Genomic DNA, 44,045 nt, shown 5'->3' with positions numbered 1-44,045 from the left:
TAATTAAAAAAGTGGGGATGGGCATCGCCTCACTCAAAAACGGTCAATCATCTCTTAAGGTGAAAGACAAGAAGCCTACATCGTAATCTTTGATTCGGTGTAGGAGTATGTCACTGAAATCGATATTGACAAAATCTTGATTACCTGGTGCTAAATTGGGTGGTGTAATATCTGGGATACTAACTGCATAAAAATCAAGAGTCGAGAAATTGCGATAATGATTCGTTACTCCTAAAACTCCTAACAGCAAAACTCCCCAAATCCAACCTGATTTTTGAGACTTATGACTTCTTTTTTGATATTCTCGTTTGCTAGGCATTGCTTTTGCCCTTATCTAAATCTATTATTACTAGTATAACTCAATTTATTTTTAAATCTAATTATATTTCTTAATTATTTTATAACAATTTGAAGATAAGTTTATTTGGTATAATGGTTGACAGAAATACTTGTAATTGTTATATTCACTTAAAGGTATATACTTAGTTGAGTAAATTAATGAAAATAAAGGAGTTATGGGAAAAATCTTTACCGTGGTTTATAGTTAGTGGAGTTACTGTTATTATCTTACTACTGAGTCAACCATGGCTGTGGTCAACAGAAACTATTAAACAACTTAATCAGTATTTACCTTGGTTATTGTCATTTTCCTGTTTATCCTTCGGTATATTATTAGGAATAACGGTTTATACTCTCGAAAAAACTAAAAAAGATTATTATAAATTATTAAGTAAAGAACCAACTTGTCAGGATATAGCTAATAAGTGTAAAAGTTTAGAAACCTGTAATTATAATCTCAATTTACTAGTTAATTTAGGAAGTTTATTACAGATTTGTTTTAAAGTTTCTGAAACTAAAAAAGTTCTCCAAAAAATCCTACCCGAGATGTTTCCTGAAACCTCGGGAGGAGTATTTATTTATAATGAATCGAAAACAAATTTAACAGCGATCGCCACTTGGGGAGACTATTGTTATGCACAAACGGTGTTAACTCCTCATGATTGTATCTGTTTACGTCAAGGTAGTGTATATTTGATTGAAAATGAACAACCAGAAATATCTTGTCAGTATTGGGCGAAACCAATTAAAGGAACATATATATGTATCCCTCTCATCGCTTTAGGAGAAATTATCGGGGTGTTAGCTTTAAATTATGATCAACTCCCCCATTTAACACCAGAGAAAAAAGAAATAGCGATCGCCACTAGCAGACAAATTGCTTTAGGAATCGGAAATATACAATTAAAAGAAAAACTGCGGGAAGAAAGTATCAGGGATGGATTAACGGGGTTATACAATCGACGCTATTTAAACGAATCTTTAGAAAGAGAATTATGTCGGGTTAAACGTACTGGTCAATTTTTAAGCGTAATTATGCTGGATGTGGATCATTTCAAGTATTTTAATGATACCTTTGGTCATGATGCGGGAGATGCGGTACTCAAGGAGTTGGGTAATTATCTCAAACACAACATTCGTGGTGAAGACATTCCCTGTCGTTATGGGGGTGAAGAATTTACAGTCGTATTATTGGGAGCTAGTTTAGAAGATACTCTTAAACGTGTTGAACAAATGCGAGATGAAATTAAAACTCTCAGAGTAAACCGTGGGAAACAGTCTTTATATAGTATTAGCGTTTCTATCGGGGTAGCTTGTTTTCCTGAACACGGAAACACCGTAGCTGAATTAATCGAAACCGCAGATATCGCTATGTATCAAGCGAAAGCAGAAGGAAGAGATCGAGTGGTTTTAGCTAGTTTGTGAGAGTAGATGACAGACTTCAGCATCGGTTACTTGATTAAAATTAGCGTACCAATAACTAATAGAATCAAGAGATTGAAGTTTCAGTAGAGAAATAATCCTATCTACTTTGCATTGGAGTTGAGAAAAGATTCTATCACAGATAATAGGGGTAGCGATAATTATCTCTTGAGGTTGTTGATGTTTAACCGAGGTAATCGCCGCTTCCATAGTTGCACCTGTAGCGATACCATCATCTACGATAATCACTTTTTTTTCTGCTAAGCTTGGATAGGGACGATTTCCCCGATAGAGTTGTTCCCGACGATGCAATTCTTGTAATTCTCTAGTTTTTACCTCCTCAATCATTTTTGGTGTGACCCGACAAGATTCTATTATACTAGGATTAAGAACCGTAATCCCGTCACTAGCGATCGCCCCCATAGCCAATTCTGGATGTGAAGGTACACCTAATTTTCTGACTACACAAATATCTAAAGGTAAACTCAGATTAGAGGCGATCGCCGCAGCTACGGGTACACCTCCTCGGGGTAATCCCAAGACGATTAGATCAGGTTGTTGATAATAATTAGCTAAGCGTAGAGATAATAACCTTCCTGCTTCTTGACGATTAGCTAGTATAGCTGTCATCATCGATCACTGCTTGTTGGTAACGAAACATTTCGGGGCTAGAGTCACCATATACCCCTTCTATCTGTTCTAAACAACATTGTATCGCAAAATCATTAAACTCTGCCACTTCTACTCCAAACATATCAGCAAAGATATCGGGTTTTACTCTACAAAAGCGAGGGCGATCGTCATAAATGCGACATTCTCTAGTAGAGTGGTCAAAATTAATGCACCAACCATCGTCTCCTACTAGATTTAAATATTGTTCCATTTCTTGAGGAGAGAGATAGTCACCTAAATCAGGGCGATCTGTTGGATCGAGATGACAACAAGCACCACAAAGTTTTACACAACGCCAATTTTTCATATTTTCAGATAATGAATGATTTACCATATATTTTAGCTAAAAAGGCAGAAGACAAAAACCAGACAATATACTTGCAAGAATCAGTGTGGGAATATATCACGGCTTTAACCAAGATAAAACAAAGCGATCGTAGAGTTTTTGTATTAACCAACTAATTATAATAGTTAAGGGTAAAGCCACCCCTAGAAGATAAATTACTTGTGCTGTTTCACTACTAGGAAAAAACACAGATTTAGTAAGAGAAAAAATAGGACGATGAAACAAATACATACCAAAGCTGACGTAACTCATCTGCTCAATTAATCCCGTATATTTTACTCGGTTCATAATTTGATAACTATACAAATAAAATAAGATTGCCCCAAGATTAATAAAAAATATTTCTATACCTAGCCATTTCATAGTTAAGTATCCAGTTATTTTTAAGACAAATAAAATCACAAATATGATAGTTAAAATAAATTGTTGTTGTTGAAGTTTGTTTAACCATCCTGGATTAGCTCTTAACCACATAGCTAAAGCAAAACTAGGAAAATATAAGGATATCTCACTAGTGCCTTTAAATAAGAAAATTAACCACAATAAACCAGTTAAAACTAGATAAATAGTTAGATTATTAGCGTATTTAAGTAAAAATGGCGCAACCAAATAAAAAATCATAATCATGGTAATAAACCATAAAGTATATGGCGCAGGAGGAAAAAACATTGATAAAAGGAAAGCAGCTTTAATCAGAGTCTGACTATTAGCAATATCTTGCCAATAAAAAAGTAATAAAGCTAAAGCATAAAGAGGATAAATACGTATCAATCTTTTGCGCCAAAAAGTAATAATATTTTGCCAATTAATTTTCAAATTCTTACTAGCAATTAAATAACCAGAAATAAAAACAAAACTAGCTAAAATAATACGAGTTAGATTGTGAGTAAAGGGATTATAGTAACCACGAAAAGCTTGGGTATAGTTAAAAAGATGCCAATAACTAACTATATAAAAAACGCTGATACCACGAATTAAATCAATACCATAGTTTCTCTCGGGTTTCACTTTTTTGCTCTTCTGGTAACTTTATATGTAGTAATTATTAAGTAAAACTTGTTAGTCAAGATTAGCTGGTTTTTTTCTTCTATAGTAGTACAAGCTATATAGCTTTTTTCCCAATCTTAACATCTGGATAAATTAAGACATTTGCTCCTATAATTGCCTCATCATCAATTGTTATGGGCTTGTAGGTAAAAGTATCATTTACTCTCATATGACAAATTAAATTAATTTTCTGAGTTAGTTAAAGGTCGAGGATCGTACCATTTAAAGTGTTGGTAACCTGTGCGAGAGATTTCTTGAATTAAGGTTCTCGCTTGGGGATCATTATGAGGACGTTTAACCATAATTGCTACTAAATAACGTTTACCGTTGGGTATATCCACGATTCCCGCGTCTGCTAAAACTGAACCTATGTCACCAGTTTTATGAGCCACAGTAGCGTTACTTTCTACACCTTGGGGAATCAGACTATTATTTTTAGTCGCTGTCATAATGCGCAAAAGATGATCGCGAGAGCGTAGAGAGATTAATTTTCCCTCGCTGATTTGATTAAGTAACAAGACTAAATCTTCTGGTGAGGTAGTATTTGTTCCTTCTAAATCTGGTAAATCTTGACGGATTGCTGTTACCGATAAACCCCAGTCTCGAAAACGTTGATTTAGTGCTTCAGCTCCACCAAGACGATCAATAATCATATTGGTAGCCGTATTGTCACTCGTGACCATCATGTCGGTAGCGACTTTCAGGGCGCTAAATTTTTGACCAGATCCTAGAAACTGCATATTTCCTGAACCACCAGCGCGGTGTTTTTCCTCCATAACCAGTAGTTCATCGAGATAAATTTTCCCTGCATCTACGTCTTGAAAAAAAGCAACTAAAATCGGTATTTTAATCGTACTAGCTGCCGAAATAGTACTATCACCGTTAAAGTTAACGTAAGCGTAGTTATCTAAATCTATAAAAAATGCTGTAGCTTCTAATTGAGGATATTTAGCCGTTAAAGTTTCTAGTTTTTGTTGTAATAATAATAATTCTTCTCCTAATTCGGGGGTAGGATTATGATCGCTAACTTCAGCAGATGGAATAGAGAATAAATTTAGCTCAGAGAGATGATATTTTTGGGGGTTAACTACTGATAAAGTTGTCCCTGTGAGAGTTCCTACCCCAACCCCTAGGATCATTAAGCGACTCAGATAAGCGCAAAACTTAGCTAGAGGTTGAGGTAAACCAGAATTATTGCGATTGAGAGGTTTTAACATTGCCGTTTTACTCCTCTTCAAAAGAAAAACCAAAGTTTAACTCTAAGATACCTATACCTAGTTCTTCTGGATCTAACAACTTAACGGGAAATAAGGCTAACATATCTTTTAATTGAGGGTCACCTGCAGTACTACCAGTGATGCCCATGGCAATAACTATACCACAATTTCCCTGATTAGCTACAGCAGCTTGATACCAATTTAAGAGTGTAGATTCATCCTCATCCTCATCCTCATCCTCATCAGCAAAGAATTCCCCGATTAAATAGAGTTCTCCGTCGTTGGTTTGAGCGATCGCCAAATCATAGCTAATCTCAGCGAAGCTATCCTCTCCTTTGGTAAAACAAATACCCTTGAGTCCCCCTGCTTGTTGAATTGTTTCAATCATACTCTGTGCTTTAGGGCGAGAAGTTTGGATCAAAAAGATAGGTAAATCACCTGTGGGACAATTTTCTTGATCCTGTACATAAGTTTGAGTGCGTTCAGTAAGTTTACTAATGAGTTCTGCTGAGAAGACATCGAGACGATAGATAGCTTCTTCAAGCATTAATTCATGATTAATGGGAAAATCAAAGCCTTGCTGTTGAGTTGCTTGAGATAATTCTGCTTCTTCGAGCATTTCTAATAACTCATCGGTTACCTCTGGCATAGTTGCCACTGTCACTAAGACGGTTTCTTTGTCATCTTCACCTAGAGGAATGGTAACCCTATGACGTTTTTCGATAGCTTCGATGGTATCTTTACTTAATTTACTGGTTGAACTGCGGTAAAACTGTAATAAAGCCTTTAACCCCAGATAAATAGCCTTAGCTTCTTCTTCCTCTTGGATAGGGCGAATACCTTCGAGTGGATGAACACTACCATACATAGGCATAATTGCCGCATTGGGTAAATCAGCTAGGTCAAAATCATCGTCATCCTCGTCGAAGTCGAACTCATCAGGGGCTGGTTCGTAGCTTAAAAACCAACAATCCTGACCTAAAAAAGCATTTTCTAGATGTCCTAGGGATTCTTCTGATAAAACCGCTGAGCGAAATTGTTTCATTGATTCGAGGGAGCGGTAGAGAATTACGCCGTATTTTTTACCGAGCATACCCATAACACAAGCGTAGAGAGTAGTAATATCCCAGCGGTTAATGGATAGAGCTACGATATCGTGGTCAGCTAATAAATCCCAGGGGGATTCTTCCCAAATCTCATTAGCGATTTCCTGGAGTAGTTGTTGACTGTGGGGAGAAATTTGATTTTCTGATGGCTCTTCCACAAATTCAAAGGTCCGAAACAATTCATCAATCAGGGGTAATTCTGGTACGTAATCTACGTTGATATCTAAGTCTTGGATCGCTCCTCGCAGAAAGAATTGTATTTCCCGATTTTGGACGATGATTTTTTGTGGTCTAGAGGGTTTAGCAGGACCATGGGGATTTTCTATCCCTCGTAATAAGGTCCTGACTACTGCTTCTAATCCCATTTCTGCGGGGACAACATCCATGGCTCTGACTTGTCCTTCTACCGCATCTACCCAGATGATACATTCCCGATTATCTTGAGGGCTATTGCTTTCATCTGGATCTACCCCCGACAAGGGACGGCGATCGCCTTCCCAAACGCTGGAGTTTTGGGGAATTTTTTTTAACCGACGCATAGTTGTCTGAGGCAGAGCATTCATAGGCTTTTGGCAATTTATTTAATACGCTAACTGGCTATTTTATGTTGTTTTGAACAGGATGCTAATAGTAAACCGTATTCGATTCCCTCCACCACCGCAAGATAGGAAGCATCTAATATATTAGTTGATACTCCTACTGTTGTCCAACGTTCTTCTCCATTGCTTGATTCTACCAAGACTCGGGTTTTTGCTGCTGTTCCTTTTTCTCCATCTAATATACGCACTTTATAATCTGTGAGGTGAAAAGAAGCTATCTCAGGATAGAATTTTACTAAAGCTTTGCGTAGGGCTTCATCTAGGGCTGATACTGGTCCATTGCCTTCGGCTACTTCCAGGAGATTTTTACCGTTTACTGCTACTTTAATCGTTGCTAGAGCGTTATTGGGGTTGTTTTCTCCTGAGTCTGAAAAAATATCACAATGGACTTGGAAACCTTGTAGGTGAAACATTTCTTTTCTTTTCCCTAATGCTTGTCTAATCAACAACTCAAAGCTTGCTTCTGCTGCTTCAAACTGATAACCTTGACTTTCGAGGTTTTTTAGTTGGGTGAGTATTTTTCTGGATGCTTCATCTTCTTTTTTCAATTCGATCCCAAAACTACGAGCTTTAGCAATAACGTTACTCAATCCGGCTTGTTCTGAGATAACAATCCTACGAGTATTCCCCACTACTTCTGGTTCTATGTGTTCATAGGTTAAGGGGTTGCGCTCCACTGCTGAGACGTGTATTCCTCCTTTGTGAGCAAAAGCGGAACGTCCAACAAAGGGAGCGTGTTCATCTGGTGCTAAATTCACTATTTCGCTAATCAAACGGCTGATTTGGCTTAGTTTTGTCAATTTTTGTTTGTCTAAGCAAGAATAACCCATTTTTAGCTGTAAATTGGGTATCACAGTACACAGATTAGCATTACCACAACGTTCTCCATAACCATTAAATGTTCCTTGTACCATTCTTACTCCTGCTCTAACTGCTTCTAAAGCGTTAGCTACTGCTGTTCCTGAGTCGTCGTGAGTATGAATACCTAGATTAATTCTTTGACCTTGTCCTAATTTCTCTACTACTTCGGTGACGATTTGCTTAATTTCATAAGGTAAAGTTCCTCCATTGGTATCACAGAGAACTAACCATTCTGCTCCTGCTGCTAATGCACTATTCAGGGTTAACAGGGCGTATTCGGGGTTATGTTTATAACCGTCAAACCAATGCTCGGCGTCGTAGATAACCCTTTTTTGTTGTGAGCGTAAATACTTGATGGTATCTTTAATCATCCCGAGATTTTCGGTTAAGGTTGTTTGTAAACCTTCAGTTACCTGGAGATCCCATGATTTGCCAAAGATAGTTATCCAGTTTGTTTCTGCTTTGATTATTTCCTGGAGTAAGGGATCTGTTTCTACTGGTTTATGGGGGCGTCTGGTGGAACAAAATGCCACTATTTCTGCTTGTTTGAGGGGTATTTCTCTGACTTTCCTGAAAAATTCTTCATCTTTTGGGTTTGCTCCGGGCCATCCTCCTTCAATAAAGTTTATCCCCAAGTCGTCTAGTTTAGCTACTATACTCAATTTATCTTCTATGGATAGAGAGATACCTTCTCTTTGTGCTCCATCTCTTAATGTTGTGTCATAAAGGAATATTTGTTCAGATTGATACATTATTTAGGTAAAAATTTAAGTAAACTTTAGATTATAGCATTGATAGCTTGGGTTATCCTTAAAGATGCTCCCTGACAACCAAATCTTTCTAAACCGTTGTCCCGACATTTGGCTAGGTATTCGGTATCAGCTAGGGTTTCTAACATTCTTACTGCTGCTTGTTTAAGGGTTTCTCCTGTAGCAGGTTCAGTCCCAATGGTTTGTACTGAAATTCCCAGTAATCTTGTTTGGGCTTCGGCGAATTGATAGGTAAATTGTGGTCCAGGTCCTGGGATCTGGATCACTGCTTTACCTATTGCTACGGCTTGATCTACTGCTAAACCGGCCATTCCGATTACTAGATCGCAATTACATATTATATCATTAAAAGCGTCTGCATAACAAATAACTTGGGCTTGACCATTGGTTAATTTACCGTTTTCATGTTGCCAACCTTGACTAGAGGCGATCGCTTCTAGTTCATTCATTACCCCAGGTACTAAAGCGGCGCGAAAGTTGATTTTTTCTCCTCCTGGTAGCTTCACTGTTTCTAAGACTAGGTCTAATTGTAAGCGAAAGTTGCGGATAGCTTCAGCTGGTCGAGATCCTGGTAATAAGGCTACTAAGGGTTGTCCTGCTACTAGTTGTAAGTCTTTCCCTGTGGGGATTAATCTATCTAAGGAGGGAATCCCTCCAAATTGTGTTTTAGTTAAGCCCTGTTGTTGTAAGTCTTTGGCTGTATAAAGATCTCTGGTAAATACGGCTTGACATCGTGATGATTGTAAAACCTGCCACAGAATTAAGCCTAGGTTTAATTTCCCTTCGTAAAGACTCGATAAACAAGAAATAAAGGAAATAAAGGGTAACCCTGTTAAATAAGCAAAGGATTGACTAACTACGTCTCCTGTAGCCATGATTAAGTCACAACTAGGCGCATAATCTAAGACTGCGCGCAATTGTCGCCAAGTTAACCCCACTAAACCTGCTTGTAAGTCTTTAAATAAGTGTAGGGGATTCATATAAAAAAAACCCCCCGAGGGCATTACTTGAGTAGGTCCGATAATGGGAATATCTAGGGACCTATAGGCCCTACCTTCTCCTACCAAGGGCATCGCTGCTATTTCTAGGTCTGGTCTTTGTTCTTGTAAGGTTCTAATTACATAGGAGGAGTGGTTATCTTCTCCGTGACCATTGCTGATAAATAAGATTCGTTTAGACACTCTCTGGTTGGTTTTAAATTTATCGTTACCAATATTAACATAGTCTTTATTTTTTGATTTTAACTACAAATATTAATAAAATCTAAAGATATGGGGATCAAGGTTGACTAGGTAATTATTGATTGTTAAACTATACTTATCAGTTGAAAAACTCTTTTAGAGCCAATTTTAAAATAAAAAAATGACTAAGACACAAGTAATAATTGAGGTTTGTTGTCCTAATTGTGGTGCACAAGCTCAAAAAACTATTTTAGATAACAAGATAGTACAGACTAGCTGTCCTAAATGTGATTATCTGCTGATCAGTTGTCTCCACACTGGTAAAGTAGTGGAAGCTTATGCACCAGGATTAATATTTACGCCTCATTCCTAGCTTGAGAAGCTCTTAATTGTCCACAGGCTGCATTAGCTGCTAAACCTCTCGAATAGCGTACACTAAAAGCGACCTGTTTCTCTGTTAAAATGTCAACAAAGTCTTGGACTCTTTGTTTGTCGGGACGTTGGTAGTCTGCTTCGCTGATAGGATTATAGGGAATCAGGTTAACGTGACTTTGAAACCCTCGCATTAGCTTAGCTAATTCTTGGGCCTGTGCGGGAAAATCGTTGACGGATGCTAACAGGATATACTCAAAGGTTACCCGACGTCCTGTGATATTTACATATTCCCTAGATTCGGTTAATAGTTGTCCTAGGGGATTGTGTACCGCGGTTGGGATGAGTTGTTCTCGTAACTCCTGGTTAGGTGCGTGTAAACTCAAAGCAAAGGTAAGCTGTAAACGTTGTTCGGCGAGTTCCCTAATTTTACCCACAATACCTACAGTAGAAAGAGTCAGCGATCGCCCTCCTATCCCAATATCTTGATTAATCGAGCGCAAAGCCACTAAAACCTCTTTGAGGTTGAGTAATGGCTCTCCCATACCCATAAAGACTACGTGAGATACCCGACGCTTAAAGTCGTTTTGCACAGTAAGCACTTGGTCAATAATTTCGTAAGCTTTGAGATTACGCTTAAATCCACCTTTGCCAGTAGCGCAAAAATCACATTGCATTGCACAACCCACTTGCGTAGAAACACAAACCGTTAAGCGTTTAGAAGTAGGAATACCAACGGTTTCCACGATTAAACCATCTTCGAGACCTAAAAGATATTTACGGGTTTTATCAGGAGCTATGTTACAATGTTGAATAGTGGAGCGACCGATCGCAGTATCGACGATTTCTTCTCGCCATTGTTTAGGGAAAACCGAGATTTCCGAGAGCGATCGCGCTCCTTTATGATATAACCAGTCGTAGAGTTGTTTACCTCGATAACTTGGTTGTCCTTGTGTTTCTACCCAAGTAGTCAATTCAGGGAGAGATTTACCTAATAATTTGGTACTAGTTTTAGTCATGTTGTCGTTATTTATTGATTAATCAGGGGGATGTTCCTGCAAGATTTGGCTAAGTAATTGCGCAAACCCATCATCTCCGAGACGTTCCATTGCTTCGATGAGCAATTTTGGGTCAGATTTAACGGGTCTATTGGGTAACAATAGAGCAAGATGAGTCACAAACTGTTGTAAATCGGCACGAATTTCTTTACGTTTAACTTCTAACAATTTTACTGTACGACGGATAGAACGTTCTCTACGTAGTTCAACTGCTAAAGCATCGGGAGTAGAGTAATCAGACATAGTGCAGTTTCCTTCAGACTAGGAATAATTGTATTTAAACCGATTTACTAACCAATCTGAGGGGATTATTACAATATAGCAAAATATATCAAGATTTTAATAAATAAATATAAAAAAAGTTACCTAATTTTAGGGAATAAAGTAACAGCATACTCAGTTTTACCAGACCAATTGTGATATTATAGAGTATAATCCCGTGCTTTTTTTGCCACCTGAGAAAATCTTTATGACCGAAACAGTCAAAGAATTAATTATAGCTAATCCAATTGTTTCTTTTACCATTCTCCTACTTACCAGTTTAATTGTACCCCCACTGTTTGAAAAAATAAAACTACCTGGTTTAGTGGGGTTATTACTAGCTGGTGTTTTATTAGGACCTAATGGTTTAGGGTTACTCAATCCTAAGACAGAAACAATTAAATTACTCTCAGATATAGGTAAAATTTACCTAATGTTTATCGCAGGGCTAGAAATAGATTTAGTAGCCTTTCGACGCACGCGGAATCATTCTATAACCTTCGGGTTAAGCACATTTACTGTACCTATTATCACGGGAATTTCTATCGGGTTATTTTTTGGTTTTGGACTAAATGCAGCTATTTTAATAGGATCTCTGTTGGCTTCTCATACTCTCTTAGCTTACCCTATTGCCCAACGTTTAGGAATAGTACGCAACGAAGCGGTTACAGTCACCATTGGGGCGACTATTTTTACGGATATTGGCGCTTTATTAGTATTAGCGGTGTGTATCTCTATCCATCGAGGGGAGTTTTCTTGGTGGGGTTTAGTATTGCAAATCGCGGCATTAGGGGTTTACTCGGTAGTAGTTTTATTTGGTTTAGATAGTCTAGGTAAAGAGTATTTTCGGCGCACGGGAAATGAAGAAGGAAACCAATTTCTCTTTACCTTATTAGCTTTGTTTCTGGCTTCGGTTGGAGCACAAATGATTGAGATCGAGAATATAGTGGGAGCATTTTTAGCTGGTTTAGCTGTCAATGATGTCTTAGGCAAAAGCGTAGTTAAAGAAAAAGTAGAATTTGTCGGGGGAGTATTATTTATCCCCTTTTTCTTCATTGGTATGGGGTTATTGATTAATTTACCTCTATTTATCCAAACTCTCCTAGAAGATTTTGGCTTAGTTTTAGCCATAGTAGTGGGTTTATGTGGGAGTAAATTTATCGCTGCATTTATAGTCAAAATCATCTATCATTATCGTTGGGATGAAACCTTAACTATGTGGTCACTGTCTCTACCACAAGTAGCCGCTACCCTCGCTGCTGCTTTTGTGGGTTTAGAAGCAGGATTATTAACAGAAGCGGTATTTAATAGCGTTATCGTCTTAATGTTGGTTACCTCTACTTTAGGTCCTGTACTAACTCAACGTTTTGGCAGTAAATTAGCAGTAGTCAAAAAAATTAATCCACCAGTAGAACCAGAGTTAGAGTTTAACTTCGATTCAGCCCCTTTAGAAAATAGTTTAAAGGTGATTGTTCCTGTTTATAATCCAGGTACAGAATCTTATTTAATCGAAATGGCGGGATTATTAGTTAATAGTCAAGGTGGTGGTAGAGTGTTCCCCTTGGCGATCGCTTCTTCTTCCTCGACACTTTTAACTGAGCGAAAATTTGCCGATAACCTATCTAGGACTCGTAAAGTCTTAGACAAAGCCACAGAAACCAGTCAAAAACTAGGTATCAACCATAAACTGATTTTACGCATTGATAATGATATCGCTTTAGGTATTTGTTACGCTGCTAGAGAAAGAGACGTTGACTTGATTCTCATGGGTTATCAAAAACTAAACACCATTAGATCTCGTTTACTAGGGAACATCATTGAGCAAGTTTTTCGTTCTAGTCATTGTAAGGTAGTAGTGATGCGGTTATTAAGCCAACCCGTTACCCTGAAACGTATTCTCGTTCCTATCTCAGATATGTCACCCGAGGGGTTAGATTTAATCAAATTTGCACGATTAATAGCTATGAGTACCCAAGGAGTAGTTACCTGTTTATATCATTGTCCTAGTGCTATTTCTGTGGCTAAACAAGAGGAATTAAAAACAGAGTTTGTCAATTATTTACTTAAGGATAATCTTCACGAAATTAATATAGAGGTTATCTCTAATTCTGATCACGTTGGGGTGATTGTCAATATGTCTCAATCTTTTGATTTAATCGTCTTAAGTGCCTCAGATTTTCAACCTACCCCAGGAATTATTGTTAGTGATTGGGGATCTCCTTTACTAAATCAGATTGATTGTTCCTTAGCTTTATTTAAAAAATAGTTATATTTACATCACAATAAAAGATTTGCCATTGATATTGTCCACCCTTTAATTCTTCCCAAAGTTGTCCTAAATGTTTACCTTGCCACTTAAAAGCAGGATCTTCTAAATTAGGATTTAACCAAGGTAAGCTTAAGGGGCGATCAATAACAATAGCCATGAATTCTTCTATTCCTTCTGTGTTAAATTGCAGATCTTCACACAAGGCATCTTCTTGAGGAATAAAAAGATTTTTGTCTCTCAACTGATAATGAGGTGCAAAAGCTTGAGAAGGTGTAATTAAATATTTAGTTATCTCACCTTGTAGGGTTTTGCCAAGATTAAAAAGGATTAAATAACTCTGTGAACAGTCTATCTCAATCTTAAGATTTAAAGGAGTATGAGCCGGGATTCTTTTCTTAGATATCCCAGGAGGAATCTTGATTCCTTTAGAAGCATATTCAGAAGAGAGAGGGCTAAATTCAAGCCAATTTCTACTAGTTTGGGCTGTTTGTTTCCAATTCTCCCAAATATAGTCTTGCAACCAAAGGGAATATTTATCACCCCATAACCACTGATAAACAATTTCCCAGGGACTTTTTGTTTGGGCTGATCTTCTCCCAGGTTCACCTTGTTGTTTTCCACAACCAATCTGATCTTCAGTAATACCATTTGCTTCTAACTCTTCTCGAAAAACATTGTTGATTTTTTTGATGATTTCTTTAATAGTTTGTGGTAATCCTCCTTCATAGTTTATTGCTTGTCTATCCCTTTGGGATAATCCCTTGGCAATCTCAGTAGTAGTGCATTGATAATTGTTAGGATAAAAGCGTTCTTTAAAGAGTTCATATTGTTTTTCAGAACGACCATGAGTAGGAAAAATTTGTTCAGCAATCTTGTCTAAATATTCTTTCTCTAGAGAAATCATGGTTATTTTTTAATAGCTGCTTAATCAAATAGTAGCAAATTTTTGAAAATCTAGTTGTACAGTTAATTTTTTCTGCTTTATACTTAAATTAAGTGTAATCTTAACAATGTATTATTCTATACCAAACAGACTTAAGCATAGGTGTTTATGGTAAACTTAACCAGTCATAATGTCGAGGAAATTACTCACGCTAAATTTTGGCTAGTTTTAGTAGGTATTAATTCTTATCAAGATAGTCAAATCCCTAATTTGAGATATTGTGCTAAGGATTGCAAAGCATTAGCAGAAACCTTGAAAATAGCAACAGCAGGATTTTGGCAAACAGAAATAATTGCTCTTTATGACGAAGGTGAAAAGTCTCCCAATCAATCAAATATTCTAGAAAGTATTCAAATATTCCGCAAAGCTAAACCAGAAGATCTAGTTTTATTTTATTTTTCTGGACACGGTTATCTGGATAATAATCGACCAATTTTATGTGTAGCAGATACAAATTTTGCTAATTTAGCAGCAACGGGATTAAAATTAGATACTCTTTTGGGTGAACTGAGACAATGTCAAGCAAAACGTCAACTAGTTTGGCTAGACGCTTGTCAAGAACAATATCAAGATAAATATCACCCAAATCCCACAAGCCAACTATTAGTTATTTTGAACGAGCAAGCAGAACAAAGTCAAGATTTTTCAGCAATGCTTTCTTGTGATAAAAATGAACGTTCTTGGGAAATTCCTGAACTAAAACATGGTTTATTCACCTATTGTTTGATTGAAGGTTTAAAAGGTAAAGCAGCTAACCCTGAAGGTCAAATAAGTGCTGATAGTTTATTCTATTATGTCAAAGACAGTAGTTATAAATATATTGAATGTAAAAAAAATATAGCTAGAGTTAATGATGTATCTAAGGGTATAGGAGGAACTCTAAAAAAAGCATCTAATCAATTAAAAGTTAATCGTTTTTCTGTTAATATCTCTCAAACTCCCCAAACCATCATTAGAGGAGGAGGAGGTAGAGACTTATTGATTGGCTTAGCTAAACAGTATAATCAGAGAAAAGCTTTAATAATTGATCAATTATCTTCCTCAGCAACTCAGATAAAGTTATGCAAAATACTGAAAACTAAAGGTAACTTTGAGGTAGAATATTGTTATTTGCAATCTCAACTTGAACAAAAAATAGCTAGCTATTTAGAAACTAATCAACAGACATTTATCCTCTATTTAGCAGGAACAATAACCTTAAATCAAGTGGGAGAATCTGAATTAAAATGTGGGCAAAACAAGCTAATTAATCTGAATTGGCTAGGAGAAAGATTAAGAACTTCTCCAGTTGAAGAAATTATAGTGATTGCTGATCTTGTTAACGAAAATGGACAAATTGAAGATTTAACTAATATCTTCAAACCTGACCAGAATAAATCTTTATGTTTAATAACTTCAACTACTAGTGAATCTAATCAGCGCAAATTTCTTGATCAGTTAATTAATATTTTAACTATAGCTGGAACATCAAACAAAGAATTTTGGCTAATAGAATTAATTACTCAATTACAACAATGGAGTCAATCACAATCTGATCTTAACTTAAGATTATGGTTACCTGGTTCTCTTGAAGTAAGAGAAATTTTAACAGTAGAAGTACAACGTTCTGATAATAACGTATTTACTCTTAATCTTTGTCCTTATAAAAGTTTACAGGCTTTTAACCAAGATGACGCTTACTTTTTCCATGGTCGAGAAGAATTAATCAGAGAGATTATTAACAAATTTCAATCTACTGATTTCTTAGGTATAGTAGGAGCTTCAGGTAGTGGTAAATCTTCTGTAGTCAAAGCAGGAGTAATACCACAATTATTAACTCAAGGGTTATTTTCTCTCACATTAAACAAGTATCAATCCTGTCAGTGTTGGGTAATTATTCCTGGTGATAATCCCTTAGGCACCTTAGTTAAAACATTAGGAATAAATAATTCTAATTTAGACAGTGATTCTTTTAGCTACTGGTTAAAGCAACAATCACAAGAAATATCAATATTAGTCATTGATCAATTTGAAGAATTATTTACTTTAACAGCAGAAAAAGACAAAAAAAGTTTTCTAAACATTATCTTAGAAACAATCAAAAAAACACGAGAGTCTTTCCGAGTAATTATAACATTAAGAAGTGATTTTTTAGATCAATGTTTAAGAATGAGTGAATTAGCTCCTCTGATTAGTAAATCTCAAGTTTTAGTACCTTCTTGTCGTCTAGAAGATGAACAATATCGACAAATGATTGTCCAACCAGCCCAAAAAGTTGGATTAGAAGTAGAAGAAGGGTTAATAGCTTTACTATTAAAAGAATTAACAGAAGGGAGTTTACCATTATTACAATACGCTTTAGAGGAATTATGGCAAAAGCGTAGTCAAGGAAAATTAACTCTTCAAGATTATCAAAAGCATATTGGTAAATTAGGCAAATTTTTGAGTAATAAAGCTCAAGAAACTTATGATAAATTAAATAAATATGAAAAAGAATGCGCTCAGTTTATTTTTCTTTCCTTAGTATTTTTGGCTAAAAACAAGGAAGAGTTGAATAAGGAAACTCGCAATCGTATTCCCCTATATACCTTGCAAATTGATAAGTATAAAAATGTTTTAGATTCTACCTTAAAAGCGTTAATTAAGGCTAGATTAGTGGTCGTTAATAGAGAAGAAAATAATCCAGCTACTCAAGAGCAAGAAAAAACAACGGTAGAAATAGCCCATGAAATCATCTTACAAGATTGGGAAACACTGAAAGAATGGTTAGATACCGATCGCCAAAAGTATCGCTTTATTAAAGAAATTGAACACAAAGCAGATGAATGGAAAGTCAATGGAAAACAAGATGATTTTTTATTATCTAAAGGAGCTTTAGCAAAATATGAAGAATTTTATCTTAACCATGCTAATTATCTTGGTCCGAATAGTCAGGAGTTGATTAATGCTAGTATTCGAGCTAGAAAACGTCGGAAACTTTTGCTTAGAGGAAGTGTAACAGGATTTATTGTCTTGATCTCAATGGCTTTAATAGCAACCTTATGGCAACTACGCCAAGCAACTAATAATGAAATTAAAGCTCAAATCGCTTTATCTAATGCTCAATTTGCTTTTAATCAGCGTCTTAGCGCGGTTGTAGAAGGAGTAAAAGCCTTGAAAGAGCTTCAGCGACTGCAAAAGTGGAATTTTGCCACTAAGGATACTCAAACCAGGGTAATAGAAGCTTTTCCACAATTAATTTATGGAGTCAGAGAATCTAATCGTATAGAGGGTCATAATGATAAACTCGAAGATGTTCGTTTCAATTCTGATGGAACACTAATGGCTACAGCTAGTGCTGATCATACTGTGAAAATTTGGACAACCGAGGGTAAACTAGTAGGAAATCTTGAAGGACATCGTAATTGGGTAAATAGCATTAGTTTTTCTCCTGACGGAACACAAATTGTTACGGTTAGCTCCGATCAAACTATCAAAATTTGGCAACTTGATTGTGTAGAATTAGAAGGCGATCGCTGTATTCGATTTAATGAGCATATATCACCGAAAACTTTGACAAATCATACAGGTTGGGTCATGGATATTAATTTTAGTCCTGATGGTCAAACCTTTGCTACAGTGAGTTTAGATGGTACAGTCAAATTGTGGAGTTTTGATGGTCTTCTACTTCAAGATATACCCATAGAAACAGAGGTTTGGGGAGTTAGTTTTAATCCTGATGGTCAGATTATAGCTATTGCATTGGGAAATGGGAATACTCACTTACTCACTCTTGATGGTACTATTATCAAAACCCTTACAGAGCACTCAGAAAGAGTAAGAGATGTTAGTTTCAGTCGGGATGGTGAACTATTAGTTTCTGTCAGTGATGACGATACCGCTATAATTTGGACAGCTGATGGTACTTTGTTACAACGTTTAGAACATCAAGCTAATGTTAATCGTGTTAGTTTTAGTCATGATAGTCAGAAGATAGCTACAGTCAGTGACGGTGACAATGAAAACGTTAAACTTTGGACTAGAGACGGTATTTTACTAAACACTTTTAATGGACATACTGCTAAGGTTAAAGGTGTTAATTTTAGTCCTGATGGTCAAACCTTAGCTACAGCTAGTTGGGATTCTACTCTGAGATTGTGGAGTTTGGTTAGTCTGATGCCTAAAACTCTAGAAAAGCATCATGATGATAATAGGGTAATGACAGTGAATTTTAGTCCTGATGGGGAATTGTTAGTATCAGCGAGTTGGAATGAAAACCCTAACCAAGATCAACAACCAAAAACCATTATTCTTTGGACATCTGATGGAACTTTTGTCAAAACTCTAGAATATAATCAAGGGGCAAATGTAGCTAGTTTTAGTCCAGATGGTACAATGATTGCTACAGGGAGTGCGGGGAGAGACACCACTGTTAAACTATGGGATAGACAAGGAAATCTCATCGCAACCCTTGATCGACATCAGGATTATATCAGAGATCTCAGTTGGAGTAGAGATAGTCAAATGTTGGTTACTGCTAGTGGTGATAGTACTGCTATTTTATGGACTAGAGAAGGTGAATTTATTACTCAATTGATTGGTCATGAAGACGCGGTTTATGGAGTAAGTTTTAGTCCAGATGGTGAGATCATCGCAACGGGAAGTAAAGATAATGATATCAAACTTTGGACTAAAGAGGGTCAGGAAATTAAAACTTTAGAGAGACAACATAGTAATTGGATTTGGAAGGTTATTTTCTCTCCTGATGGTCAATTAATTGCTTCAGCTAGTGAAGATTCAACCGTTAAACTTTGGCAAAGAGACGGAACATTTATTAAAACTTTGAGAGAACATACCGATAGAGTTTCAGACATTGCTTTCTCTCCTACTAGTGATTTAATAGCTACAGGAAGCGCTGATACAACTATTAAACTTTGGACAACCGATGGTCAGTTATTAACAACTTTGGAAGGACATAATAATCGAGTCATGTCTGTGAGTTTTTCTCCTGATGGTAAAGTGCTTGTTTCATCTAGCGTTGATGGAGAAATAAAACTCTGGAATCTAAACAATTTTCTATTCACCTCTGATTTAGATATTTTGTTAATCAATGGCTGCAACTGGATAGGAGACTACTTAACCTATAATCCCAATCTTAGTGAAGAAGATAGAAAAATTTGCGATGGTATAGATAGTTAAAAGGATTTTGATTTAATTTGATTTAGACCCTATTTTTTTTCCTTAACAAGCCTATTATCTTATATTTATTCACACAAAAAGCGAAAACTAAATCAAATGAGTCTCAAAAACACGATATTGGGTATTACCTGTGCTTTGGCTTGTTTAAATCCTAGCATAGCGATCGCTGATAATAGTGCTCAAATTCAACAATTAAGACAGCGTTTAGAAGATTACGAATTAGAAATACAAAACCTACAAATAGAAATGGGTGCATATATGCTAACCAATCCTAAAGCTTCTGCCGCTGTAATTGCTTCTGGAGGAGGACTCGCAGGTATTTTAGAACAAAATATTGATGACAATACTAGAGTAATATTACTAGGTTTAGGACTGATTGGTGTTAACTACTGTCTCAATCCTGACAACTTTCAGCATTGTAATGTTGTCGCTACAAATTTAACTTCCTATGGAATGCGTTTGAGTAATTATAGTCAACAAATAGACAGGATAGAAAGAGAAATATTTTTATTAGAATAACGCTACTTATTGAGAGGATTTAAATTTATGATGATATCATTGCCTCGAAGTATTTTACTAAAATTGTGGGTTTTGTGGATTATTGCTAAGTGCACTCTGAAAATTTCTTATGAGTTCAATTCTCCTTCTGCTCCTGTAGTGCAACAAAATATAAATAATTTTGGTTATGAGTTAATCTTACCTTGGTTTACAGGAGCTATGTGGTCTTCTTTTAAGCCCATTCAATATTTAGTAATTTTTTTACAGATATGTCTTGTTTTATTGGTCTGTTTTCGAGTCAACGGCAGTATTATTAAAAAGTTGGTTTGGTTTTTATTTATATTAGCAATGTATGTTATTTGGCTTGAACCTTGGCTACAGATGTTAGTCGATCCTTGGTCAGCTAAGTGGTTCGCAGATTTGGGGGCACTAGTTATCATGACCTTGTTTGTAGGTATCGTAGATATTGGTTTTACCGCACTGTGGCTATGTCTAACTTGGCTAATCTGTCGTCAACTGGATCGTGATTTCTGAGCTGAATAATCAGTTTTATTTATTTTGATTTTGCAACTATTCCTTTTGATTTGAATAATAGAGATAATCGGGTTATCAACTTAATTAGCTTAGCTAAAAACCTTCATTAGGAGTAATTATCATGTTTAAACTAACCACCTTTTTATCTATCGGTACAGTCTTACTTACTTCTCAACCCATCCTAGCTTCTGACAATATTATCTCATTTAATCCTCGCATTAATTCTTGTGAATTAGCTACTCCAATTGGCAAGTCTAATAATTGTCAAGTCACCTTTACCTATAATCCTGTTAACAATTCTTTTGCTTTTCACTACATTGCAGATAATGTATATCATATGTTTTTTATCCCACAAATGAGTTCTAATGATGTAGATGCTTCTGCTCATGATAGTTGGTTTGTCAGACGCAAAAGATATTACAGTGAAAGTTATCTAATTGTTGATCACAATAATGGTAATGTAGAATCAGTTAATGGCGTTGGGGCTTGCGAAATAACCGCAGAAAGTATTTTATGTGCTTGGCAAGATAATAGTGGTAGAACTTATTATGGCATTGCTTTTAACTAAACCCTAATAAAATCTAACAAATGATGAGACAATTTTAATTTACTACAAGATTTAATCTGTTGTTGTCTTCCCTGACGATCTAAAAAAACTCCTTGATTAGTATCAGTGCCAAAACCCGCATTAAGAGTATCTACGGGATTAGCGACGATGACATCTAATCCCTTGCGTTGTAACTTAGCTAAAGCAGGTGGGATAATCTCTCCCGTTTGAGCAGCAAAACCGATTAAAAGCTGATGAGGTTGTTTAACTTGGGCTAATTCTGAGAGGATATCAGGTATAGGTTGTAAAGCTAAATGCTCAGGTAAAGACTCTTTAGGAAGTTTCACAGGAGAATAACTCACTGGTTGGACATCTCCTACAGCAGCTGACATAATTAACCAATCCTGTTGGGGAAAAAGTTCTAGCAAGCGATCGCGCATTTCGGCTGCACTGACTACAGCGAATCTAGATATATCGGGAAGTAAACTTAATAACTCGTTAGTAATAGGACCATGGACTAAAGTAACCTTAGCACCGCGAGAATGGGCAGCTTGAGCTAAAGCTATACCCATTTTACCAGTAGAAGGGTTACCTAAAAAGCGTACAGGGTCAAGATGTTCCCTTGTCCCTCCTGCACTGATTAAGATAGACTTACCCTGTAAATCCCGTTTACCTTGAGTGTAGAGAAGAGATTGAAGAGAGTTAATAATCTGTATAGGTTCAGCCATACGACCAGTTCCCCGGCGATCGCAAGCTAATAAACCCGCATTTGGTCCTACACTATGATAACGGGAGAGAGTTTGCAGTTGTTGCCAATTATTTTGCACCGTTACTTGTGACCACATTTCCGTATTCATCGCCGGTGCGACTAAAATGGGACAGGTAGAAGCTAAAACCGTATTAGTTAATAAATTATCAGCCAAACCATGGGTTAATTTAGCTAGAGTATTCGCTGTTAGAGGTGCAATCAAAAAGATATCAGCCCATTCCCCTAGGCTAATATGGAGAGGACGAGGTTGATGAGGTTGCCAAAAATCAGCATCAGTATAAGCTTGATGACGACTGAGGGTAGCTATCGTCACTGGTGTAATAAATTGTTGTGCAGATTGAGTCAGAATTACCCTAACTTCTGCACCTTGTTGAAAGAGGGTAGAAATTACCTCACAGACTTTATAAGCAGCGATTCCACCCCCAATACCGATTAAAACCCTCTTGTTGCTTAACATTAATTAAGCTTCGTCATAAGCTTCGATATCGAGAAGATGTAAATAGGGTTCAACTAAATCCTCTCGGTGAAAAGCGATCGCTCTCAATAAATGCCAATCTTCTAAAGCGGCAAAGGGATTACCATAGTCATCTTTTTCTAGACGTTTAGCCAAATCAGCTACGTCAGCTGGGGTTAAAAGGGCGATCGCTTCTGGAGTTAAATTAACTGTAATCATTGCTTTGGGTGATAAATTTTTGCATCTTGATGAGAACCTCGGTTACCACCTCGTGTCCCATATTTAACTCATGATAATCTATATTTACACCCAGTTGAGTTAAGAGATCTCTGGCGCGTTGTGCCATAGTGATAGGTACAACCAAATCTTGTTTACCGTGTATAATTAGCACTGGTGGGGAATCATGTTTAACAATCGGTTCACTATGTAGATAACCACTCAAGACGCATAAACCTTTTAGAGGTAAATTTAAACCCACATCAAGAGTCATTGCACCTCCTTGAGAAAAACCAGTTAAGATAGTCTTTTCTAAAGGTACACCAGTAATGTTTTCTTGAGAGGTTAACCAATTTTGCAGAAGTTGGCGACTTTGATCCAAACCTAGATAATCATCCCTTTCTAGAGCATACCATGCTCTCCCCCCAGGAGCTTGATAATGAGGATAGGGAGCTTCTAGACAGATAATCTGATAATCAGGTAAATCTAGTAAAGGAGTGACACCAGCTATATCTTCGGGATTACTACCCCAACCGTGTAAGAGAATTAGTAAACCTTGAGGGGGGTTACCATTAGTAGGAGCAAAACTGAGATAATTTAAACTCATGATTGGACTTTGGATAGTACTAGAAATTCAATTTTATCGGATAATTACGGTTTTTATTTCTCTGGGTGCAAAATGTGAGATCGCCAACCCTCGAAGCTTTAATGTTATCTGAAGTTCAACGGGAAAATGTACTATAATTATCTTGACTGAAAAAAATAAGGTTCTTAAATAAATTTAAAGAGGGATATTTACCCAACAAATGATTACTACTGATTATATTACTCAGTCTTTAGATACAGATATTGATGCGGAGTTCAGACAATTTCAACTTTGGCGAGAAATGTCGTCAACTCAAAAGTTTAATTTATTGAAAAGGCTATATCAAAAAGCATCTAACCTAATTTTACTAGGAATTAATCATCAATATTCTCATCTATCTAAAACTGAGTTCAGGTCATTATATATCAAAAAAAGATGGGGTAATTTTGCTGATAAAATAGCTCAGGTGATTAATTTTCAAGGTGATTTAATGTTAGAAGATCCTTTATGGTTAATTCAACAGTTATCGGTTATTTTTGAACGTTTAAACATTCCTTATTATGTCAGTGGTTCGGTGGCGAGTTCTTTACAAGGTGAGGTAAGATTTACACAGTCTTTAGATTTAGCGATTGATATTCAACCCGAACAAGGTGTATTATTAATTGAGGCTTTAAGTCCTGATTTTTATATTAGTGAGGTAGCGGTTAATGAAGCGATACAGGGAATAACGACCTCATTTAAGATGATTCATTTACAAACGATAGAAAAAGCGGCTATTTTTATCAGTGGGAAGGATGAGTTTTCAGTTAGCAAAATGAACCGTCGTCAGTTATATCAGGTTGAAAAAAGTCAATCATCTTTTTATGTTTGTAGTCCCGAAGATACGATTTTACAAAAGTTGCTTTGGTTGAAAATGGGTCAAGATCAATCTGAAAAACAATGGCGAGATGTTTTAGGAGTGCTAAAATTACAAAGGGAGAGTTTAGATTTTGCTTACCTAGGGTTATGGGGGGAAAGATTAGGGGTTAAGGAACGTTTACAGCAGGGTATAATTCAATCGGGTTTATCTAGTCATTTATTACCTTAATCAATTTTTATGGATATCATCGAGATTCTACAACAAGATTATCAGAAATTTCCCCAAGAGCAAAATTATACAATTTACGCAGCCAACGTTTATTTTAAAGATCCTCTCAATGAATTTAGAGGTTTAGCACGTTATCAAAGCATGATCCAGTTTATTGATAAATGGTTTCGTAATGTCAAACTAGATGTACATGAGATTAAACGTCAAGAGCAACAGATAGATACAGAATGGACATTATCCTGGAATAGTCCTTTACCTTGGCAACCACGTATTAACATATCAGGAAGAAGTGAATTATTGTTAAATAACGATAACCAAATTATCTCCCATATCGACTACTGGTATTGTTCTCCCTGGGATGTCCTGCGTCAACACTTTTTCAGCTGAATTAAAGCGAATATGTTAAAATGTCGATTACTTAAAATAGATAAAATTATTAAAATATGCTACTATCCCTAGCAGCGCCTTTCATTAAAAGACCAGTATTAACTACGGTTTGTACAATTCTAATCTTGTTAATCGGGGCAATCTGTGTAGCTGTATTACCCTTAGATAAGCTACCACAAATCGCCCCCAATCAGGTTAGGGTAAGTGCCAACTACGTCGGTGCAGACGCTAAAACCACCGTAGATAACGTTACCACAGTATTAGAAAGAGAAATCAACGGTACAGAAAACGTCAGATGGATTAGTTCCTATACAGATAATAACGGTAACGCCACGATTAATGTTAGTTTCCCCACCGAAGTAGATCGCAACATTGCTCAAGTATTAGTACAAAACCGAGTTAGTCAAGCACAGTCTAGTTTACCAGCAGTAGTAAACTCAACAGGGGTAACTACAGAAGCTCAATCACCAACGGTTACCCTTGCTTATTCTTTTTATTCAGAAAAAAACCCACAGGGAGAATACTTTTATGACCCTGTGTTTATGTATAACTACGTAGATAGATATATTTGGAACGAAATTAGAAGGATCGAAGGGGTAGGAAGTTTAGTCGCTTTTGGTGCTGCTGATTATTCTATGCGCTTTTGGTTAGATCCTAATAAATTAGCAGGTAGAGGTTTAACCGCACAGGATGTAGTCAGAACTATCCAAGAACAAAACATCGAAGTAGGTACAGGTGCAGTAGGCAGACAACCCACAGGATCTGATCAACAGTTTGAAATACCCTTAAGAGTAGTAGGGCGTTTTCGTGACGTAACCGAAGCCGAAAACCTGATCGTGCAAACAGGTGCAGATGGAACACTGATTAGAGTCAGAGATATCGGCAGAGTAGAATTAGGGGTAGAAAACTACGCCACCAAAGTAGTCTTTGACGGGGATACACCAGCGGTGGGTTTTGTCGTCTTCCAGTTACCTGGATCTAACGCTTTAGAAACAGCTAACGCGGTGAAAGCTAGATTAGCAGAATTAGAACAGACATTCCCACCAGGGTTAAAGGTTACCAACGTACTAGATAGTACCCTGTTTATTGAGGTAGCGATCAATGATCTAATCATCACCCTGATGCAGGCGATCGCTTTGGTAGTATTAGTAATATTTGTTTTTTTGCAAGATTGGCGCACCACGATTATCCCTGCGGTGGCTATTCCCGTGGCTTTAATCGGTTCAATGATTGGACTACAAGCCTTTGGGTTCTCCCTGAATCAATTAACCCTCTTTGCTTGTGTACTAGCTACAGGATTAGTAGTAGATGACGGGATTGTAATTGTAGAAGCAGTAGCCAACAAATTAAGTCAGGGAATGCGACCCCTACAAGCAGCTTTAGACGCGATGCAGGAGTTATCAGGAGCGGTAATATCTACTAGTCTAGTACTCCTAGCGGTGTTTATTCCCGTATCCTTTTTCCCAGGGACAACGGGGGTAGTATATAGACAGTTTGCCTTAACTATATCATTTGGGCTGATTTTTTCCACTTTTAACGCTCTAAGTTTCTCACCAACGATGTCAGCGCTGATCATGAATCCCCCTACTCCAACTAAAGGTCCATTGGGCTGGTTTTTTAACCTATTTAACCGAGGTTTTGACCTAGTCAAGGGGGGATACCGTCGCTTAATCGAAGCTTTAACGAAAATTCAACTCATCGTTATGATAGTATTTATCGCGGGGTTAGTTCTCACAGGATGGACATATAGTGTTATACCTCAAGGATTTATACCAGAAGAAGACCAAGGTTATTTCTTCGTGGTTGTAGAAGCACCAGAGGGAGTATCTCTCAACTACACCAACGACGTCAATATAGAGGTTATGAAACAGGTCTTGGCAGTTCCGGAAATAGAACACGCCATGGGAGTAGCGGGGTATTCTTTTGAAGGGATTAATAGCAACAAAGCCATATTCTTCACTAAACTCAAACCATGGGAAGAAAGAGTAGGAGCAAAACAATCCGTATTTGGCGTTATAGGAGATTTAAACAGACGTTTAGCCCAAAATATCACAGGAGCGCGAGTTTTTGCAGCTAACGCACCAGCTGTAGATGGTTTAAGTAACTTCAGCGGCTCAGAAGTAATGATTCAAGACAGAGAAGCGCGCGGGATGGATGCTTTAATAGATAACGCTCAAAGAGTAATCGCCGCAGCTAACCAACGACCAGAAATCGGGATGGCTTTTACTACCTTTACCTTTAATACTCCCACTCTCGAAGCGACAATCAATCGGGAAAAAGCTAGAGCACAAAACGTCTTGATCAGTGATATCTTGACTACCTTACAAATCTACATGGGTGCGAGTTTCGTCAACCAATTCGTCTTAGATGGAAGACTATACCGAGTTTTTGTGCAAGCAGATGGAGAATTTCGCAGTAACCCCGCAGATATCAGTAAATTTTACGTGCGTTCTCAAAACGGTGAGATGATCCAACTCAGTAATCTAGTTACCGTAGAACAAACCAATTATCCACCCATCGTTACTAGTTATAACGTTTATCCCGCGATTAGACTTAATGTAGCTCCAGCACCAGGGTATAGTTCAGGACAAATCATCACAGTTATGGAAGAAGTCATGGCAGAAACTCTACAACCAGGTTTTGGCTATGAATGGACTAACACCGCAGCCGACGAGATTCTCTCAGCAGGTGCAGCACCGATTGTCTTTGGTCTAGGCTTTGTGGTAGTATTCCTAGTCTTAGCAGCCCAGTACGAAAGTTACATTGATCCCTTGATTATTATGCTCACTGTACCCCTAGCGATTCTCGGTGCACTTGGGGGGATATGGTTACGAGCAACTTTTATTCAAGCTGCTCCTATTAATCCAGGTGCGGGAATTTGGCCCATTTTGAATAATAATATCTACGCTCAAGTTGGTTTAGTAATGCTGATTGGGATGGCGAGTAAAAACGCGATTCTGATTGTAGAATTCGCTAACCAAGCTAGAGAATTGGGTATGGATATTACTAAAGCAGCTGTTTACGCAGCAGAACAACGCTTACGCCCTATTCTTATGACAGCGATTTCCTCTATCTTTGGATTTCTTCCCCTGTTAATCGCCTCGGGAGCAGGTTCAATCAGTCGTTGGACTCTCGGAACAGCGGTTTTAGGCGGTTTATTAGTCTCTACCATCCTGAGTCTATTATTCGTACCTAACCTCTATATCGTCATTAAAACCCTAGAACAGAAATTCCTCTCTGATGACGATCAACCCCCGGAAAAACCCTTCAAATCAGAAATGCAAGTCAGCAAATCTTAACTAACCTGAGACAAACACAGGTAAAAATAAAAGAACACAAAAAATAAAGGAAACTTAACAAATGCTCGAAGATTATTATCAACAAGCGCAACAACGAGAAGCGATGGGGATACCTCCTTTACCTCTTAATGCTGCTCAAACCTCCGAACTGTGTAAATTATTAGAAAATCCCCCCCAAGGGAAAGAAGAAGAGTTAATCACCCTCCTACGCGATCGCGTTCCCCCTGGAGTAGATGAAGCAGCTTACGTTAAAGCAGGATTCCTCACAGGAATAGCTAATCACGAAATCATCAGCCCTCTGATTTCCCCCCAAGGAGCGATCAACCTACTTGGAACTATGGTAGGAGGGTATAACGTCCAATCCCTGGTACAATTGCTCAAATCTAGAGATAGTAATATTGCTAAAAGTGCAACCACAGCTTTAAGTAAAACTATCCTGGTTTTTGACGTCTTTAACGATATCCTCGCTCTCTCAGAAACTAACCCCTACGCCAAACAAGTACTAGACGCCTGGGCTATGGCTAGTTGGTTTATTGCGCGTCCTAAACTAGCGGAAGAGATTACCGTAACCGTCTTTAAAGTACCAGGAGAAACCAACACCGACGACCTCTCCCCCGCTACTCAAGCTACCACTCGTCCCGATATACCCCTACACGCTCTCTCTATGCTAGAATCGCGTATGAGTGACGGTTTGGCTACTATTGCTCAACTTAAAACTAAAGGCTACCCCGTGGCTTATGTCGGAGATGTAGTGGGTACTGGTTCTTCTCGTAAATCAGCTATCAACTCCCTACTTTGGCACATCGGTAATGATATCCCTTATATACCTAATAAACGCTCTGGGGGTTATATATTAGGTGGCAAAATAGCTCCCATTTTCTTTAATACCGCGGAAGACTCTGGCGCTTTACCCATTGAATGCGATGTGAACCAGCTAGAAACGGGTATGGTGATCAAAATCTACCCCTATAAGGGCGAAATTACCGACGAAAATGGTCAACTACTCTCTAGCTTTACCCTTAAACCAGATACTATCCTCGATGAAGTGCGCGCAGGTGGACGTATCCCTCTATTAATTGGACGCAGTCTCACGGATAAAACCCGCGAAGCTCTAGCATTAGAGCCTAGTACCCTCTTTATTCGCCCCTCTATTCCTACAGATACGGGTAAAGGCTTTACCCTCGCTCAAAAAATGGTGGGTAAAGCTTGTGGTTTACCTGGAGTTCGTCCTGGCACATCCTGTGAACCTGTGATGACTACTGTTGGCTCTCAAGATACCACAGGACCAATGACTCGGGATGAGTTAAAAGAATTGGCTTGTCTCGGTTTTAGCGCTGATTTGGTCATGCAAAGTTTCTGTCATACCGCAGCTTATCCTAAACCTGTTGACATCACAACCCATAAAGAATTACCCGACTTTTTCTCCACTCGTGCTGGGGTAGCCTTAAAACCGGGAGATGGGATTATTCACTCTTGGCTGAATCGGATGTTATTACCTGATACCGTAGGTACTGGTGGTGATTCTCATACCCGTTTCCCTTTAGGTATCTCTTTCCCCGCGGGTTCGGGTTTAGTGGCTTTTGCCGCTGCTTTAGGTGTTATGCCTCTAGATATGCCAGAATCGGTTAAAGTACGCTTTACAGGAACTTTCCAACCTGGAGTTACTCTACGAGATGTGGTTAACGCTATCCCCTATGTAGCTATGCAGCAAGGTAAATTAACCGTTTCTAAAGAGAACAAAATCAACGTCTTCTCAGGACGTATCATGGAAATGGAGGGTTTACCTGATCTGAAGGTTGAGCAGGCTTTTGAATTAACCGACGCTACCGCGGAACGCTCCTGCGCAGGTTGTACTATCGAATTGGGGGTAGAAACCGTCTCTGAGTATCTGCGCTCTAATATCGCTTTGATGAAAAATATGATCGCTCGCGGTTATGAAGATTCCCGCACTCTGATGCGACGTATCGCTAAAATGGAACAATGGTTAAATAATCCTGAGTTAATGAGGGCTGATGCTGATGCTGAATATCTCGAGATCATCGCAGTAGATTTAAATCAGATTACAGAGCCTATTTTAGCTGCACCTAATGACCCCGATAACGTTAAATTACTCTCAGAATGCTCAGGCGATCGCATCGATGAAGTATTTATTGGTTCTTGTATGACTAATATCGGTCACTATCGCGCTGCTGCTAAAGTCTTAGAAGGTGCTAAATCTCAAGTCGTCTTGTGGATTTGTCCCCCTACTCGCATGGATGAACAACAATTGCGCGAAGAGGGTATTTATGGCGTTTTTGCTGCTGCTGGTGCACGCACAGAAATGCCTGGTTGTTCCCTCTGTATGGGTAATCAAGCTCGTGTGGATGATAATGCTACGGTTTTCTCTACTTCTACCCGTAATTTTAATAACCGTATGGGTAAAGGTGCACGCGTCTATCTAGGCTCGGCTGAATTAGCGGCTGTTTGTGCTATACTCGGTTATATACCTAGTAAGAGTGAATATCTCGACATCGTCGAGTCTAAACTCAATCCCTTTGCTCCTGAGTTATACCGCTACCTCAATTTCGATCAAATCCCTGATTTTGAAGATGAGGGGCGCGTTATTCCTCGGGAAGATATGCCTAAATTTAACCAACATTTGTTTACGGTTAGTTAATCATCAATTCAGGAGACTCCCGTTATTAACGGGAGTTACTTAATTTGGTAAAAATACTCGTAGTTAGTCATACCTATATAGTTAAGCTTAATTGCACTAAACTGCGATTATTGGCTAATTTAGCACCTGAACATCAGGTTACTGTTATCGTACCTAAATTTTGGCGTCCTGGTGGTATTCAAAGTCAAAGGATCATCTCTACCCCTTGGCTTGATGGTAATTTTCGCTTAATACCTGTTCATAACTGGAGTGAAAATAACCAGGGGTTACTAACTTTTTATCCTGCTATTATTAATCTTTTAAAAGAATTTCGACCTGATATTATTCAAGTCGAATTAGGAGTAAAATCTCTGGCTTATGCACAGTTAATTACTCTAAATCAACTGTTAAATTTACGAGCTAAAAATGTCTTTTTTACTTGGTGGAATCTGCCCTATCAAACTAAGTTTCCTCTAACTACTCTCTTTAACTATAATCTGCGTCATACTGATGGTTTGCTTGCGGGTAATCAAGATGCCGCTGATATTCTACAAACAGAAGGTTATACTAATTCTCTCGCCATTATCCCTCAATTAGGCGTAGATGAACAACTTTTTCAACCTCAACCTCAACCTACTTTAGCTACTAGTTTAGGTATTCAAACTGAAGATTTTGTGATTGGTTTTGTAGGGAGATTTGTTCAAGAAAAAGGTATTCTTACTCTGCTTGAAGCTGTTAATCTCCTTGAGTCTAAGCATTGGAAATTACTACTATTAGGTAGAGGAAGTTTAGAAGCTGAAATTAAACAACAAGTTCAAGAATTAGGTATAGCTGAGAAAGTAATTATTATGCCTAGTGTACCCCACGAGCAAGTACCTAACTATCTCAACCTTCTCAATGTTTTAGTCTTACCCTCCCAAACCGATTATAACTTTAAAACTCTTACTGCTGTAGGTTGGAAAGAACAATTTGGTCATGTGTTAATTGAGGCTATGGCTTGTCAAATTCCCGTTATTGGCTCTGATTCTGGGGAAATACCCAAGGTTATTGGCGATTCTGGTCTTATTTTTCCCGAAGGAAATCCAAAAGCTTTAGCTAGTTGTTTACAGCGTCTGTTAACTGAACCTGATTTAGTCAAAACTCTAGCCACAAAAGGTTATCAAAGGGTAATGACTAAATATACTAATCTGGCTTTAGCTAAACAACAATTAGATTTTTATCTTAATTTGCTTCGTCAAGGATTGAATCATTGATCTAGCCGCCGCGTCGCGGTTTACTAGAGAAGCACTTGCAGACCTCGAACCGTCTAGACTCAGCTGCCCATCAGCGTCTGGGCGATTCCGATATATATAGCATTACAAGTTAAGATTAGGACATTTTAAAGTTATCAAACCCAGTACTAATCTACTTTTGCATGAAGGCAAGAGTGCCTTGTACATAGTGCTATTGTAGTATAATTAAGGCGATCGCAACTGGTGTGCCAACGGCTGTGGACGAGCCTATAAATTTATGAGCAATGCGGGATTAGCTCTATACCAGTCAATAGTCTGTTGTAATCCCTGTTTTAAATCAACCTCAGCTTGAAAGCCGAAGGATTCTAAAGCCCGAGAAGCATCCAGACAGCGACGGGGTTGACCATTGGGTTTATCGCTTTCCCAGATAATCTCTCCTGTAAACTCCATCAACTCACAAATTAACTGTACTAAATCTTTAATAGCAATCTCATAGTGTGTACCTAGATTCACAGGATCTGGAGCGTTATATTTTTGGGTAGCTAAGACAATTCCTCTCGCTGCATCGGTGGAGTAGAGAAACTCTCGGGTAGGTGTTCCATCTCCCCAAACTGGTAGATATTTATCTCCTCTGATTTGGGCTTCATAGACTTTACGAATTAAGGCCGGGATAACGTGAGAACTTTCAGGGTTAAAATTATCACCAGGTCCATAGAGATTAACAGGGAGTAAGTAGATACCATTGAACCCGTATTGTTGGCGATAGGCTTGTAATTGTACTAGTAAGGCTTTTTTGGCTATACCGTAGGGGGCGTTGGTTTCTTCGGGGTAACCATTCCAGAGGTCATCTTCTCGAAAGGGAACGGGTGTAAACTTAGGATAAGCGCAAATAGTACCCACACAGACGAATTTTTCTACTCCTAGACGATAAGCAGAGTCAATTAACTGTACACCCATGATTAAGTTATCGTGGAATAACTCAGCGGGTTTAGCGCGATTGAGACCTATACCACCTACATGCGCTGCTAAATGTATGATAATGTCTTGGTTTTGTACCGCTTGTTCACAGTTGGCTAAGACTCGTAAATCACAATCACGCGATCGCGGTATAGTAATTAGAGCGGGATTAGCTCCTGATGTTACTAATTGAGCTATTACTTCACGTCCTAGGAAGCCATTACCACCTGTAACGAGAATCTTTTTGTTAGTTAAATCCTGCATTATTATTTCTCAATAAGGATTAATCCCCAAAGCTGCTAAGTCAGCTTCTACCATTAATTTTACTAGTTCAGGAAAAGTTACACTCAATTGCCAACCTAATTTTTCTCTAGCTTTAGTAGCGTCACCTATCAATAAATCTACTTCAGTAGGACGTAGATACCGTTCGTCAAATTCTACATAGTCTGACCAGTTCAGGTTAACATAACCAAAGGCTAACTCTAGGAATTCTTTAACTGAGTGAGTCTCCCCTGTAGCTATCACATAGTCATCTGCTTCTGGTTGTTGTAACATTAACCACATAGCGTTGACATAGTCTTTAGCATAACCCCAATCTCTTTTAGCGTCGAGATTACCCATATAGACTTTTTTCTGTTTTCCTGCGACGATTTTTGCTAATGCTCTAGTAATTTTTCTAGTTACAAAGGTTTCGCCTCTACGGGGTGATTCATGATTAAATAAAATCCCACTACAAGCAAATAACCCATAGGATTCTCGATAGTTAACGGTTTGCCAGTGAGCATATACTTTACCACAAGCGTAGGGACTACGAGGATAAAAGGGGGTTGTTTCTTTCTGGGGTATTTCTTGGACTTTACCGAACATTTCTGAGGAACTAGCTTGATAGAAGCGGACTTCTTGACTTGTACGATGTTGATAGTCTCTGACTGCTTCTAGTAGTCTTAATGTTCCCATTCCCACGGTATCTACTGTATATTCTGGTGAGTCAAAACTTACTCTAACGTGAGATTGTGCACCTAGATTATAGATTTCGTTGGGTTCTATTTCTTCGATAATCCTTCTTAGGGTTGTCCCGTCGGTTAAATCTCCATAATGGAGAAATAACCTTGCTTCGGGATGATGAGGATCTAAATATAGATGATCAATACGACTGGTATTAATAGTCGATGTTCTTCTAATTATACCGTGGACTTGGTAGTCTTTGGCTAGAAGTAATTCAGCCAAGTAAGAACCATCTTGACCAGTAATACCAGTAATTAATGCTCTTTTGGAACTAGTAACCATTATTTGTTGTTTTACGCTCTCTTTTATTTTCTAATAGGTTAAGTTAAGTTTAAACCATTGAGAGTCAGCTAATAAGCACCATTTTTATGGGGAAAGATCATTACGCCGATAGTTTTTACAATTATCCACAAATCTAATAACCAATGATGATAACTAGCGTAGTAAACATCTATTTGTACTCTTTGGGGATAGGGTATATCATTACGTCCTGATACTTGCCATAATCCTGTAATTCCAGGACGAACCGTTAAAACTTTATCAATACGATTTCCGTATCTTTCTAATTCTTCTGGTACTAGGGGTCGAGGTCCTACTACACTCATATCACCTTTAAGAACGTTCCAAAATTGGGGAAATTCATCTAAACTGGTCATTCTCAGAAATTTCCCAATGGGAGTGATTCTCGGATCGTCTTTTAGCTTAAAGTTATCCTCAAATTCTTGTTTCAGATAAGGACTCTGGGCGATTATTTCTTCTAAAACCTGGTCAGCGTTGGGTATCATCGTCCTAAATTTAATACATTTAAAGGGTCGATGATTTTTACCAATGCGTTCTTGTATATAAAATACTCCTCCTGGAGAACTAATTGCAATTAGTAAGGCTAGTAAAATGTATAATGGAGCACAAAGTACTAGTACCAGCAGCGAAAACATAATGTCAAATAAACGTTTAGTTAAGTCCCCATGCTGAGTTATTAAGATTAAACCCGATCGCTTATTACTTGATTTAAAGCGAGGTTGATGACCCGCTTTGATAAATCCAGGTATAAACTTCAGGGAGATAAGTCGGCTATTAACAGTCATCTTATTCCTTCACACCACACACTATTTATCTTTAGATCATAAATGCAGATGAGTCTGATTACGATCTATTTACCAGAAAATGTTGTTGACCATTGCTGGATACAACTTTCTAAGAATTCTGTATAACATTTTTTAAAGATTTCTGCACTAAATTTTTGGGCTTGATCTCGGCAATTTTGGGCTTTAATCTCTGTTTCTACCTCTAAAAACTGGTTAACCGCGCTAATTAAACTCTCGGGAGTTTGCTGGGGAAATAATATTCCTGTAGCGGTTAGAGAATCTTTTTGTCTATCAATAACTGTTTCTGTTGCTCCACCTTTAGCATAGGCTATTACAGGTGTTCCACAGGCTTGGGCTTCTACTAAAGCTATGCCAAAATCTTCACAAGCTGCATAAACAAAGGCTTTGGCTTTAGCCATATATTCGGCGACAATTTCGTTAGGTTGAGGACCGAGAATCTTAATATTGGGTTTAGCTAGTTGTCGTATTTTCTCTAATTCAGGTCCTGAGCCAATTACTACTAGGGGTTTTCCGAGTTGGTTAAATGCTGCGACGATTAAACTAATTTTTTTATAGCTAACTAGACGGGAAACCGTGAGGAAAAAGTCTTCTTTAACAGGTTCAAAAGTGAATCTATCTAGATTGACAGGAGGGTAAATTACCTTAGCTTCTCGACGATAACAACGCCAAATCCTTCTAGCTGTGTGTTGAGAGTTAGCGATAAAATAATCAACTCGATTAGCTGAGATAACGTCCCATTCTCTGAGTCTATGTAGAATATAACGAGTTATGATGCCTAGGGGTGCTTTTCCTGCGGGATTGGTGGCTAAATAGTCAAAGGTTAAATCCCAAGCGTAACGCATTGGGGTATGACAATAACATATATGCAGTTGTTGAGGATTAGTTAAGATTCCTTTGGCTACTGCGTGAGAAGAAGAGAGAATAATATCATAGGGGGATAAGTCTAGTTGTTCAATAGCTATGGGTAGTAGAGGTAGATATTTTTGCACTCCTCTACTAGCTAAAGGGAAATTTTGTAAGAAAGTAGTACCTATCTGGCGCTGATAGAGATAGCTTTGAGGGTTATTGGATTCAAAGTCAATCAAGGCGTAGATATCTGCCTCAACATAACGCAGAATCTCTTTGACTACTAATTCTGATCCTCCTGTGGCTTTAGGTGTAAACCATTCGTGTACTAAGGCATACCTCATAAATAGGCTTAAAATTCTGGTTCAGCAGCACTAAAGTTACTAACTTGACTAGGATCATTATCTCGTTTTGAACCTAGTAAGTCTAGTCTATCAACTCTAATTATTGGTGTAGATCTTGGTTCACCTGTATTGCGATCGCTCCAAGTCTCTATCTTGAGCGCTCCTTGTACCCCTATTAAACTACCTTTACGCACGTAGTTACCTGCTATTTCAGCTGTTTTTCCCCAAATTTCTAAATTAAACCAGTCTGGTTCATCATCTTTACTGGTAGGGCGATTTACCGCCATAGTTAACCTACATTTGACGCTTCCTGATTCAAAGTAGCGTATTTCCGGGTCCATTCCCGCGCGTCCGACTATATTGACTATATTTAATCCCATTTTGTAATTGTTATCCTTGTAATTTAAGCTTATTATAGCAGAGAGAAGAGCCAACAGTTAAAGAAGATAACTGCCAGTATAAGAAGCGGGGTTTTGAGAGACCATTTCGGGAGTACCTACCGCTAAGATTTGACCACCGCGATCGCCTCCTTCAGGACCTAAATCAATTAACCAATCAGCTGCACGAATAACGTCAAGATTGTGTTCAATGATAATTATGGAGTTACCCTTATCTACTAATCTTTGTAGGACATTGAGTAACTGATGAGTATCATAAAAAGATAAACCCGTAGTGGGTTCGTCAATGAGATAGAGAGTTTTTCCTGTAGCGCGACGGGATAATTCTGAGGCTAATTTTAAGCGTTGGGCTTCTCCTCCTGATAAAGTTGGCGCGCTTTGTCCTAATTGAATATAACCTAATCCTACATCTACTAGGGTTTGCAGACGATTTACCGCGCGGGGAATGTTACTAAAGAGGTTTAAGGCTTCTTCTACATTGAGATTGAGAATATCTGCTATGGAATGGTTCTTGTATTTTACTTGCAGTGTTTCGTGATTATATCTAGCTCCTTTACAAACGTCACATTGTACGTAAACATCGGGTAAAAAGTTCATCTCAATCACGTTGACACCTTGTCCGCGACAGGCTTCACAACGTCCACCTTTGACATTAAAAGAAAATTGTCCTGGTTTATAACCTCTGATTTTAGCTTCCACCGTCTCTGCTAAGAGAGTTCTAATCACGTCTAACACTCCTGTATAGGTAGCGGGATTAGAGCGTGGTGTTCTCCCAATGGGGGATTGATCAATAACGATGACTTTGTCGATCCCGAAGGTATCCGCGAAGCGGCACGCTTCTAAACCTTCGATACTGTCTAACCCAGAGGGAAAGGGTACGTGATCACCTAAATAATGTTGTAGTGCAGGATATAATAACTCGTTGATTAGGGTAGATTTTCCCGAGCCTGATACTCCTGTGATACAGACAAATTTACCTAGGGGGATTTCTACGTCAATATGTTGGAGATTGTTACGATGACAGTTAAATAACTTGAGAAAGTTACCGTTACCTTCTCTACGTTGGGAGGGTATCTCAATCACACGACGTCGGGATAAATAAGCTCCAGTTAGGGAAGCTTCACACTGTAATAAGTCTTCTAAATTACCTTGAACCACGATTTCTCCACCGTGAATACCTGCACCTGGTCCTATATCTAGGATATAATCGGCGTTTCTGATGGTGTCTTCGTCGTGCTCTACTACTATTAAAGTGTTACCCAAATCTCGTAGTTTTTTTAGGGTTGTTAATAATCTCTCGTTATCCCGTTGGTGTAATCCAATACTGGGTTCATCTAAGACGTAGAGTACTCCTGTTAAACCTGAACCAATTTGAGTGGCTAAACGGATTCGTTGCGCTTCTCCTCCTGATAAGGTCATGGCGTAGCGATCGAGGGTAAGATAGTCTAAACCAACGTCTATGAGAAATTGTAAACGGGTTTGAATTTCTTTGAGAGCTAATTCTCCTATTTGTTGCTGACGTGGTGTTAAATCTAGATTGCTGACTAGTTGTTGACATTGACGAATGTTGACACTAGTTAGATCATTGATATGATATTCTCCTATACGTACCGCTAATGCTTCTGGTTTGAGACGTTTACCTTGACATTGCGGACAGGTTTGATTGACTATGTATCTAGCTAATTTCTCTTTAACAGCGTCAGAATTGCTTTCTTGATAGGTTTTATTAAGGATTTTGACCACACCAGGATAACGTCTCGCGTAACTATGTCCTCTCTCATCGAACATTTCGATAATTTCTTCGCTACCATAAAGGATGATCTGTTGTTGTTCTGCGGTTAAGTCTTTCCAGAGATTAGTTAACTCAAAATTATAAGCTTGTCCTACATAATATAAAATACCGAGATAATAACCATTATCTTTCCCTGACCAAGGGGCGATCGCTTCAGCTACTGTTTTATTAGGGTTAGGGATGATTAATTCTGTTGCGAAGGTAGGTAAATATCCTAAACCATGACAGTTGCTACAAGCGCCATAGGGTGAGTTAAAGGAGAATAACCGCGGTGATAGTTCGCTCATAACCGCACCATGTTCTACACAAGCGAAGTTCTCACTAAAGAGTATCTCTTGATTTTCTTCTTCTGTTTGGATTATTTCAATCATTGCTAAACCCTCTCCTTGTTTAAGACAGGTAGTTAAAGAGTCTGCTAAACGTTCTCTAATGGAGGGTTTTTTAATCAGGCGATCGATAACTATTTCTATATTGTGTTGTTTATTTTTATTGAGGTTAATTTCTGTAGCTAATTCTTTAACCTCTCCATTAATTCTCACTCTCACGAATCCTTGACTACTCAAACTAGAGAGTAATTTTTGGTGAGTTCCCTTTTTTCCTCTGACTATTGGTGCGAGAATTTGAAATTTAGTACCATCGGCTAAAGCCATAACGCGATCGCACATTTGGTCGATAGTTTGGGGACTTATAGAGCGATCGCACTCGGGACAATGGGGTTCACCTGCTCTTCCAAATAATAAGCGCAAATAGTCATAAATTTCTGTAACCGTTCCTACAGTTGAACGTGGGTTATGAGAGGTGGATTTTTGGTCAATAGCAATAGCCGGACTTAATCCCTCGATCGCATCTACTTCTGGTTTATCTAATTGTCCCAGAAATTGTCTTGCGTATGCGCTCAAAGATTCTACATAGCGTCTTTGTCCTTCTGCAAAGATAGTATCAAAAGCTAGAGAGGATTTCCCTGATCCTGATACTCCTGTGAAGACGATTAAACTATTAGTGGGTAAATCTACATCAACGTTTTTCAGATTGTGCTGTCTCGCACCACGGATGGAAATCATGTAAAGATAATTAAATTTTAATAAATTTGCTTGCGTTTTTGGTTATTGTAGATTTTTTTTGAGAAATATGGTACTGTTGATGCCATCAATTTATTGAAACTATAAAATACAATGGAATTAAAAGGTCAATCAGCTCCAAAACAATCCTATCAATGGTTACGTCCTTTAATCCCTAAAAAATTACAACCTTGGTTGAGAGGAATTCAAAAGAGATGGAAACTCAAATCTTTACAATTAGATGAACCATACAAGACTGTTTTTCCTTATACACAATCTAATCCTTTCAGACAACAAAACTTGATTCGGCTTAGCCAAATAATTGAAGATCAAAATATAGAAGGGGCAATAGTAGAATGTGGGGTGCTAGATGGTGGTACAGCGGCTTTAATGGGTTTTGGAACAGTAAAAAGTGCACGTCCAATTCACTTGTTTGATGCCTGGGAGGGTTTACCAGAATCAACAGAAGAAGATGGGGAGGAGGGAAAAAAATGGGTAGGTGAAGTCGTTGGAAGTCCCAAACGGGTACAGGAAATTATGACAAAACTTTCAATCTCTCCTGATCGTATTCATATTCATAAGGGTTGGTTTAATGAAACTTTTCCTAATGTTACAGTTGAAAAGGTTGCTTTGTTACATATAGATTGTGATTTTTACGATCCTACAGTTTTGTGTCTGGAGAAATGGTGGCCTTGTGTAGTCAATGGTGGTTATGTTCAATTTGATGATTATTTATCATTTCAAGGTTGTACAAAAGCTGTTGATGACTTCTTAGAACATCATCCAAATTTAAAATTAGAACAATTTGGTGAAGTTGGTCGAGGTGTGGCTTGGTTTATACAAAAGCAAGAGTAGCAAACTGAACAATTAAAGGAGGATTGGCTTACTCTAGTTGTTTTTTACTCCACCAATCCTCAAGAAGAGTATATAAAACAGGTACAACGAATAAACTCAATAGAGAAGAACTCAATAAACCTCCCATAATAGCGATCGCCATTGGCTGTCTTAATTCTGCACCTGCACCCCACCCTAAAGCAATAGGTATCATTCCCAAGACGGTAGAGATGGTAGTCATTACGATTGGGCGTAGGCGTACTCCTCCTGTATATACTAGGGCTTCTTCTCGACTGAGTCCATCGTCGCGCAATTGATTGGTATAATCCATCAACAACAGAGCATTTTTATCCAATAATCCCAACAGAAAAATGAAGCCAATTAGTGAAATAATGCCAAAATCACTACCTGTGAGTAGTAATCCTAACATTGCACCGAACATAGACAGAGGGAGACAGAGAATAACGACCAAAGGCTCTAATAATCTTCTAAAGAGAAACCATAAGACGATTAACATTAAAATTATAGCTAAAATCAAGGCTCTGGCAAATCGTCCTACAACTTGATTACTATGATCTGCACTTCCCCAACGTCGTAGAGATACACCCATGGGTAAGAGGGGTTGAGCTTGTCTTTCTAAACTAACGATCGCGTTTTCTAAACCTTGAGCTAAATCTAGATTAGCACTGATATAGATAACTCGTTGACCATTGAGACGTTCGATTAGTTGTTCTCCTGAGTTGGAGATTTCGATATCCACTAAACCTGGTATAGTTTGAGCTTGGGTTTTAATTGCTTGAGCTACTGGTAATAATGTATCAAGATCATCTCCTAGAATAGCTAATTGTATGGGTTTTTCTGCTTCAGTTTGCACAAAGGGAATATCTTCTACACTAGTAGTCACGTCTCTAAGTTGAGGGAGAGATTCTCGTATTTGAGATTGAACAGTAATGGTGTCAGATTCCCGATTTTCTTTGAGTTGAATCGCTAATTTACCCCGATTGGGTTCTCCGCGAATACCTGCTATAGTGAAGACTGATTCTACGTCGGGATGATTTAAGACTACTGCTTCTAATTCTTTACCCATTCTAATCGTTCTTCTGAGTAAGAATCTTTCTGGTGCTCTGCGAATATTTCCTAACCAGTCTAAATCACTATTATCGGTGGTTTCGGTTTCTGTTGCTCTTGATTCACCAGTAGTAGCTAATTCAGGTAAAGCAACGGTATAAATTATATTAAATTCTCCCCTATCTAAACGAGGTATAAACCCTTGGGGTATCAAAGGAATAATCGCCATACCTAACAACATACTACTAATAGCGATACTCATAACTACAGGTCGATGATGTAAACACCAGCGCAATCCCCGACGGTAGAGTTTAATGATGGTTAAATCGTCGATGGATTTAGTAGTTTTAGTTGGCTGAGGTTTTAACCACAGAACTGCTAAACTAGGAGCTAGAGTTCGCGCTACTAAGAGAGAGAAAATTACCGCAGCAGATACTGTTAAACCGAAGGGTTGAAAGAATTTACCTACTGTTCCCCCCATAAAGGCTACGGGAATAAATACAGCGGCTATAGTTAAGGTAGAAGCGGTTACGGTGAGACTGATTTCGTCTGTAGCGATAATCGCTGCTTCTTGGGGGTTTTTCCCTTGATTAATGACTCTGACGATGTTTTCTACGTCAACAATCGAATCATCGATAACAATCCCTATCACTAAAGCTAAAGCCAGTAAAGTTAAGGTTTGTAAACTTAATCCAGCTATAGCCATTACGATAAAAGTTGCTAAGAGTGAGATAGGAATACTTAATGCGGTAATTAAACTAGCGCGCCAATTGCGTAAAAAGAGGAAAATAACGATTATAGCTAGGATAATAGCGATTAATAACTCATTGATTGTAGCTTGAACCGCAGATTCGATATAATCGGCTTGGGTTTCGGCGATCGCTATGTTTATTCCTGGTAATTGGGGTTGTAATGCAGTGATTTTAGCTGCAACTGCTTGAGCTAATTCTAGGGTATTGGTATCATGACGTTTAACTACTTGAAAACCTAAGCCTTCTTCACCATTAAAACTAATTCTGGTGGCAAAATAATTATCTACTTTTTCGCCTAAACCTAGGACATTAATTTTACGTACTCCTGGTAATTGTTGAATAATAGGAAAGATTTTTTGTTCAGCAATTGTTTTTAATTCTTGAGGAGTTTTTTCCTCACTAATCAAGACATAACTAATTACTGGTGATTCGTTTAAATCGATAGGGAAAATATTGATATCAGTTTCAACAGGATAAGATGTTTGTGCTAAAAGGTTTTCTACTTCTGTAGTTGCTGCGTCTAAATCTGTTCCCCCGTCAAAGAGAACGTTTATCACACTTTGACCTACATAAGTACTAGAGTAAATCTCATCTATATGACTTAGGGAGGCTAAATTAGTTTCTAGAATCTCGGTTACTTGTGTTTCTGTTTCAATAACCGTTGCTAAAGGTGCTTCTGCTGTTACTATAACTACAGGGAAACTAATATCAGGAAATAAATCATAACGCAGGGAACTAAAGGCTAACATTCCTGCTATACTTATACCTAACCAAAGAGCAATAAAAGATTTTTTATATTTAATAGCAAAGCGGGAAAAGTTAAACCATTGTCTAAAGGATTTATTTAGGGAAGACTTGGTCATAAATTTAACAATAACCTTGTTCTTTAAACCAGTTAACAGCTTCTGTGAGAGCATTAGTAATAGGAGACTGAGGTAATCCTAAAACTTCTCTGGCTTTTTGGCAATTATAGTACATTAATTGGGCTGACATTTTGACTCCATCTAGAGGTATAGAAGGAGTTTTACCTAGAGGTGCGAGTATAAATTCATCAATAGTTGCTACTGTTAGGGGTATCCAGAGAGGGATAGTAACCGTAGGTGGTTTTAAACCAGTTATTTGCGCGAGAGTGGCTAATAATTCTTTCAGGGTGAGATTTTGGTTACCGAGAATATAGCGATCGCCATTTACTCCCTTTTCTAAGGCTAACAGATGTCCTCTAGCTACGTCTTTGACGTCAACGATATTTAAACCAGTATTGACATAAGCGGGCATTTGTCCACGTAAAAAGCGTAGGATAATATCACCTGTGGGAGTAGGTTTTAAATCTAACGCACCAACGGGAGTACTAGGGTTAACAATCACGATATCTTGACCTAGTTTAATAGCATTATAAGCCTCTTGTTCTGCAAAGTACTTGGATTTTTTGTAATCTCCGATGAGTTTTTCGACAGGACTTTGATAGGTTTCATCGACAGGTTGACCATCTTTCCCTACACCAATTGCAGCTACTGAACTAGTATAGACGACTCTGTCAATTTTACTCTCACGAGCCGCGGCTAAAACATTACGTGTCCCTAAGACGTTATACTGGTATAGTCGTGATCGCTCTGTTCTCCAAAGAGAGTAATGAGCCGCTACATGAAACAACACCTGACAATCTTGCATTAAACTAGGTAAATCAGGGCTATTGAGTTCACCTGTGACTATTTCTACTGGTAAACCCTGTAGGTTATCTAATTTACTTTCCCGACGTACTAAAACCTTTACTTGATAACCTTTATTTAATAATAGTCTCACTAAATGAGCGCCAATAAAACCTGTTCCACCTGTAACAAATGCTTTGATTGTCATTTTTTCTTATTTATTATCGTCAACAAAAGCGATTAATCCTTTGATCACTTGTTGTGACATACTCCTACACCGAATCAAAGATTACGCTGTAGGCTTCTTGTCTTTCACCTTCAGAGATGATTGACCGTTTTTGAGTGAGGCGATGCCCATCCCCACTTTTTTAATTA

35 protein-coding genes are annotated in these 44,045 nt (G+C 38.1%); 13 read left to right on the top strand and 22 right to left on the bottom strand.

From position 1 onward, the window contains the following. Nucleotides 1-43: 43 nt before the first annotated feature. Nucleotides 44-319 carry a hypothetical protein gene (locus EA365_03955; protein TVQ47268.1) on the bottom strand — a complete coding sequence of 92 codons (276 nt, stop codon included), beginning with the start codon at nt 317-319 and terminating at the stop codon, nt 44-46. A 179-nt stretch (nt 320-498) separates the two neighbouring features. Between EA365_03955 and EA365_03950 the strand changes: the two genes are divergently transcribed. After that, nucleotides 499-1,764 carry a sensor domain-containing diguanylate cyclase gene (locus tag EA365_03950; protein TVQ47267.1) on the top strand — a complete coding sequence of 422 codons (1,266 nt, stop codon included), beginning with the start codon at nt 499-501 and terminating at the stop codon, nt 1,762-1,764. Here EA365_03950 and EA365_03945 read toward each other — a convergent pair. The 7 genes from EA365_03945 to EA365_03915 all read right to left on the bottom strand — a co-directional run bounded on the left by EA365_03945 (nt 1,750) and on the right by EA365_03915 (nt 9,560). Beyond that, nucleotides 1,750-2,391 carry a phosphoribosyltransferase gene (locus EA365_03945; protein TVQ47266.1) on the bottom strand — a complete coding sequence of 214 codons (642 nt, stop codon included), beginning with the start codon at nt 2,389-2,391 and terminating at the stop codon, nt 1,750-1,752. The genes EA365_03950 and EA365_03945 overlap by 15 nt on opposite strands. Beyond that, nucleotides 2,372-2,740: a YkgJ family cysteine cluster protein gene (locus EA365_03940; GenBank protein TVQ47265.1), complete on the bottom strand. Its 369-nt coding sequence runs from the start codon at nt 2,738-2,740 to the stop codon at nt 2,372-2,374. Before EA365_03940 ends, EA365_03945 begins: the two co-directional genes overlap by 20 nt. A gap of 96 nt (nt 2,741-2,836) precedes the next feature. Next, a complete protein-coding gene (locus EA365_03935) occupies nt 2,837-3,787 on the bottom strand; it encodes an acyltransferase (protein ID TVQ47264.1) in 951 nt (316 codons plus the stop codon). Between the two features lie 221 nt (nt 3,788-4,008). Then, nucleotides 4,009-5,043 carry a serine hydrolase gene (locus tag EA365_03930; GenBank protein TVQ47263.1) on the bottom strand — a complete coding sequence of 345 codons (1,035 nt, stop codon included), beginning with the start codon at nt 5,041-5,043 and terminating at the stop codon, nt 4,009-4,011. Between the two features lie 7 nt (nt 5,044-5,050). Beyond that, a complete protein-coding gene (locus EA365_03925; GenBank protein ID TVQ47262.1) occupies nt 5,051-6,712 on the bottom strand; it encodes a hypothetical protein in 1,662 nt (553 codons plus the stop codon). Nucleotides 6,713-6,738: 26 nt separating this feature from the next. After that, nucleotides 6,739-8,361: a citramalate synthase gene (gene cimA / locus EA365_03920; GenBank protein TVQ47261.1), complete on the bottom strand. Its 1,623-nt coding sequence runs from the start codon at nt 8,359-8,361 to the stop codon at nt 6,739-6,741. Between the two features lie 26 nt (nt 8,362-8,387). Then, on the bottom strand, nt 8,388-9,560 hold the full coding sequence (locus tag EA365_03915) for a hypothetical protein (GenBank protein ID TVQ47260.1): 1,173 nt from the start codon (nt 9,558-9,560) through the stop codon (nt 8,388-8,390). A 181-nt stretch (nt 9,561-9,741) separates the two neighbouring features. On the opposite strand from EA365_03915, the gene EA365_03910 reads away from it, so the two are divergent. Beyond that, complete coding sequence (locus tag EA365_03910; protein ID TVQ47259.1) at nt 9,742-9,933, top strand: replication restart DNA helicase PriA; 192 nt, start codon at nt 9,742-9,744, stop codon at nt 9,931-9,933. On the opposite strand, the gene rlmN is transcribed toward EA365_03910, so the two are convergent. Further along, nucleotides 9,917-10,951, bottom strand: coding sequence for a 23S rRNA (adenine(2503)-C(2))-methyltransferase RlmN (rlmN, locus tag EA365_03905; GenBank protein ID TVQ47258.1), 1,035 nt, complete (start codon nt 10,949-10,951; stop codon nt 9,917-9,919). The genes EA365_03910 and rlmN overlap by 17 nt on opposite strands. Before the next feature lie 18 nt (nt 10,952-10,969). After that, a complete protein-coding gene (locus EA365_03900) occupies nt 10,970-11,233 on the bottom strand; it encodes a hypothetical protein (GenBank protein ID TVQ47257.1) in 264 nt (87 codons plus the stop codon). 226 nt (nt 11,234-11,459) lie between these two features. On the opposite strand from EA365_03900, the gene EA365_03895 reads away from it, so the two are divergent. Further along, nucleotides 11,460-13,517 carry a cation:proton antiporter gene (locus tag EA365_03895; protein ID TVQ47256.1) on the top strand — a complete coding sequence of 686 codons (2,058 nt, stop codon included), beginning with the start codon at nt 11,460-11,462 and terminating at the stop codon, nt 13,515-13,517. Here EA365_03895 and EA365_03890 read toward each other — a convergent pair. Further along, on the bottom strand, nt 13,507-14,424 hold the full coding sequence (locus tag EA365_03890) for a hypothetical protein (GenBank protein ID TVQ47255.1): 918 nt from the start codon (nt 14,422-14,424) through the stop codon (nt 13,507-13,509). The two genes, EA365_03895 and EA365_03890, sit on opposite strands and share 11 nt — an antisense overlap. 147 nt (nt 14,425-14,571) lie before the next feature. Between EA365_03890 and EA365_03885 the strand changes: the two genes are divergently transcribed. From EA365_03885 to EA365_03870, 4 genes are all read left to right on the top strand, one after another. Further along, nucleotides 14,572-19,620: a hypothetical protein gene (locus tag EA365_03885; GenBank protein TVQ47254.1), complete on the top strand. Its 5,049-nt coding sequence runs from the start codon at nt 14,572-14,574 to the stop codon at nt 19,618-19,620. Nucleotides 19,621-19,716: 96 nt separating this feature from the next. Beyond that, nucleotides 19,717-20,139, top strand: coding sequence for a hypothetical protein (locus EA365_03880; GenBank protein ID TVQ47253.1), 423 nt, complete (start codon nt 19,717-19,719; stop codon nt 20,137-20,139). Nucleotides 20,140-20,166: 27 nt separating this feature from the next. Further along, the gene (locus EA365_03875) at nt 20,167-20,652 is read left to right on the top strand and encodes a hypothetical protein (protein TVQ47252.1); all 486 of its coding nucleotides are present in this window, start codon (nt 20,167-20,169) and stop codon (nt 20,650-20,652) included. Between the two features lie 121 nt (nt 20,653-20,773). After that, a complete protein-coding gene (locus EA365_03870) occupies nt 20,774-21,220 on the top strand; it encodes a hypothetical protein (protein TVQ47251.1) in 447 nt (148 codons plus the stop codon). Here EA365_03870 and coaBC read toward each other — a convergent pair. From coaBC to EA365_03855, 3 genes are read right to left on the bottom strand one after another with little or no spacing between them, the layout of a single operon-like run. Further along, the gene (coaBC, locus tag EA365_03865; protein TVQ47250.1) at nt 21,217-22,425 is read right to left on the bottom strand and encodes a bifunctional phosphopantothenoylcysteine decarboxylase/phosphopantothenate--cysteine ligase CoaBC; all 1,209 of its coding nucleotides are present in this window, start codon (nt 22,423-22,425) and stop codon (nt 21,217-21,219) included. The genes EA365_03870 and coaBC overlap by 4 nt on opposite strands. Before the next feature lie 3 nt (nt 22,426-22,428). Continuing rightward, entirely contained in the window at nt 22,429-22,641 is a 213-nt protein-coding gene (locus EA365_03860; protein TVQ47249.1) for a DUF2555 domain-containing protein, read from the bottom strand. Next, nucleotides 22,628-23,245, bottom strand: a complete 618-nt coding sequence (locus EA365_03855; protein ID TVQ47248.1) for an alpha/beta hydrolase — start codon at nt 23,243-23,245, stop codon at nt 22,628-22,630. The genes EA365_03860 and EA365_03855 overlap by 14 nt, the downstream gene beginning before the upstream one ends. A gap of 199 nt (nt 23,246-23,444) precedes the next feature. Here EA365_03855 and EA365_03850 point away from each other — a divergent pair, with 199 nt between their 5' ends. The 5 genes from EA365_03850 (at nt 23,445) to EA365_03830 (ending at nt 31,885) form a co-directional block, all read left to right on the top strand. After that, nucleotides 23,445-24,311, top strand: coding sequence for a hypothetical protein (locus EA365_03850; protein TVQ47247.1), 867 nt, complete (start codon nt 23,445-23,447; stop codon nt 24,309-24,311). Nucleotides 24,312-24,320: 9 nt separating this feature from the next. Next, on the top strand, nt 24,321-24,698 hold the full coding sequence (locus EA365_03845; GenBank protein ID TVQ47246.1) for a DUF2358 domain-containing protein: 378 nt from the start codon (nt 24,321-24,323) through the stop codon (nt 24,696-24,698). Between the two features lie 56 nt (nt 24,699-24,754). Continuing rightward, nucleotides 24,755-27,997 (top strand): efflux RND transporter permease subunit, encoded by a 3,243-nt coding sequence (locus EA365_03840; GenBank protein TVQ47245.1) that lies wholly within the window; start codon nt 24,755-24,757, stop codon nt 27,995-27,997. Between the two features lie 61 nt (nt 27,998-28,058). Next, a complete protein-coding gene (gene acnB, locus EA365_03835; GenBank protein ID TVQ47244.1) occupies nt 28,059-30,653 on the top strand; it encodes a bifunctional aconitate hydratase 2/2-methylisocitrate dehydratase in 2,595 nt (864 codons plus the stop codon). 44 nt (nt 30,654-30,697) lie between these two features. Next, complete coding sequence (locus EA365_03830) at nt 30,698-31,885, top strand: glycosyltransferase family 4 protein (GenBank protein ID TVQ47243.1); 1,188 nt, start codon at nt 30,698-30,700, stop codon at nt 31,883-31,885. A gap of 246 nt (nt 31,886-32,131) precedes the next feature. On the opposite strand, the gene EA365_03825 is transcribed toward EA365_03830, so the two are convergent. From EA365_03825 to uvrA, 6 genes are all read right to left on the bottom strand, one after another. Further along, the gene (locus EA365_03825; protein TVQ47242.1) at nt 32,132-33,085 is read right to left on the bottom strand and encodes a GDP-L-fucose synthase; all 954 of its coding nucleotides are present in this window, start codon (nt 33,083-33,085) and stop codon (nt 32,132-32,134) included. Nucleotides 33,086-33,094: 9 nt separating this feature from the next. Continuing rightward, entirely contained in the window at nt 33,095-34,108 is a 1,014-nt protein-coding gene (gmd, locus tag EA365_03820; GenBank protein TVQ47241.1) for a GDP-mannose 4,6-dehydratase, read from the bottom strand. A 68-nt stretch (nt 34,109-34,176) separates the two neighbouring features. Next, the gene (locus EA365_03815) at nt 34,177-34,911 is read right to left on the bottom strand and encodes a sugar transferase (GenBank protein TVQ47240.1); all 735 of its coding nucleotides are present in this window, start codon (nt 34,909-34,911) and stop codon (nt 34,177-34,179) included. A gap of 65 nt (nt 34,912-34,976) precedes the next feature. Further along, nucleotides 34,977-36,122, bottom strand: a complete 1,146-nt coding sequence (locus EA365_03810) for a glycosyltransferase family 4 protein (GenBank protein ID TVQ47239.1) — start codon at nt 36,120-36,122, stop codon at nt 34,977-34,979. A gap of 8 nt (nt 36,123-36,130) precedes the next feature. After that, the gene (locus tag EA365_03805; GenBank protein ID TVQ47238.1) at nt 36,131-36,502 is read right to left on the bottom strand and encodes a single-stranded DNA-binding protein; all 372 of its coding nucleotides are present in this window, start codon (nt 36,500-36,502) and stop codon (nt 36,131-36,133) included. Nucleotides 36,503-36,559: 57 nt separating this feature from the next. After that, complete coding sequence (uvrA, locus tag EA365_03800; GenBank protein TVQ47237.1) at nt 36,560-39,373, bottom strand: excinuclease ABC subunit UvrA; 2,814 nt, start codon at nt 39,371-39,373, stop codon at nt 36,560-36,562. Between the two features lie 111 nt (nt 39,374-39,484). On the opposite strand from uvrA, the gene EA365_03795 reads away from it, so the two are divergent. Beyond that, nucleotides 39,485-40,225 (top strand): macrocin O-methyltransferase, encoded by a 741-nt coding sequence (locus EA365_03795; protein TVQ47236.1) that lies wholly within the window; start codon nt 39,485-39,487, stop codon nt 40,223-40,225. A gap of 28 nt (nt 40,226-40,253) precedes the next feature. On the opposite strand, the gene EA365_03790 is transcribed toward EA365_03795, so the two are convergent. Both EA365_03790 and EA365_03785 read right to left on the bottom strand, forming a co-directional pair. Then, nucleotides 40,254-42,887 (bottom strand): efflux RND transporter permease subunit, encoded by a 2,634-nt coding sequence (locus EA365_03790; GenBank protein ID TVQ47235.1) that lies wholly within the window; start codon nt 42,885-42,887, stop codon nt 40,254-40,256. Nucleotides 42,888-42,891: 4 nt separating this feature from the next. Next, nucleotides 42,892-43,878: an NAD-dependent epimerase/dehydratase family protein gene (locus tag EA365_03785; GenBank protein TVQ47234.1), complete on the bottom strand. Its 987-nt coding sequence runs from the start codon at nt 43,876-43,878 to the stop codon at nt 42,892-42,894. Nucleotides 43,879-44,045: the final 167 nt, after the last annotated feature.

The organism is Gloeocapsa sp. DLM2.Bin57 (assembly GCA_007693955.1).
GTDB lineage: Bacteria > Cyanobacteriota > Cyanobacteriia > Cyanobacteriales > Gloeocapsaceae > Gloeocapsa.
The sequence above is the reverse complement of the archived record's forward strand: the minus strand, read 5'-3'. Positions and strand labels throughout refer to the sequence as shown.

Coding starts and splice junctions, on each gene's coding strand:
- uvrA (TVQ47237.1), bottom strand. CDS start 39,373: ATGATTTCCATCCGTGGTGCGAGACAGCACAATCTGAAAAACGTTGAT.
- EA365_03785 (TVQ47234.1), bottom strand. CDS start 43,878: ATGACAATCAAAGCATTTGTTACAGGTGGAACAGGTTTTATTGGCGCT.
- EA365_03895 (TVQ47256.1), top strand. CDS start 11,460: ATGACCGAAACAGTCAAAGAATTAATTATAGCTAATCCAATTGTTTCT.
- EA365_03950 (TVQ47267.1), top strand. CDS start 499: ATGAAAATAAAGGAGTTATGGGAAAAATCTTTACCGTGGTTTATAGTT.
- EA365_03930 (TVQ47263.1), bottom strand. CDS start 5,043: ATGTTAAAACCTCTCAATCGCAATAATTCTGGTTTACCTCAACCTCTA.
- gmd (TVQ47241.1), bottom strand. CDS start 34,108: ATGGTTACTAGTTCCAAAAGAGCATTAATTACTGGTATTACTGGTCAA.
- coaBC (TVQ47250.1), bottom strand. CDS start 22,425: ATGTTAAGCAACAAGAGGGTTTTAATCGGTATTGGGGGTGGAATCGCT.
- EA365_03870 (TVQ47251.1), top strand. CDS start 20,774: ATGTTTAAACTAACCACCTTTTTATCTATCGGTACAGTCTTACTTACT.
- EA365_03910 (TVQ47259.1), top strand. CDS start 9,742: ATGACTAAGACACAAGTAATAATTGAGGTTTGTTGTCCTAATTGTGGT.
- EA365_03855 (TVQ47248.1), bottom strand. CDS start 23,245: ATGAGTTTAAATTATCTCAGTTTTGCTCCTACTAATGGTAACCCCCCT.
- EA365_03945 (TVQ47266.1), bottom strand. CDS start 2,391: ATGACAGCTATACTAGCTAATCGTCAAGAAGCAGGAAGGTTATTATCT.
- EA365_03955 (TVQ47268.1), bottom strand. CDS start 319: ATGCCTAGCAAACGAGAATATCAAAAAAGAAGTCATAAGTCTCAAAAA.
- EA365_03850 (TVQ47247.1), top strand. CDS start 23,445: ATGATTACTACTGATTATATTACTCAGTCTTTAGATACAGATATTGAT.
- EA365_03795 (TVQ47236.1), top strand. CDS start 39,485: ATGGAATTAAAAGGTCAATCAGCTCCAAAACAATCCTATCAATGGTTA.
- EA365_03810 (TVQ47239.1), bottom strand. CDS start 36,122: ATGAGGTATGCCTTAGTACACGAATGGTTTACACCTAAAGCCACAGGA.
- EA365_03925 (TVQ47262.1), bottom strand. CDS start 6,712: ATGAATGCTCTGCCTCAGACAACTATGCGTCGGTTAAAAAAAATTCCC.
- EA365_03900 (TVQ47257.1), bottom strand. CDS start 11,233: ATGTCTGATTACTCTACTCCCGATGCTTTAGCAGTTGAACTACGTAGA.
- EA365_03815 (TVQ47240.1), bottom strand. CDS start 34,911: ATGACTGTTAATAGCCGACTTATCTCCCTGAAGTTTATACCTGGATTT.
- EA365_03860 (TVQ47249.1), bottom strand. CDS start 22,641: ATGATTACAGTTAATTTAACTCCAGAAGCGATCGCCCTTTTAACCCCA.
- EA365_03825 (TVQ47242.1), bottom strand. CDS start 33,085: ATGCAGGATTTAACTAACAAAAAGATTCTCGTTACAGGTGGTAATGGC.
- EA365_03885 (TVQ47254.1), top strand. CDS start 14,572: ATGGTAAACTTAACCAGTCATAATGTCGAGGAAATTACTCACGCTAAA.
- EA365_03890 (TVQ47255.1), bottom strand. CDS start 14,424: ATGATTTCTCTAGAGAAAGAATATTTAGACAAGATTGCTGAACAAATT.
- EA365_03940 (TVQ47265.1), bottom strand. CDS start 2,740: ATGAAAAATTGGCGTTGTGTAAAACTTTGTGGTGCTTGTTGTCATCTC.
- rlmN (TVQ47258.1), bottom strand. CDS start 10,951: ATGACTAAAACTAGTACCAAATTATTAGGTAAATCTCTCCCTGAATTG.
- EA365_03790 (TVQ47235.1), bottom strand. CDS start 42,887: ATGACCAAGTCTTCCCTAAATAAATCCTTTAGACAATGGTTTAACTTT.
- EA365_03845 (TVQ47246.1), top strand. CDS start 24,321: ATGGATATCATCGAGATTCTACAACAAGATTATCAGAAATTTCCCCAA.
- EA365_03805 (TVQ47238.1), bottom strand. CDS start 36,502: ATGGGATTAAATATAGTCAATATAGTCGGACGCGCGGGAATGGACCCG.
- EA365_03880 (TVQ47253.1), top strand. CDS start 19,717: ATGAGTCTCAAAAACACGATATTGGGTATTACCTGTGCTTTGGCTTGT.
- EA365_03840 (TVQ47245.1), top strand. CDS start 24,755: ATGCTACTATCCCTAGCAGCGCCTTTCATTAAAAGACCAGTATTAACT.
- acnB (TVQ47244.1), top strand. CDS start 28,059: ATGCTCGAAGATTATTATCAACAAGCGCAACAACGAGAAGCGATGGGG.
- EA365_03875 (TVQ47252.1), top strand. CDS start 20,167: ATGATGATATCATTGCCTCGAAGTATTTTACTAAAATTGTGGGTTTTG.
- cimA (TVQ47261.1), bottom strand. CDS start 8,361: ATGTATCAATCTGAACAAATATTCCTTTATGACACAACATTAAGAGAT.